This is a genomic window from Sunxiuqinia rutila, from assembly GCF_050589705.1.
In the GTDB taxonomy this organism is placed as follows: Bacteria; Bacteroidota; Bacteroidia; order Bacteroidales; family Prolixibacteraceae; genus Sunxiuqinia; species Sunxiuqinia rutila.
This window is the reverse complement of the sequence record NZ_JBNGOT010000023.1, coordinates 1-46,196: the sequence shown is the minus strand read 5'-3', so window position 1 is coordinate 46,196 and position 46,196 is coordinate 1. Positions and strand designations below refer to the sequence as shown.

The following is a 46,196-nucleotide window of genomic DNA, read 5'->3' as shown; positions in this document are numbered from 1 at the left end:
GAATTTGCTGAATTAATAAATAAACAAAAATTGGCAGCATAGCTTAACTCAATGTCCACTTTTTTGTTGCAAGTTCAGTTTACCGATCATTGACCGCTCATCACCGTTCGCTGATCGCTTTTTTCCGTCATCGCGAACAAGGTGAAGCGATCTGCTCTTGGAAGGTTGGAAGGTTGGAATATTGGAAGATTAGAAGGTCGGAATATTGGAAGGTTTGAAGATTAGAAGGTCAGAAGATTAGAATGTTGGAATGGATAGGGGGTTCCATTTTCACTTAATTACCTAACCACTTTCTTCTTGCGTTTTAAACCTTTCAGGTCTTGGAGACGCAGAAAGGATTGCGGCAGACAGTTTACCGATCATTGACCGCTCATCACCGTTCACTGATCGCTTTTTCCTCGTCATCGCGAACAAGGTGAAGCGATCTGGTATTGGAATGTTAGAAGGTCGGAAGATTAGAAGGTTGGAATGGTAATTGGCTAAAGCCGAATGATAAGGTGCTGCCGTTGCAATCGACGGTTAATCAGTCGCTCTTTTTTCTTATTCTTACAGGAGAGGTCGTGGACTACAGAACAAACCCCGACTAAAAGGGCCGGGGCTGATTGTGTTGTCAGGATCTTACCAGAATACCTAGCTTCTCAAGGTATTGACCTTCGTCGTCTTCAAAGACCAGCAGACCTAATTCCTTAATTTGTTCGGAAACTTCATCCAGTTCATCCAGTTTGGCGTTTCGGGATTTGGTGGCGTATTGCGAATCACCTTCCTCCTTCTCCCGATTTTCTTTCAGGGTATCCAGTTCGTTTATTTTTTGTTCCAAGCCTGTAACAGCCTCTTGCGTATAGCCAAAAGGAGTGAGTAGGGCCAGGGTATCTGCATCGGCCAATAGCGTGCTGTAAAAATGTTTTGCTGTAAACACAAAATCACTGATTTTCGTGATATTGTTGTTGTAGAGTTGCAAAGCCTGGGCTTTCGGATCGTCCGGCTGTAACCAATAGGCTAGCTTTTTCCGGATACTTTTGAAATCGCTTCGTGCTTTTTCCAGAGCTTGCCGGTAAGCGGTACAAGCGCTAGCCCATTCGGCTGATTCCTTTTTTTGGTTTTGAACAAATTGAAGTGTTTCCTGGTACAAGGCCTGGTTGGCCAGGTGTTTGGCTTCGTCGAATCCAAAAGGCGCCAGGCGGGCATTGATGATGGGGTCGCTGTAGGCATTAAAAATGCGAATCCGACAGCGGTCCATGAAATCATTAATGGTTAAATTTTTCATTTTTAGATTTATTTAAAATTAGTTCCATTAAAATAACTAAAAATGAGGGGTATCGCAATAGTTTACAGGTGTTAGTAAACATAGAATACCGCCAGGTAAATTTTATGTATTGGGGTAATTGTCAGTTTATCCATTACTTAAACACGGCGATGGGCTGGTAATGTCAGCAGGTATTAGTCGTAATGTTTTTGTAGTGATGTGACGGGCTAATACGAGGATTTCATGTGCTATTTTTGGGGTTCGCTTCCCCATGGATCGTATATCATTCAGCAAGCTGTGACTCCCAAACGATGCTGGCACGCCTAATCCAGTCGTTCTACCCTATTTGGGCAGTAAACAACCCCTTCGTGTTTTGAAAGTACCCTTTTCTGAGAGCAAAGTACCTCTTTCCAGGGCCAAAGTACCCTTTTCTGTTGGAAATGGACCTGTTTTTAAGATCAAAGTACCTCTTTCTGTTGCTGATGGACCTCTTTTTGTGACAAAACAACCTGTTTGTTTTTAAAATGGACCTATTTTTGATTGCAGTGGAGGTTTTATTTTGACAAAATGCTACTTTTTAGGGTTGGTGGAAGTCGGCCTTGATTGATTGATTGATTGATTGATTGATTGATTGATTGATTGGGGCTAAAGCCGAACGATTAGGAATGTTATGGGTGGCGCGGTTTTCGAACTGCAGTTCGGTTGTTGTTTCCTCGGACGCTGTATGATCTGTCGACGCTGACAGGTCGGAGGATTTAAACGGTGTATAACCTGGCAGCCGTTGTTTTTGAGGGGTAATGAGAAACAGAAGAGTGGATTATATTTGTTTGGTAATTAGTAGCCAAGCAAAACGTACTAAATGAATCTGTCGTTTTATACGGGAAGGCTGTTTGATCAGGCGGTAGGCCCATTCCAGGTTGTTTTTTACCCACCAGGCAGGAGCACGTTCAACGTTTCCGACATACACATCAAAACTTCCTCCCAAACCCTGGTATATGGCTGGGTGTAATTGTTGCATTTCCTGCATTAATAATTCCTGTTTAGGTGAGCCCATGGCAACAAAGATAATATCGGGTTTTAACGACGCGATTGTCTGAATCAGTTCAGCCTGTTCGTTTTCCGTTTTGATGTATCCGTTGCGGTAACCCAAAATGTTAATTCCAGCATATGTTTTATGAAGCTTCTCGATGGTAGCGGTGATCACTTCTTCTTTTGCCCCAACTAAGTAAAATGTTTTTGACTGGTAAAACTCTTTTATAATATCCAACCACAATTCACATCCCGGAATTTTAATGGTTTGCTTAAATCCTCTTTTCTTTAAAGCCCAAACCGCACCAACTCCATCAGCATAACCTATATTCAGATTGATTAATGAGCGGGTTTGCTCATTGGCGTGCAATATTTTTTCTGCATTAATGGCAATCAAGCTTTTCTTTTCTTTTGAAACGTATTTAATTAATTCCTTACGGGATGAAAACGCATAAACGTTAAGCTTGTTGATGTTGGTGCTATTCATTCAGTGTTGTATTTAATAAATAGTATGACATGGCATAGAACATAAAGGCATTGCTCCAGCGCATGTATATTTTTGTACATTTTTTAGATAATATTCAAAATGCCTTTAAATATTGTATAATTGCGGTTAGAATATAAAAAATAATGGTATTCAACATGCAACTTGAGAGTCAAGACCTTTTTTTTATAAACTTAGCTGGTACACCTCCATATATCGAATAGGGGTCTGTTGATTTGGTGAGTACACTACCTGCCCCAATAATACTTCCCTTTGATAGTTTTAGACCAGGCATTATTATTGCGTTTGTACCTATCCACACATCATCTTCTATAATAGTTGGTTTTATTACTGACTCTCCTTGAAGTACCATTGGAATTTCTCGACTAGAGTATTTATGCATTTTTCCAAGTATCGTAGTTCCTGCTGCAATCATTACATAGCTTCCGATAATAACATTATCAAGTTTAGAGTTTTCATTAATCTGGCAATAATTTCCAATGCTTACATTGCTACCCTTACCTATATATACCTTTGATTGGATTTTACATTCTTTACCAATTGTAATTATCCTTCTTAGTGTTTTAATCCTTATTTTGTTGAACAATGAGCCCAAAGGGAAGAAGCTGTTGGGGAGGTTGTAAGCAAAGAAATAATAAAAGGATAAGTACACAAATTTCATATTTATTTCAAGTTTATAAGAAAATTAGATAATTTATTATGAACAGTTTGGTTGCCATACTTTTTTGATAATTCTATGGCATTTGAACTCAATTGATCTTTTTCTGTATTATTGAGCCCATTGAAATACAATAGTTTTTCTGCTAACATATTGTAATCTTTTGGATTAAATAGATATCCGTTATAGCCATCTTTTATATAGTTTTTAATCTCTCCTATGCTACTGCCGATGACAGGTGTACCGCAGGCCATTGATTCAAGGCCAACTAATCCTAAACTCTCGTTTAATCTTTCAGAAGGAAAAACAAAAATATCAAAGTTATTATAAAACCTTCGAAGGTCTCTTTGTGGTTTTGCCCCATGAAAACGAATTTTAGTCTTAATTTCATCATTTAGCTCTTTTTTTAATCTATCTTCAAGTGCTCCAGATCCAACAATATCGACTCTAAAGTCTATGTTCTTGCTTTCTATTAGCTCAGTTGCTTTTAATAGTGTTTCTATTCCTTTTCCTTTATCTATTCTACCAATATATCCTATTATAAATTGATTCTTGGTAATATTATGTTTGTCCTTGAAGAAAAGTTTCTCATCGATTCCGCCAGAAGGAGATATAAAGAGTTTAGAATTAAATTGTGGAAAATTTGTTCTGAAAATTTCAGCGAAGTAATTTGATGGCACAACTATAGCATCGCAAGAATTTAGTACTCTTTGCTTAAATGCATTTATTTTAATACTACTACTATCATTATCTAATATATCACTACCGTGAACATTGTAAACAAGTTTTACCTTTGGTTTTATCAATTTTATAAAAAAAGTAGAAAAGGTTGTATATTTTAGATAATGGACATAGATGATGTCATGGTTAAATAAAGCTCCCTTAAGTATAATTTTTACAGATAAATATGAATAAGCTATTAGTTTTTTTAAGCTATTACTTTTTTTCCCTTTTATGAGCGCAGTGTTCTTTACTCTCAACAGTTTCTCTGATCTAAAACCGTCAATAAAGTTTTTAACAAAAATTCCATAAAAAGGATGTTTCCTTGAAGGAAACATATTCGAAACAACAAATATGCTTTTCATTTTGGCAATATTGTTTTAGATATTTTTTTTAAAAGTAGTTAGGACTGTTTCTAATTCAAAACAGTTGATAATATATTCCCCGGCAAGAATTTATTATTTAAGCCAGAAAAACATATAACTGACATCTCCTTTTTCGGGTTTGATATAAGAGATGTATATATTAACAAGAATAAGCATTATGAACAAAAAAATCACAAAAATAAATGCGAATAAATTTACGTAGCTCTTTTTGCGGTTATCATAGAGGTATTTGAGTAAATAGGCAGATGCAATAAATCCAAAGGTGTGAAAATAAATGAATGGTCTGCGTATTAAATAGGATTGTTTAGTTGCTATGTACATTATTTCGGAAAAGAAATAAAAATCGTAGTACATATTTAATTGTCTGGAATTAAAATTATTTTTCAACTTTTTACTATATAAAATAGTAATTAGGAGAATCAAAACTGGTATAATACTTCTAATTCCCCATTTAGCATCTGCGTAAAATTCGCTAATTTGAGTTAGCGTAAATTCATTAAATCGATGGCTATAGTTTATTAATTCAAAGAATCTGGTGAAGGCCAAAACATAATCTGCGAATACATTAAGCCGGGAGATATATATACTAATAACAAGTATAACTAGCTGTAGCCATATTTTGTTAAAGTATTGTTGCCGGATGTTATAAATAAAATAGATAGGAATAAAAATTATGGCGCTTTGGTGAAACAAGGATGCGCATAAAACACATATAGTGAATTTTATAAGCTTCTTTTCATGTATGTAATAGGTTGAGAAAACTATTATACAAGCCGCTATAGCTTGTCGTATCCCGTTGGTCCAGGACAAAAACTCCATACTACCTATTAACGTTAAAGCAATGTAAGGCAATACTTCAAGCTGTTTCGTCTTTACTATGGTTAAGTAAATGAAAAATATTTGAATAAAGGAACATAGAAAAAAGAAGAAGAAAAAGTGAAACCCAAATTCTGACATTGTTTTTGCGATGAATCGGAATCCTCGTTCCATATCTTCTCTAACATATAGGTAATCTTTACTTATGTTTTGATAATACTCGAGGTACGATAAGTAGTCAATTCCAACATCGTATCGCTGGCCCATAATAAAGGCAAAAAAAGTAATGGGAATAAAGTTTCGCCAGTTAAAAATAATTGATGCAGAATAATTTAAGTTGCGATATCGGGCAGCACTCTCTTTGCCAGTTAAATAAAGCACAAGAATTATGGATGAGTATATTATTAAACTAAGAACCATTCTATATCTTCCGGATAAGTTTTAATAGTTGTTTAAATTTGTAAGCCACTACTGATGATTTTGGAAAAATGGTAAAAAGCCGATACAGAATAAGCTCCTTTTTCTCGAAAATTCCGAGATTTTCTAATTTATTTAATCTGACTTTTAACGGTTTACTAATTCTTTTTGTAGTTATATTTTTTGAGTAGTTTTTACATATAACTAATATGTAACTGTTTATTAGAAGTTTTGCAATAAAGCGTGATTCAGAGATAGAAAGCTCATTAATGTTTTTACTTTTATAACTAATAAACTCGTCCAATACTTTTAAATCATCAAAGAAATATTCAAAGGCTCGTTTCTTCACTGTAGCAGAACTGTCGTTTAGCCGATATATATACAGTGATGTACTGGTTTGCTTGATACAGTCAATACCTAAAGCCATTTTGATAATGAATTCCCTATCTTCGGAAAATTTAATGGTAGGGTTGAATCGTAGTTTTAGTGAATTGATTTTTTGACGTCTATAAAAATAGCAAACAGAGTAGGAGCAAAAATGTTCTTTTTCGAAAAAGTCTGATCGTGAAATTTTCTGATTCTTGCGACTGCGAATTATGATACTATTGTCCGAAATATTTAAAACCTTAACTCCTAGTTGAATAAGGTTGTAATCTGAACAATCCTTGTCGTTTAAAACATCAAAATAACCTGGCTCAATCCAATCGTCAGAATCAATAAAACAAATCCATTCGCCCTGGGCCTTGTTTATTCCGAGGTTTCTTGCAGAGCTAACACCGCCGTTAGTTTTGTGAAATACGCTAATACGCTTGTCTTTTTTTGCAAGGGTATCGCATATTAAGCCGGAATTATCACTCGAACCGTCGTTAATTAGAAGTATCTCAAAATTAACGAAAGACTGTTGTAATATACTGTCAATACATTTGGGCAAATACTTCTCGGCATTGTATATTGGTACGATTACACTTAATTGGATCATTTGTTGAGATTTGATAGTAAAAATTGTATGGACTTATTTTGCCACTGAGTTTTTAGTGTATTTACTTTGGTGTAATCAATTTTTTGGAAGTGCTTATCTGATAACTGTTCTTCAGTAGATATTAATCGATACTCTAAATCAAATATTTTTAACAACGATGTAAAACGAGTTATTCCTCTTTTTTTATTGCCAATTGAAATAAAAGGTTTATTAAAAATAATAGCAAATACGGTTCCATGAAAAGAATCGGTTACCACGAAATTGGCATCTCTAAAACCAGCCAACCACTTCGATACTGATGGGAAAATACAATTGCTAATATTTTGTTCCTTTTTGCCATTAAACGTTTCAATTGGCATGTTATTGACAGAAGTAAGAGCTAACTTGTTACTTATTTCTTCAATAATTACTTGTTTTTCATTTGTCTTGTCGAGTATGTAACATAACAGTGTATTATCGTTTCTTTCCGGCTCTTCTTTGATAATTTCAAGGTACTCTTTCTTCTCTAAAAGCAGCGTTGGATCGAGCACTTGTTCTGCATTAATACAAAACTGGTCTTTACAGATTTTAAGAGCTGAGTCTTCTCTAACAGAAATTCGATCGAATAGTTGTGCTAATTTTGCACACTTACGTTTATCGTTCTTACTATATTCTGCAAGGTTATCAGTTCCAAAAGAAGCAGCATAAGCAATTTTTAGCGAATTGGTATTTTTATTAAGAAAACCCAGAAAATAGTTGTGCAGATTGGAATAGCGTTTCCGCCATACCTGATCGCTTCCCACAATAAAAACGTCGTATTTATTTATTTCGGTTTTAGTTGGCTGGTTTTTCCCACTAAAAAAATCTGTTGTATTAATGTTGTTTTTTATAAAATGATCCGTGTTTTGTGCTATATACTTGTATTTTGATTTAGTTAGAAAATTTGGAATAATAGGTAAATAATGTTTATTTCTAAATATTCCCCCTCTGAGAGTCCGATATATTATGTATACAATTTTAAAAGATAATCTTCTTTCTTTAAATGGAGAATTGTTTGTGACAACATCATATCCCAGCTCCTTTATTTTTTTTTGTAATGCAAAAGCCTGAAGAAGTCCGCCATAGTTTGTCCTAAGAGGCTGCGTTAGAATCAATATCCTCATTTTTTTTTCATTTCGTGTTTGATCGGAAGTGTAATTGCTTTTCTATAATGGTATAATCTGGTTGCTAATCGAAGTATTTTTAGTACTCTAATTATTTTCTTGTCAAAGTCTTTTGCGTTCGGGAATGATTTCCAAATTTCCAAGCTTTGATGTCTTGTTTTTCGCCTTAATAACTGCACTAATTTGAAATCAAATGTAATCTGATTGGAATCAAAATGTTTTGGGGGGATTGGTGTTTTTTGTCTGTTGATTCTATATCCAAGGCCGAGATGCCGGTGGTTATAACTGCCTTGTTGAGATTTTAGGGCTAATTGAAGGGGGAGGCTTTCCACACTTAATTCAGCTTTTTCTTTACCATTTCTAATAAGTTGTTCTGCCAATTTGGAACGTGTTATGATAATATTTGTTCCCAATCCATCTTGATCATAAGGTCTTAACCATGCATCGCCCAGGGAGATATCAGCAAGTTCCGTGGTTACATCATCACAAAAATCACAGGCATTAGCTTTAAACATGCCTGTTCCCCACATATCGCCAACAGTGCGCATTTTAATGGTGTGCTCTTTGCTATCTTTTTTGTTTATACAGCCGAATGAATAATCGCCAGCAGTACTTTTAAAATCTTTAATTCTAAATTGTGGTTTATCGATGTTTTCGGTTAGAACGCCTGTTTTACTGGCAAGATACTCCGTGAAAAAACGGCTTTTTACGCCACCACAAATAATTCCAACTAAGAACGGTATTTTTTCTTTTAGTTGTGGTTCCTTGTGTTGGGCTAAGCGTATTGCTTTAATGAAACAGGCCACGCCCACAATAGCCACTTTCCCATTCAATTCATTAATTTTTGGCATTACGTTACCCAGTGTTACCGGGAAGTATTTCGTTTTTGAAGCATGCAATAATTCTTCTTTACTACTACTTATGGAATATTCGTAATGTACGCCTGATTGGTTTGATTCTTTTACGGAGAAGATATAATCTACAATGCCTTTATTCAATAACTCGGTGAATACATAAGTGGCTATTCCTCCGGATGAAGAGGTTAAACGATATTGTTTTGAATAGCCTGCATAAATTCCATGGTATTTCCCAATTTTAGGATGATAGCTTGGGGAGGCCTTTAAGAATATTTCTGCTATTTCGATTTCTGTTTTAACTTCATCATCGGGGCAGGGATTAAACGGGCATACAGAAACACAATTTCCGGTTGTATCGCAATTCCCGGATAGTGTCGGAGTTAGAAAACCATATTCGTTCCATTTCATTTCCAACGCCTTATTTGGGCATTTGTAAACACAAAGGCCACAACCAATGCAAAGGTCGTTGCTAACTACTGTTTTTATAACTTTGGGTATGTTCATTATGCTTTAAGTTTTGCAAGAACTTGTTTTAACTTATTGGTTAGAAAGTTTTGTTCGTTTTTTTCTAAACCAACAAAATATATTGTTATTCCAACAACTATTAAAGAGGAAAATGTGATAATTAGCAATCTTGCAAAACCTTCATGTAAAAAGGATTTAATTAAAATTGGGATTATCATTGAAATTAAGATTACCGGTGAAATTTTAGATACAACTTCTTTTAAATAACCGAGAATATCTAATTTGACCAATGGGCTGATAATTTTCAATCGGGCTAGAAGAGCAATTATTGAAATTCCAATACTTATATATAGTGTTATTTCCGGAGCGTAGCCTAGCTTTAAAAATATGTACGAAACAGGTAAATTGAGAATTAGCAAGCCACCAACAACTCCCTGATAGAGTTTAATTTTACCTGAAGCTTGAGCAGCTGTCATTAAAGGCCCGGAAATACAATCTACCAAAACATTGATTAATACAAGTCTTGTAAATATAACAGTGTAATCCGGTACTGTTTTTAACCAGAGTTTCAAAATTATTTCGGTTTCGAGCATTATGGGCAATGACAAGGCAAACAGGAGGAAAAAAGAATATTTGGCACCTTGAAAGATTAATTGGTGCATGTACTTTAAATCGCCAGCTGCATAAGATTTAATAATTTGAGGATTCATTGCCATTTGAAAATTCTGTACAAATTGATTCACTGCGCTTCTAACTTGGTAAGCAATTCCCCGGGCAGCATTTACCACCGGACCAAAGAAAATGTTGAGCAGAATATTCACTCCCTGTCCCATAATAACTCCGGCTGCATTTCCCCATAAATTCCAACCAGCATAACTAATTAATGTCTTAAATAAAGGCTTGTCCCAATAAAAACGAAACTTACTTTCCTTGAATTTTTTCCCACAATACAAACCATAAATAAGTCTTATTAGTAACGCTACACCAAACATTAAAACGGCATAAAACTTTAGTTTGTCGAAGCCAAACCATTGTAGCATAAATACTATCAAGAGCTTTAAACCTACTTCAGCAATACTTACCCAGGCAAATACATTCATACGTTCGTGGGCAATTATTATGGCGTTGTAAGGAACGCTTATCATGTTTACCATTAGTGCCAGAATGGAAAACTGATAAACCCAACGGGCTGCGATCATACGTTCGGGAGGAATAGTGAGTTGTGTGTTTACAAAATACAAACCTATGGTTTCGGCTAAAATAAGAATGAGAAAGGCAATGAGAAAATGGATATTTACACTCATGCTAAACACATTGCGGAGTTGAATTTTATCTCCTTTCCCGATTTCGAAAGCCAAAAATCGTTGGGTAGCCGAGGCCATGGCGCTGTTCAGAAATCCGAACATGGTTACAAAGCCACCAACCACGTTGTAAATACCAAAATCTTCAACGCCCAGTGTGTTCAGCACAATACGTGAGGTGTATAGGGAAACTGCCATTGTTAGCAGCATCCTGAAATACAACATGGCGGTGTTTTTAGCTATTCGCTTATTATTTTCGGAAGATGACATTGTTAAGGCAAAAGTTAAAAGAATACATCTGCAATCGTTATTTCCCCTCGCTGGCGCCGATTTGCAATCGGTGTCATTGCCTGTAAGGCAATAAATTATTTGATAATACTAACATCTAATAATCCTTTGTTGCGCGGATTTGTAATCCGTGCTTTGTCTTACAAAAACAAAAATTTCATGGATTTTTTAAGTTCGTTTAAATTTAGCCCAGCAGGCTGAGGCACACATTGCAAATGTGCGCCAGCGGTGGAATTAGTTTTTCAACGTTTCTATAATCCGGCTACACGCCATCCCATCTCCATAAGGATTATTCGCTTTTGACATGGCTTCGTAGGCCTTTGTTTTATTGATTAAGTCAGAAACTTCACGAATGATGGTTGCTTTTTCTGTTCCTACCAGTTTTACGGTACCAGCTTGAACGGCTTCGGGACGTTCGGTGGTGTCGCGCATCACCAGTACGGGCTTCCCTAAGCCTGGAGCTTCTTCCTGGATGCCGCCTGAGTCGGTGAGTACCAGGTAGGCTTTGGACATCAGGTGAACAAAGGGAAGGTAGTCGAGGGGCTCGATGAAGTAGGTGTTGCTGACAGATTGCTTCGCTTCGCTCGCAATGACGTGGTCTCCGAAGACCTGAGTGATGGCATTGCGGACATTGGGGTTGAGGTGCATGGGGTACACAAAGTCGACATCAGGATGTTGCTCGGCCAGTTCTTTGATGGCTTCGCACATGTTGATAAATCCTTGGCCGAAGTTTTCACGGCGGTGCCCGGTGATGAGGACGAGTTTTCGGTGATCGGTGGTCGGTGATGGGGTTTCACTGTTCACTGACTGCTGTTCACTGTTCACTCGTTTTAAATTAGTCCAAGCTTGGAGCTTTTCAGAGGGTAAGCCAAAGTTTACTAACTTTTCAGTAATGGCTTTTTCCAGGGTTTCATCTTTTTTCATCTTATCGATCACCCAAAAAAGGGCATCAATCACGGTGTTTCCTGTTATATGGATGTTTTCTTCCTTTACGCCTTCATTCAACAGGTTTTGTTTGCTGAGTGGTGTGGGGGAGAAGTGATAGCTCGCCAAACGACCGGTGAGTTGTCGGTTCATCTCCTCTGGCCAAGGGCTGTAAATGTTATGCGTCCGTAAGCCAGCCTCGATATGGCCTACCGGTATTTGCTGGTAGAAGGCAGCCAATGCCGCTGTGGTAGAAGTGGCTGTATCGCCATGAACCAGGACCAAGTCTGGCTGGGCTTCTTTTAAAACGTCACGCATACCTAGTAATACCCGGGAGGTTACATCATAGAGATCCTGACCGGCTTTCATAATGTTCAAGTCGTATTGTGGTTTGATCTCGAATAACTGCAACACTTGGTCAAGCATTTCGCGGTGCTGCCCGGTAACACATACCAAGGTTTCAAACTGCTCAGAATGCTTTTCAAATTCTTTGACTAATGGCGCCATTTTAATGGCTTCGGGGCGCGTTCCGAAGACCAAGAGGACGCGTCTTTTGGTTGTTGTATTTTGTGTCATGTTGTTTTTTTTAATGGTGGTCAGTGGTCAGTGGTCAGTCAACTCATCACCCATCACCGGTCACTGTTTCGTGTTTATAATCTCTTTTTTAGTGATTTGATTAGACCATAGAGTAGTTTTCTAACGGTCTCGATAAGCGAATTGATTTCAGTAATTTTTGATAGATAGCCTACCCTAAGGGCAATTTCCATTTGAGTGTCTAGCTCTCCTAACGATCCCAGAGAAACATGTAAGAACTGAATGAACTCTTTGGTATTTTTTCGCATAAATCCTTCAGCAATATTAGACGGAATTGATACAACTGCACGTCTAATCTGGGACGTCAAACCATAGGATTCATTACTCGGAAAATGATTCACTTCCTTATAGACAAGTTCGACCAAGTTCATAGACTCTTGCCAAACTTGAAGTTCTTTATAGGAGGCTATTTTTACCATAAACTGTTTTTTTTATGGTGGTCGGTGGACGGTGTCCTGTGGTCAGTTAACTCATCACCCATCACTGATCACAGACCACCCATCACTCACCACTGTTCGCTATTTTCGAAATATTCCGGCAAAGTCTAGAATCACTTTATCGGCGCTGTATTCCAGGGTTTTGAATTCGTCGTGGGCGACGAGGAAAGCAATGATGTCTGCTTTTTCGTAGGCTTCCTGATAGTTGGTCAATTTAAAGACACTGTGTTCGTTGATATTGGGTTCAACCACCAGAAAGTTGTTTTGCTCACTTTGCATGACCTTCTGGGCAATGTACTTGGCGGGGCTTTCACGCAAATCGTCGATATTAGGTTTGAAAGCCAGCCCCATAATGGCTGTAGTGGCTTTCCGCCCGTTCTTTAACTCAAACTCCAGCATGGCATTGCGGATTTTCTCGGCACACCAAAACGATTTGTAATTGTTGATTTCTCGGGCTTTACCGATGATTTGTGATTCCATTGGATAATCGGAAACAATGAAGTAGGGGTCAACAGCAATGCAATGACCACCAACACCTGCCCCGGGCTGAAGAATATTGACCCTAGGGTGTTTATTGGCTAACTCTACCAATTCCCAGACATTGATGCCTGCTTTATCACAAATTAAAGACAACTCATTGGCGAAGGCAATTTGTACGTCGCGCGATGAGTTTTCAGTCAATTTACACATTTCAGCAGTGCGCGCATTGGTTTGGTGCAACTCTCCCTGAACAAAGGTTTGATAGAAATTGCAGGCCTGTTGTGTTGATTCCGGATTGACTCCTCCGATCACGCGATCGTTGTGGATCAATTCGTGTAGCACATTACCGGGTAACACACGCTCCGGACAATAGGCAATCGCTAATTGACCTTGCAGTTCAGGACGTTCATCAAAAATAAGCTTGGCCATTTTTTCGGTGGTGCCAACGGGCGAAGTGGATTCAATGATAAACGTATCTCCGGCTTTAAGGTGTGGCAATACGGCTTTGGTAGCACTCTCCACAAAGGAAATGTCCGGTTCGTGGTTCCCTTTAAAGGGAGTTGGAACAACGATCAAGTGAATGTCTGCTTCTTGCGGTGTTGTAGAGGCTTTAAAACAACCTTTTTCAACGCCTTCTTTGACCACTTGTTCCAGACCCGGCTCTACGATATGAATTTTACCTTGATTAATGGTTTCTACTACTTTGGGGTTAACATCAACCCCGTGAACGTTGATTCCTTTTTGTGCAACAACGGCAGCTGTTGGCAGTCCGATATAGCCTAATCCTATAAATTGTACTTTCATGTTAACTATTTTCGTTGTCTGGTTTATGTTCAGATTTCTCTTATCTATAATTTATACACCTTCTTATCACCCTCTTCGATCATATTTCGGAGGTCGACGATGAGGCGTGCGTGTTGTTTGATAAAATTGGCGTCAAAGGTCGCGTGATTGGTGGTTAAAACCACACAGTCGGCCTGTGCCAGTGCTTCGGCGGTCAGCGGGATTGAATCCAGAGCCGTACCATGGTGCGGCTGTACCGTGGGAATATGCGGATCGTGGTAGCTGACCGCTCCACCTTTGTGCGCTACAGTTTGCATGATCTCCAGGGCCGGTGATTCGCGCGCGTCATCGATATTGGGTTTGTAAGCCACGCCCAGGAAGAGGATCTTACTTCCGTTGACGGCTTTCTGGTGCCGGTTGAGCGCTGTGGCGATTTTGATATACATGTAATGCGGCATGCGCATGTTGATGTGTCCTGCCGCATGAATCATGCTCAGGTCAAAGTTGTATTGTTTGGCAATGTGCTCGAGGTAAAACGGATCGAGGGGAATGCAATGCCCACCAATGCCCGGTCCGGGATAAAAGGCCTGGAAGCCGAAGGGCTTGGTTTTGGCCGCTTCAATCACTTCCCAGATGTTGATATCCATTTTACCGGCCAGCAAAGCCAGTTCGTTGATCAGGCTGATGTTCACCAGGCGATAGGTGTTTTCCAGAATCTTCACCATTTCGGCCACACGTGGTGAGCTGACAGGGTGGATCTGGTCAATGGCTTTTTTATAAATGGCCTGCCCAATTTTCAGGCCCTCAGTGGTCATGGCGCCCAATACTTTGGGCGTATTCCGGGTATGAAAATTCTTATTGCCCGGGTCAACCCGCTCGGGAGAGTAGGCCAGCCAAAAGTCGGTGCCATGCTTGAAGCCACTTTCCTGTTCGATAATCGGTAGCATCAAATCCTCCGTGGTGGTGGGGTAGGTGGTGCTTTCCAAACTGATAAACGTCCTCGGTTTCATGTGTTTCCCAATTTCAACACAGGCATCCTCAATGTAGCTCATGTCGGGCTTTTTGAACCGATCCAATGGGGTTGGCACACAAATGAGCAGCGCATCACATGCTTTGATCCGACTAAAATCGGTGGTGGCACTGAGGGTGATGTTATCAACCACTTCGCGCAACACGGCATCGCGAATGTCACGAATATAGTTGTCTCCACGGTTGATCTGAGCGACTTTATCCGCATTTTTGTCGAAGCCAATGACTTTCACTCCGGCCTCCGCAAAATTAACGGCTAAGGGAAGACCAACATAGCCTAAGCCGATCACACCGACGACTTCGGTGTTCGCTGCGATCTTTTCAAGTAGTTGCTGTGTGTTGTTCATTTTTTGTATCAGTTATCAGTTATCGGTTATCGGTTATCGGTTGTCAGTTGTTGATGGCAAAGAGCGAAGGGCATGGAGCAAAGAGAATGGGGCCTAATCCTGTGCCTGTAAGAATTGTCATTGATTGTCATTCGTGCGTTCATGAGTTCATGCCTTCGTATCCTCGTGTCTTCTGCCTTCGTCCCTTCTCCGGTTTCCTTTCTCCTTGGAACCTTAACCTTTCTCCTTGGAACTTTAACCTTGGATCTTTCTTTCCTCACCCTTTCCCGATGCTTTTTAGTTCAAAGCCGATGGTTGTCAATACTTTTCGGTCGAGGATGTTTCGTCCGTCGAAAACGAATGCCGGTTTGAGCATGCTGTCGTAAACTTTTTGCCAGTCATAGGTTTTAAACTCATCCCACTCGGTGAGTACGGCGGTAGCATGTGCTTTGGCCATAGCCTCATAAGGATCAGCATGAACCTGTACCAGTTGCTGGAGTTCCTCTGTAGCAATGGCTTTTTCCGGGTGTTGCTGGTATAAGTATTCCAGGTCGCGGAAAATCTGCGCTTTAGAAACCTTAGGGTCGTACACATGAATCTCGGCCCGGTCTTGTAACAGTTCGTCGGCTACATAAATGGCAGCGCTTTCGCGGGTATCGTTGGTGTCTTTTTTGAAGGCCCAGCCCAGGAAGGCAATCTTTTTCCCCGACACGGTATTGAATAAGCTGGAAATGATTTGTGTGGCAAACCGACGTTTTTGGTAGTCGTTGAGTTTCACCACCTGTGCCCAGTAGTCAGCTACCTCGGGCAGGTTGAAGTGCTGGCAGAGATACACCAGGTTCAAAATGTCTTTTTGGAAGCAGGAGCCACCAAAACCCACCGATGATTTCAGAAACTTCGGGCCAATGCGGCTGTCCATCCCAATGGCATGAGCCACTTCATCCACATCTGCTCCTGTCCGTTCGCACAAGGCCGAAATGGAGTTGATGCTGGAGATGCGTTGCGCCAAAAAGGCGTTGGCTGTTAATTTGGATAATTCGGAAGACCAGATGCGGGTGGTGACGATTTGGTCGCGCGGAATCCAGTTGGCGTAAATGTTCGCCAAGGCTTGTTCGGCTTGCTGACCGGCCTCATTGTCCTCGCTGCCAATTAGGACGCGGTCGGCATGCAACAGGTCCTGAATGGCTGTTCCTTCAGCCAGAAATTCGGGGTTGGACAGCACGGCAAATTGAGGGGCTGTAGGGTTAGTGGACTGGTTGGAAGAGTCCAGAATGGTCCGGATGGCCTGGGCGGTACGTACCGGCAGGGTAGACTTTTCAACCACAATTTTGTTAGTGGTGGAGACTTCCGCAATTTGACGGGCACACAGTTCGACATATTTCAAGTCGGCAGCCATGCCTTTCCCAACACCGTAAGTTTTAGTCGGGGTGTTTACGGAGATAAAAATCATTTCTGCCTCGCGAATGGCACCTTCCACATCCGTTGAGAAGAAGAGGTTACGCCCGCGCGCTTCAGCCACCACTTCGGGTAGGCCCGGTTCGTATACCGGAAGTTTGGAGAGATCCTTGTTATTCCAATCCGCAATGCGCTGGTCGTTGATGTCAACCACGGTGACCTGGATATGGGGACATTGTTGTGCAATGACGGCCATAGTTGGCCCGCCAACGTACCCTGCACCAATGCAGGCAATTTTCTTGATTTCAGTTGGAAACATATCTATGAAAGGTTTAAAAATTTCAAGTTGATAAAGTTAAAATTGTCAGTTGAGAGTTAACGGTTGTCGGTTATCAGTTGTCAGTTTGCCTATGCTTATGTCTTTAATGCTTGCCTGGCTCCTTTTTCCTTTTTCCGTTCTCCGTTCTCCGTTTTCCGGTTGTTTTTTTCCGGTCTGCCGTTAATTTGGAAATTGGATTCTGAGATTTAACTCTCGACTCCCGACTGCTATCTTACTCTTCTTCCCAGCGTTCGCGGATGCTGGCCAGGAACTGCCTTCCAAACACGATGCCTACTCCCAGGATTCCTCCCAGGAAGGTCCAAATGATCAGGATCATCGGGCGATTGGGTTTGGATTTTTGCAGCGGAATACGAACCGGCTCCACAATGGTGAGCACCGGCGCATCTTCCTTTACCTTAATTTGTGCCTGTTCCAGTTGTTTGGCCAGCTCGGAATACACCGAGAAGGCGATGTCGTACTCACTTTGCAGGCGTTCGATTTCGGTTTGAGCCATGGCCGAAGACACGTTTTTGTTTTGATCGCGAAAACGGGCCAACTTTTCCTGGGCGTTCTGAAACTCCTGCTTTTTCTCCTGATAGCGCTCCCGGATAAAGTTCAACTGCTCCTGCGCTTTTTGAATGCGATAGGTGGTGATGTATTCCTGCAGCAGCTGTTGCGCCTTTTGGGCGACCTGTGCCGCTAAGGCCGGATCGTGAAAACGGGCCGCCAAGGTCAGTACCCCTTCTTTGTCATTGATGTCCAGCGACAGGTTCTCGTTCATGGTTTTTAATACTTTTTCCTGATCCTCATTCAGGGCGAGCAAATCACTTTTTCCGCTTGGGGTAGACGCTGTTTGTTCCCCTCTTAAGGCTTTCAGAATCACCCCCGGCAAGCCCAAAGTGTATTTTTTGATGTTCCCCAGGATCCCCGGTTTTTTGTATTCGGTGTAGTACTCAAACAAGCTGACCGGCTGATTCACCTCTTTGATTTGAAAGGGCGTATTCATGAGCTCCATCTGAAAAGAAACGGATTGCAGAATCTTGGGATAAACCATGGGTGACAGGACTTCTGCTCCGCTACTCATGTCGAGGTTGAAGCCGGCCATAGCGGCCAGAGAGGACAGTCCACCGAGCTTGGAGCCTCCGGATTGGCCGGTTTGTGGCACCATGGTGGTTTGTACCGTATATTCCTTGGGGCTGAGCAGGGCAAACACCAAGCCCAATGCGATCCCGATAAGGGTATACTTGATGATGGTGCGCCGCCCGTCCCACAGGTCTTTGGCTAAGGCGATCAAGTCAATTTCGTCATCTTCAGCGGCTGTCTTAGCCGGGATGGGTGTATTTTCTTTTGTTGTCATGTGTGTGTGCTGTTGATAGTTAACAGTTGTTGGTTATCGGTCCTATGAAATATTCACGATGTGAATTTCACAGGATAAATTATCGGTTGACCAGGATTTTTCAACATAGGCGATGTTTACGAACGTACGAAGACACGAAGGTCCGAAGTCAGGAACGCACGATGGTACGATGGTTATTGTTGCTTGGGTGTCCATTTCTCAGAATTCTGGCTCATCTTGATTAGCATGGCGATGATGTGTTCAAACTGGTCGTATAGCTCATCATGGATCGCTTCGTTGATGTATTTAAATGAGTAAGAAAAATCCAGCCAAACCTGAGTTTCGGCAGCCTCCGCTTCGGAGTCCGATAATTTAGAAATGAAGTTCTTTGGGTATCGTCTTTTTCTCCATGCTTCAGCAAGGTTTGCACAAACCGACCTGGAACTTCTTCTGATTTGATTGGTCAACGCATGCTTCTCTTCAGTAGGAAAAGATTGGGTTAAATGATGAATCCTTAAGGCAGCCTGGTAAGCCTCCTGATAGACTTTCAATTCTTTATGTGACCTTATCTTTTCCATTCGTATGCTTCGTTGTTCGTTATTACGTGCCTTCGTACGTTCGTACGTTCGTGCCTTCGTGACTTCATGCCTTCGTTTTCCTATCTTAACACCGCGGCAATGGCGATGGCAATGGAGGAGAAGGCACTGGCAACGGATAACCATCGCGAGGTTTGATCTCCGGCAGGGCGTTCCGGTTTTTGTGGAACAACAATCTGACAGCCGGGCTCGGGGCTCGGATAGTGTCTTCCGATGAATCCCTTGGTTACCTTGGTGGTTCCATCGCTGTAAATGATGAAGACTTTCCCTTTCTTGGCTTTCGGACTAAATCCTCCTGAGCGGTTGATGTAGTATTTCAGCGAGCGGTTTTCCTGGTAAGCCAGGCCTACAGGGTTCAATACTTCTCCGGAAACTTTAATCTCCTGGGTCACCTCGGGAACCAGCAGCTCGTCGCCTTCACGCAAGACATAGTCGTAGATCGACCCCGGATTCTCGAGGATGTCATCCAGGCGTAGTTCCAGTTTATAATGGTCATCCATCTGTGCTTCGGCCGACTGGAGCAGGCTGTCGGGCATGGCCGTCAGCAGCGACTCTTTGATGGCCTCATCATCGGTTCGCAGGCGTCTCAGGGTGGCTCCTTTGCTAAAGGCATGTGGCGTTAAGCCTCCGCAACGCTTGATCAGGTCTGAAACCCGTTCGTTTTTATTGCTGATGCTGTATGGGCCGGGATAAACCACTTCACCCTCGATGGTAACTGTCCGTTGGGTGTTGTAAGATGGTGCTTTTCGCACGTAAATGTAATCGAAAGGCTGAATTTTGAATTCGGCATCCTCGGAGTTGATGTTCAGGTCGCGACTGATGTTGAACTGATATAAGTCGGCAAGTTCGTTGGAAACCTGGGCGGCTGATTCATAATCGTGGCGACGGGCCAGTTCGATGAACGATTCACTGGCCGCTTCGGTAAAACCACCAGCCAAAAATACCAGGTCTTTTAAGCTCATATTTTCACGGTATGGATACTCTCCGGGGTATTGCACCTGCCCGTAAATCTTGATAAAACGAGCTTCGCGCATGCTGAATACGTCCTGGATAATGACATGGTCTTCCCGTTTCAGATCGAGATCATTCTTTCCTCCCAGTATTTCAGATACTTCGAAGGCAATGGTTTGCGGACTCAGGTCTTTCCCCAGGCGGATAATAACGCCACGGTTGCTGAATACACTTTCTTTAACGCCATCGGCTTTGGCAATCAGCTCCGAAAGTTTCATCCCTTCGGTGAGTGCAAACGTTCCGGGGCGGAAGACGGCCCCTTCGATACTGACACGGTTTTCGTAGCGGTCAATGATTTCACCGGCTTCAATGAAGTCTCCGTTTTGTAAGGTAAACGAATCAAATTCATTTTGTGTGATGTCCAGTACCTGAAATTGTTTGCCGGTTGTGCGGGTAATAGAGAGGCGTTCGCGGTATGCCTGGTTTGAAAAGCCACCGGTATATCGGAGCAGGTCGTTTAGCTTTTCGCCTTCCTGCAGCTCGAAATAGCCTTCGCGCTTGAAGGAGCCGGAAGCTTCGACCCGAATGTCATAGGTTGGAATGAACAGGATGTCCTGGTCGCGCAGCACAATGTTGTTGGAGGCATTGGCATGAATCAGAAAGTCGTACACATCAATCTCAGCGATTACTTTATTTTGCCGAATAACCTGAATGTTACGGAAGGAGCCATTTTCGTTGGGGCCACCCGAGAGGTAAAGGGCATTAAAGGCAGAAGCTGTTGCCGGCAGGGTGTAGGTGCCCGGTGTATAAACTTCCCCAATGACATTGACCTTGATGGAACGAAGGTTGCTCAATCCGATTTCGGCAAAGGTGTTGGGCTTGTCGCCTCCCATGCCACTGTAAATGGCTACCAGGCGCTGGCGAATGCGTTTCTCGGCCTCACGAAAATCAATACCGGCTACCTGCACAGGACCCAGGTCCGGAATCTGGACATTGCCGTTGGCATCAACCTGAAGCTGGTAGCTTTGCTGGCTGGCTCCCCAAATGTTGATCATGAGCTGGTCGTTGATTCCCAGTACATAACTATCCGGAACCGGAATATTAACCGAGGGCTCAAAGCTTAAGTTTTGGGTGTTGAAGAAATGGAACCCAAAAATTTTGGATGCCTTGGCAGTCGTGTCCACAGGCATCTTTTGTGACAGAGAATCTTGCGGCTTGGTAATCTCCTCCGATGAATCCGGTTGAAGACCATTTTGCTTGCCACTGAGTTGCAGCTTTCTGATCCGGTTTTTCAGTTGGCTGATTTGAGCAGGGCTCGCTCCACGAAGCCGGGCCATTTCAATGGCCTGATCCATGGTGAGACCTCTGTTTTCAATTTCCTGCACAATCTGCTGTACTTGCTGATCGCTGAGTTTGTTTACATCCACCTGGCTCGGCACTTGTGCCGAAGGAGTCAGGTAACAAGCCAGCAGGCCAATGATCCAGATAAATTTTAGTGCTTTACGTAATAGCATGTTCTAATCGTTTGTTTTAACTGTATGATTTCTTTGTTTATTTTTCGTTGGTCCAAATGAGCAGGCTGGGCTTATGTTGTAAATACCTTTTCTGTTCATTTTTCAGGATATGCGTATATTGAATTTTTCGGTTGATTATTCGTTCCGCTTTACGAATATAGCCATTGATCAGCTTAATATCTAACTGGCTGCCAATGAAAATCAGCTCAATGGTTTGCGAGTCGATCCCTTGCGCAAAATCACCGGTCAGGTAGGCTGCATCAATGTCTTGCAATTTCTGCGCAATGTTCTCAATAATGGTGTCAATGCCCACCATTTTCAGCAAGATGCTATGAATGTCTTTAAACAGAGGGTGTGACGTGTTTGCCTGAAAAAATTTCTTGTTACCATCAAAGTGGCTTCGCAGTAAACCTGCTTCTTCGAACCGGTTCAGCTCAATCCGGATGGCATTGGAGGACTCGCCAAACTCCTGTTCAAGGCTCCGTAAATAGCTTTTGTTGTTCTTGTTCAGAAAGAACTTAAGCAGAATTTTTATTCGTGTTTTTGAAGTGATTAATGCGTCAAGCATAAGTTTTCAAGTCGAAAAGTTTAGGTTGAGATTGCTTGTAAACGAGTTTGGTACACATCATTCCTGGTGCCGGTTTAAGCAGTTGTTTCGTTTAAAAGATGCGATTCGTATTGTGGAAACGCTTGGTTTTGTGTTTGCTTGGTTAATGAGCACACTTTCAGTGTTTTGAATTGTTTTTTTGATGAAGTGAAAGTGCTTATTTATTGACGGCTTCTCACAGCTCCGCCTCCTCAGTCCCATTCTGCCGAGTGTTGAATCGCTTTGTAAAAGAAATGCTGCTACTAGACTGTAACAGCAAATCGAGTAGCAAAACTACTCAATTTTTTCAGAAATGGTTTATTCTTTTCCAGAATTTCATGAATGAACCATTTTTGATAGAGAATGGGCCTTTCCGACTCATGAACGATACTTTTGAGCTTTTATTTTGTTGGTCAAATAAGAACTGAATCCTGTGGCGAAAGTATGGAAAAAGGTCCATTGATCGGCAGAACCCATCGCAAGGAAATCACTAGTAATTGGGATTGCCGCAAAGGCCGATCTCCGGTAGTTTTGTTGAACGATGAAGCGTTGAGGGGAATGACGGCCCTTTAAGGTGGCGAAGTGTAAAGTCTTACTAGTTCAAGGACTTCGGTTACTATTGAACATACTCAAGTCCACGTTTGTTTCTTTTTACCATTCATCCTGATTTGTGAATTTCTCAATTTGAATTAGGGACAGTCCAATGTTTTATTTCGCGATGTAACGATGTTTATAACAGCAATAAAAAAAATATGGGGTGGAAAGCCGCTTGATCCGCCCGGCATAATGACTATTCTTTACGGCGGGCATTCGGGCAATTCAAGTCTCATTGCCAGGGAAACCCAGAAGTTTTTTCGAAAGAAAAAGTGGGAACAGCGGGTGGTCAGTATGGCAAAGTATGATTTTACCCAGCTAGCTGATGAACAACACCTGGTGATTATTGTAAGTACGCATGGAGAGGGAGAGCCGCCGGAAGAGGCCAGGCGCTTTTACCAGTATTTGCATTCCGGGGAAGCTCCTCGCCTGGAGGGAGTCAACTTTACAGTTTGCGCCTTGGGCGATAGTCGTTATGCTTATTTTTGCCAAGCGGGTAAAGACATCGATTCGCGTCTGGAAAGTCTGGGAGCAGAGCGGTTTTACAAGCGCGTGGATTGTGATGTTGCTTACCACCGACCTGTTTCGAAATGGGTTTCCGGTGTAGCTAATGCCTTTCAGCCCAGCGTAGAAAGGCAGCCAATGGCCGGCTTACCGGAGGATAGCCATTATGCCAGCAGTCCGGCACTACTGCATCGGGTTTATCAGCTGAACCCAGAGTCGGATTCGGCAATTTATCATGTTGAACTGGAGTTGGGTGATCCGGACTTTAGCTACCTTCCGGGAGATTCAGTTCGCATGATTCCGGAGAATCCGGGGGCCTTGGTTGGGCGTGTGTTGGATTTGCTTCCTGCCTCGGCTGATACTCAGGTGTTGTTTGAGGAGCAAGTTCAGCTGTTGTCAGAGGTATTGCTTAAGCGGGTTGAACTAACCAGTTTGAGTCGAGGTGTTTTAAGGCGCTACTGGGAGCTTGGCAAGCATGCGGGATTGGAAGCCCTGCTTGAAGATGCGGATCAGCTAAAGAGTTATCTGGAAGGCAGGGATGTTGGCGATTTGCTGGCTGATTTCCCATTTCAAGGCGAACCGGAACAACTACTTCCTGTATTAAGGAAAATCCAGCCCCGGCTCTATTCTGTTGCAGGAAGCCGGGCAGCCGATCCGGGAAAGTTGCATTTGACGGTGAAACAGGTGGTGTTTGATTTCCAGGAACGCAAGCGACTGGGAGCATGTTCCAACTTTTTAACTCAGCAGTTAAAGCCAGGAGCAAATATTTCGGTTGAGCTTGTGCCTAATGAAAATTTCAGGTTGCCGGAACAAGCCGATGTACCGGTGATCATGATTGCAGCAGGAACGGGGATAGCTCCCTTTCGGGCATTTATGGAAGAGCGTGCCTGGCAACATCCTCAGTCCCGAAACTGGTTGTTTTTTGGGGAGAAAAATAGTGATCGTGATTTCTTATACCGGGAGGACTGGGAGCGCTGGAAGGCTAATGGTGTGCTGAGCCGGATAACGCTGGCTTTTTCGCGCGATCAGGAGAAAAAAGTGTATGTCCAGCATCGTTTGCGTGAGCAGGCTAAAGAGGTAGGGCAATGGCTGAAGGATGGAGCTCATGTGTATGTTTGTGGATCTGTTGCGATGGGGCAGGAGGTGACGGAAGTTATTGAAGAGGTGTTGGAGTTGGTAAATGCGCAGAGCCCTAAGGAGAATCGCCTTTCGCTGGACTTGCTGCGTGAGGCGGGGCGCTGGCATGTGGATGTGTATTAGGGAGTAGGGAGCATCCAAAGAATGACAATTTTTCAAAGGCACAGGATCAGGCTAAGGAAGTCCCATGCTCTCTGCCAAATGACGAACGGACGAAGGCAAGAAGACACGAACGCACGAAAAGTTGAGCGTCGCGAGATTCGAGTCTCTCCGGAATGACTAGCATTGACTATTGAATGACTACCAATGACAAGCATTAAGCGCCAGGCAAAGGTGCAGATTACCCCCATGCTCTTTGCCCTCAGCTCTCTGCCAATAACGAACAGACGAACGCAAGAAGGCACGAACGCACGAAGTCAGAAAGAAGTTGAGAGTCATGAGTAGCGAGAATCCAAAGAATGACTATAATTGACAACCAATGACAAGTCAGTTTAACCACAGAGTAACGCGGAGCGAAAAACGAACTCATGAACCAATGAACTCATGCACATTCTTTAACCGCAAAGACGCAGAAAATCCGCAAAGCAATCAAGGAATGACCGTCAATTGACTACTAATGACTATCAATGACAAGTACCAGGCCCAATCCTCTTGCGAGTTTAGTTGCTTACTTCAAACTGATGCGTGCCAGACCCCAGATTTTCAATGATTAAGAATTCTCCTGACTTTTGGTGTTTTACTTCTCGGTCGTTATGGCTTACCTGCTGTGCTTTTGACCAAAAGGGCAGGTAAACATCAGCCGTTGTATTGGCTGGAATAATTACTTTAAGCTGGAAACGCTTCTCAGGTTCGTTAAAAAAGGAAACCTGAACATTTCCCCGGATGGTTGGGCATTTGATTTGCGCTTGCTTTAGTGTTCCCGGCTGTGGCTTGATTCGGATTTTGCTGAATCCTGGTTCCAGAGGTTCAATGCCCATCAGTTTTCGTGGTATGATGTTAGCCGGCACAGCGCCCCAGGCGTGATTCCAGTCCTGATTGGGCTTGTATTTGTTGTCCCAGGCTTCCATCGTGATGGTAGATCCGGCCCGAATCATGTTGTACCAGCTTCGCTCGCTGGTTGATGTTAGCAGTTCCAGCCCATAGTCGGCATTATGCCCGTCGTAGACCGCCTCCATTAAAAACTGCGAACCATAAACACTGCAGGCCATCCCGCGGGAGCGAATAAACGCATTGATTGCTTCGGTGTTTTTAGACGGGGCCAGCCCAAAAGCCAAGGGAAACATGTTGGCATGCAGCGAGGCATGGTCAGTTCCGATACCATCGGTGTAGATTTTTCGTTTCGGATCGATTAATTTCTCATTGAAGTGTTTTTGGAGCCGCGCAGCACGCTTGCCGTATGACTCACTTTCGTCAGTATGTCCCAGTTGGTTTGCAATGGTGCTCATCACTTTTAAGGCGAAGTAGTGGTAAGCATTGACGACGGTGTTGATATCCTGAAATACAAAGCCATCGGTTTCGCCGGCTTCATTTTTCCCCAGTCCCAAAATGCCGGTGTGTGGCCAATCAACTATGTCGCGAAGCTGATCATTTAAATGAATGGATTCGAGTACACTTGGCGTAACTTTACCGGTGCGGGTGCTGATGAAGCCCAATTCATCGGCAAGAGGTAACAGTGTTTTGGCTTTTAAGTCGGAGTAGTGCTGTTCCAGCGACTCGTTGTTACCTGTATAGAGGTAATCATTCCAGGCCATCAGGACCGATTGAAGAATCCATTCGGTAGGCCAGGTGGCATGATGAATCAGGTATTCATGCGAGTGGCGGGCCATGCTGTACTCGCGGGCAACACCATAGTGGCAGAGTTGATTGATCAGGGCATCGGCTTCGTAGGGGATACGTTCGCGGTCGCCATCAACATAAATTCCGGCAAAAGAGGTTGCCTTTATGGAGTATTTACACAAGTCCCAAACCTGATTAAGCACCGTGTCGGAACTGGTAAAGAACGATTCTGTTTCATCAAAGGGATAAAAGACCGTTTCGCGTGTGACCTGATGTTTCTCAATCGGGTGTTTATAGCCCTCGATTTCAACATAGCGAAAAGGAAAAACATCGCCAATGTATTGGGGAATTGGAATGGCGCGGGGGCCTGTGTTGCGTTGATCCGGCTTGATGGCGATGAGGTAGGTGTTTCGTCCGTTGTTAAGCTTGAGCTGGTATTCAGCGTAGCGTCTGCTTCCTCCGGGATTTGGATCAATCTGCTGATTGCTCAGGACTTCTCCCAAGCGCAGGGTGATGGTATCGCCTTCGGTTCCATCCAGGCTTAGCCGAATGCGTCCAAAGGCCGCTTTCCCAAAATCAATAAATGTTGTTTTCGGGGTTCGGGCTTCAATTGTTTGAGGGTGGTCATCCTGCTTTTGAAGGGGATAGCGAGCGGTTGCGTAGTTTTGAAGCAGTGAAGCCATTTTGAACTGAGAGACAGCAGACCAGGAGGATTCAACGCCATGGTTATCCCAGGTTTTTACTTTCCAGAAGTAAACGGAGTCGGGCAGAAGGGCTTTTCCTTGGTAGCTCAGGTTGATGGACTGGCTGCTTGCTACTTTCCCCGAATTCCAATAATCCCCTTCATTGTTTTGAATATGATGCCGGGATGAAGCAACCAGAACTTGCCAGGCCACTTGCATGGTGTTGTTTTGATTGGAATTAACCACCCAGCCAAAGAACGGTTTTCGTTGTGCAATTTCAGTAAACTGGAAGTTCTCCCGACGGAAAATGGCCTGGTCAAGCGATGTGTTGACCGGATAACCATTCAGGAAGACCTGATCGGCATCGGTGAGTAGATTGATCGAAAGCTGCGTGGGGCAATTCCTTGTTGTTGCGCTGGAAGGCTGGGAGCTTGCGAGCATTAATAGCAGGAAAAAAGGCATGAGCAGAAGTTTTTCTGCACTTTGGTGGGGATGAGTCATGGGACATTTGATTTTATAGGTTGGTCTGTTGGTTTTGGATTGATCAGTAGCCTGCAGCTTGTCCGTCTTTTCGGGATTCGGAAGCACCCAGGAAAACCTTGTTCTTCGGATCCCAGCGGATGGCTTGATAGCCACCGTATCCTCCGCGGGAGTAGTTGATTTGATGTCCTTTGCTTATTAGTTCCCGGATGGTGGGGTAGTCAAAGCCACTTTCCAGGAAAACAGTTCCGCCATCGGTCATCTTTTCGCCCGTAGGCTGGCTCGATCCCTCATGGCGTATTCGTGGGGCATCGCCGGCTTCCTGCAGGTTCATGCCAAAATCAATCAGGTTGCAAATGACCTGAACATGGCCCTGAGGCTGCATGGCACCACCCATCAGCCCAAAACTCATGAATGGCTGGCCGTCTTTGGTGATGAAGGCCGGGATGATGGTGTGAAACGGACGTTTGTGTGGCGCATAAACATTATGGTGCCCTTCTTCGAGGGCAAACAGTTCACCGCGGTTTTGCAGAACAAATCCCAGTTTTCCGGGTGTCATGCCAGAACCCATGCCGCGGTAGTTGCTCTGAATTAATGAAACCATATTGCCTTCGTCATCGGCTGTTGTCAGGTAAATGGTGTTTCCCTGCTCGAGCTCTCCGGCCGGAAAGCTTCGGCTGGCTTTGTGCAGGTCAATGAGTTTAGCGCGTTCCGTGGCGTACTCTTTCGAAATCAGTTCGTCCGTCGGAAGCGTATTGAAGTCGGGATCAGAATAGTATTTGGCGCGATCTTCGAAGGCCAGTTTCTTGGCTTCTATAAAGAGATGCATGTATTCCGGCGAGCCAAAACCCATCTCCGAAATGTCGTATTGCTCCAGTATGTTGAGGATCTGCAAAACAGCTGTTCCTTGTCCATTGGGAGGTAGTTCCCATATGTCGTAGCCGCGGTAGCTGGTTGAAACAGGCTCTACCCATTCCGAAGAATGATCCGCCAAGTCTTGAAGGCTCAGAAACCCTCTCTGAGCTTGCAGGTAGTCAACCATTTTATGGGCTATTTCTCCTTTGTAAAAGGCATCGCGTCCTTCGGTGGCAATTTGTTCAAGGGTGTTGGCTAAGAGCGGATTTTTAAAGATTTCGCCTTTGCCAGGTGCTTGTCCATTTGGTAGGAAGACTTCTGCAAATCCCGGATAGTCTTTTAGAATTTCGGCATTCCGTTTCCAATAGTAGGCAATTAGCTCTGATACAGGAAATCCTTGTCGCGCGTATCGAATGGCAGGCAGCAGGATCTGTCTCATCGTGAGGCTTCCAAACCGTTGGTGAAGCTCGGACCACCCGTCAACACACCCGGGGACTGAAACGGAAAGCGGACCATAAGCAGGTACTTTAGCGTAGTTGTGTGCTTTAAAATAGTCGAGGGTCAGTTGGTAGGGAGAACGGCCGCTGGCATTCAGCCCGTAAAGTTTCTGAGTTTTGGCATCCCAAACGATGGCAAAAAGATCGCCTCCAATTCCACAGCCAACGGGTTCTACGAGTCCTAAAACAGCATTGGCAGCAATGGCTGCGTCAATGGCATTACCGCCTGACTTTAGAATGTCGAGGGCTACTTGGGTGGCGAGTGGTTGACTGGTGCAAGCCATGCCATGCTGAGCTATTACTTCGCTGCGTGTGGCAAATTGATGACCTGTGATTCGGTCCTGGGCAAGCATGAAGAAATTCAGGCATAGAGCCAACAAGAGTAAGACAGATTTTTTCATCGGTTGGTTTGTTTAGAGTTTCTGAAAATACAGAATTCTGTTGGGTTTTCAAACCGAGAAAATTGAGAGCTTGGATGATTTTGAGTGACTTACTCGTTGTGGTGTGATAAACTCGTTTCACCAGCGGAATAGCAGATGCAACGGGGCAAATCAAATACAGTCCGGGCTGTGCCGGTCAATTGTTTGTGTCCTGTGAGTAAAAAAGCTGAAAATAGGCTTCGTAAAAAACGCCAGTTATTACTGATTCGGATGCAGCACCGTGTGTCAATCAGCTGTTTTTCCGAAACTCGTTCCTTACTGAGCTTGCCAGCTCGTAGCTGGGCTTGTATACATCCCAACGAAAAAATCCGGTTGTCATCCGGTGCAGTTCGCCGTGGATTTGTTCCAATGAATCCGAGATTCGCGAGCGGAATAGCTGAGCGCAAAGGGCGCATGGTGTTCCGGTGATCTCTTCGGTCTCATTGTAAGCATCCTTTAGGGATTCAATTGATTCATCGTATTCTTTATTGATCAAAGAATCGTAAGAGTTGAATAAGCATTGGTTGATTGTTTCGCGTTGTTTCACGCATCGGCTACCATTGAACTGGCAACTTACAAATTGAATAGGTTCATACTGACCTTGCTGGTCACGGTTTGCGTTTAACCGTGAAAAAATCCATCCCTTCATGTCCTTCATTTTTTCTATATTATAAATTACTCAATTATCTGCCTTCTTCACCAATCAAAAAAATATAGAAATCGAATGCCTTTAAATTGGATTCGAAGGTTAAAAGTAATAGAAATAATTAAATAATAGCCAGTTGCTTCATTTTTTTTAACAGACATCCTTTTTTACCCGGCATGCTGTGTGGTGCGAGCTTAACTGTTTGGGAGCTGCTTGCAAGCACTGTGCTATTTTTTAATTTGCTGAAGAGCCATCGTGTCGTTGTTTGCTTCAGGAATTGCCAATTGAACTCCTGAATCTATTTTAATAACGAACAAGTTATTGGTCGTGTTGTGTTACTTGTTGGTCTGCATTGAGCCTTTTCATCGGAATTTAGAAGTTCGATGAAAAGGAATTGGTGTCAGTCCGAATGTTTATATATTTTCTTTGAACTCCTGAATGATGACTGTGGCATATTCAAAGCTGGGTTTGTAGCGTTTGGATTTGAAAAGGCCTGTTGTCATTTTATGTAATTCATCGTGGATTTGTTCCATGGAAGCAGTAATTCGTGTGCGAAAGAGTTTGGCACAACTGGTGCAGGTTGACTTTTCCAGTTCTTTGGTTTTATCAAAAGCAATTTTCAACTCATTGATAGAAAAGTCGTATTCGCGATGAGAAAAGTGATGAAATGAATTGACCAGGCATTCATTGATTTTTGCCCGGTGGGTAGCGCAGTTCTTCCCGTTTTGAGGACAGCTATCCAGCTGAATTGGCTGATTTTTCGGTTCCGACAGCGTTTTGTCGGGGCCCGATTTTGAGTAAGTCCATTGCTCGTTTTCTTTCATTTATTTGTTGTTTTGGTTTATGTACTTCATATAATTTCCTTTAAAGATAAAAATATCTTTAAATATTGATGCATTAACCGTATTAAAATTAGAACGATGAAAGCAATTCCTGATTCTGTCTTTTAAATATCGCAAAATAATTGTTTCTTCAGGCAAAAAAAATGGACGGAAGAAAACGAGTTAATATTCAGATAGAGAGTCATGTGGAGATTGTGCAGAAGCATCATCAACGAACGGGTGAGTTGACAGAAGGTTATGTTGCCCGTATTTTGACCAAGTCGCCCACGCATCCGCATGGCATAAAAGTGCAATTGGAAACGGGTGAAGTGGGACGGGTGAAAACGATTCTGGAAGATGATTAACTGTTGATTTCTCGGGAAAGTTATTCTTTTTGATCAATGATCCGGTAGTCAGTAGAGAGTAAAAAAAAGAGTTGCCGAACTTGTCGTTGGTCAAATTGCAAAAAAAAAGGAGTTGGATTGCAGCTTTGTTCGTTGAAAGAAAGCTGCAATCCAAATTCCAATAATTCTTCTTAGCGAAGTTTAGCCCCCAGTTCTTTGTCAAACTGGAAAATTAACTTCTGCATGATTTTATCAATTTGTTTGTCTTTAAGCGTCTTTTCATCATCGCGCAAAGTGAAGCTGACGGCGTAAGATTTCTTACCTTCCGGCACACCCTGGCCTTCATAAACATCAAACAAATCGACTGCGCGCAGGAGTTTGCGTTCAACCTTAAAGGCCAGTTCGCGAATTTGTCCAAACTGCACTTCTTTGTTCAGCAACAAGGCTAAGTCCCGACGAACTTCGGGGTATTTAGGCAGTTCTGAATAAAGCGTCTGGTTGTTTTTCTGATCCTGTATAATGGTTCCCATCACCAGGTCAGCTGCATAAACCGGATTGTCAATCTCAAATTGTTTTCTCAGTTTGGGGTGAACAATTCCAATTTCCACAACCTTTTTGTTGCCATTGCGGGTTGAGTAAGTTAAGCCTTCGCTGAAAAGTTCGTTGCTGAAGCTTTCAAGGTTTAACTTATCGTTTTTCAGTCCCATTTTCGCCAGCAGGTTCTCGGCATAGGTTTTCAGCTGATAGAAGCTGCTTTCCGTTTGTGGAGCTGTCCAGTTTTCCTTTTCCTTTGCTCCGGTGATAAACAAGGCCAGGTGTTCTTCCTCGCGATAGTTTTTCAGGCGGTCCGTTGTTTGGTTTTCATTGTTGTAGAAGTAGCAGTTGCCAAATTCGTACAACCGAAGATCTGCATTTTGGCGGTTCGCGTTGCGGGCAATGGCTTCCAAACCACCGAAAAGCAGGGTTTGGCGCATAACTCCCAAGTCATTGCTTAACGGATTGAACAGCTTGACGGTATGTTCGTCTTTGTAGGTTTCTCCGTTTTCGTAATAGGATGCCTTGGTGAGCGAGTTCGACCAAATTTCATTAAAACCCTGGGCGGTTAGCATATCGGCCAGCAACATGCGAATTTTCTCCGGGTTGTGTGCGTCAGAATATTGTAATGATGCATTTACCTTGGCGGGGATTTCAATGTTGTTGTACCCGTAAATACGCAGGATTTCTTCCACCACATCGGCTTCTCGTTTAACATCCACCCGGTAAGGAGGTACAGAAAGCGACAAGCCTGTTTCTGTTTCGTTGTCGATTTTTATCTCCAGTCCTTCAAGAATCAGCTTGATTCGCTCAGCTCCCAGGTCTTTTCCAATTAACCGTTGGATGTTGGCATAGCTCACTTCAACTTTGAAGTCTTCGATAGGAGTGGGGTAAATATCTACGATTTCGGAGGATATTTTTCCGCCGGCAATTTCCTTAATAAGTAAGGCCGCACGTTTTAGGGCATAAATTACCCCATTGGGATCCGTGCCGCGCTCGAAGCGAAATGAAGCGTCTGTATTTAAGCCATGGCGGCGTGCAGTTTTCCGGATGTAAACCGGATCAAAACAAGCCGACTCAAGGAAAATAGTTGTTGTAGAATCTTTTACGCCTGACTGAATACCGCCGAAAACACCACCAATGCACATGCCTTCCTGAGCGTTGCAAATCATAAGGTCGTCCTCGTGGAGTTCGCGTTCCACTTCGTCCAGAGTCATAAATTTGGTGCCGGCAGGAAGTGTTTGAACCACCACCTTGTTTCCGGTTATTTGGCTGGCATCGAAAGCGTGCAGCGGTTGTCCGGTTTCAAACAGCACGTAGTTGGTAATATCCACCACATTGTTGATCGGACTCAAACCAATGGTTTTTAACCGGTTTTTCAACCAGTCTGGTGATTCCGCCACCTTCACACCGCTAATGGTTACACCGGCATAGCGTGGGCATGCTTCGGGTGTTGCTACTTCAACGGGAATTTCCAGCGAGTGGTCATCCACTTTGAAGGCTTCCTCGGAGGGCTTGGTGTAGACGATGGCTTGTTCCTGTTTCAGGTAGGCAGCCAGGTCGCGGGCCACACCAATGTGTGAGGCTCCGTCAATGCGGTTGGGCGTTAAGTCCACTTCAATGGAATAATCAGATTCAACATTGAAATAAGTGTTGGCAGGGGTTCCTACCACCGCATCGGCCGGTAAAACCATAATGCCATCGTGACTTTTGCCAAGGCCAATTTCGTCTTCGGCGCAAATCATTCCTTGTGACTCTTCGCCACGGATTTTGGACCGTTTGATGACAAACTCTTCTTCTCCGCTATAAAGCGTTGTTCCTATGGTAGCCACGACCACTTTTTGCCCGGCGGCTACATTGGGTGCTCCGCAAACGATTGGGAGCGGGCTGTCGGTTCCAACATCAACCGTAGTTTTGCTCAGGTGATCAGAGTTGGGATGTTTCTCGCAGGTGAGCACTTCGCCAATAACTAACCCCCGAAGTCCGCCTTTAATACTTTCCACTTCTTCAATACTGCCAATTTCAAGGCCTGTCTGCGTAAGTACTCCTTCCAATTGTTGCGGAGTAAGATCAGTTGCTATATAGTCTTTTAGCCACTTGTAGGAAATTTTCATAATTGCAATGCTTTATGCTGAATTTGAGAATGTCAGTCTTTTTGAGACCTGCAAAAGTAAGCATTTTTTGGGGTGGGGCAAAGTTGTATAATTATTGTGTTTTTATTTTTTTCAGAATAAAAGCTAAAAGGTCTTGCTTCGTTTTAACCGGGACTAACAAGTGTCATCTTCTGTTGTCAAATATTTTCTTATTTTACGCACCAAATTTTTCAAAAAATAACACAAAGAAGATGAAGAGATTTAATCCTGTTTTAATGCTTATTCTGGTTATTTTTGCTTCTTGTAATTCATCAACAGAAACAAATTCAGCCATGGATAATCCATTTTTGAAAACCTATGAAACCCCTTTTGAGGTTCCTCCTTTCGGTGAAATTAAGATTGAGCATTATTTGCCTGCTGTAGAAGAAGGCATTAAGCAACATCAACAAGAAATAGAAGCGATTACTTCCAATCCGGAAGCTCCGACTTTTGAAAATACAATCCTGGCCATGGATGTGTCGGGTGATTTGCTGGATCGTGTGACAACCGTTTTTTACAACCTGAATTCGGCCAATACCAATCCGGAGATGCAAGCTTTGGCTCGTGAAATTTCGCCCATTACAACCGAGCACGGCGACAACATCATGCTGAATAAAGCACTTTTTGAGCGAGTAAAAGCCGTTTATGAGCAGCGCGAAAGCTTGAATCTGGACCAGGAACAGATGCGGGTGCTGGAAAAATTCTATAAAGATTTTGAGCGCAACGGGGCTAACCTGTCGGATGAAGATCAGGCCAAGCTGCGTGAGCTGAACCAGGAATTGTCGAACCTGCGTTTGCAGTTTGGTGAGAACCTGCTGGCAGAGACCAACAAAAACTTCCAGTTGGTGATTGACAACGAAGCAGACCTGAGTGGCTTGCCGGAAGCGGTGGTTGCAGCTGCTGCCGAGGAAGCTGAAAAAGCCGGCATGACTGGTAAATGGGTTTTTACTTTGCAAAAACCGAGTTTGATTCCATTCCTGCAATATGCTGATAACCGCGACTTGCGGGAGAAAATTTATCGCGGCTATTTCATGCGTGGTAACAATGACAATGAGTTTGACAATAAAAAGATCTTAGGCCAAATGGTTCAGTTGCGTCAGGAAAAAGCCCAGTTGCTGGGATTTGAAAACTACGCTGCTTACATTCTGGATAACAACATGGCTAAGACCTCTGAAAATGTTTACGATTTCTTGCTGAAACTGTGGAAACCAGCCTTGGAAGTTGCCAAAAATGAGCGTGACGAAATGCAGGCGATCATCAACCGTGAAGGGGGTAATTTCCAGTTGGAATCCTGGGATTGGTGGTACTATTCAGAAAAACTGCGCAAGGAAAAATACGATTTGGATGAGTCAGAGCTGCAGCCTTATTTCAGCCTGGACAATGTGCGAGAAGGAATTTTTTACGTATCCAACCAGTTGTATGGAATTCAATTTGAACGTCGGGAAGATATTCCGGTTTATCATCCGGAGGCTGAAGCCTGGGAAGTAAAAGAAGCTGACGGTTCGCATGTGGGTGTGTTGTACATGGATTTTCACCCCAGAGACGGCAAGCGTGTTGGTGCCTGGAACACTGGTTACCGCGATGTGGCTTACGTGGATGGCAAAAAAGTTCAGTACCCAATTACTTCCATTGTTTGTAACTTCACACGTCCATCAGGCGACATGCCTGCTTTGCTGACCTTTGATGAGGTGACTACTTTCTTCCACGAGTTTGGCCATGCTTTACACGGCTTATTTACGGATGGCCCTTACCAGCGGACAGCCGGCCGTGTGCCACGCGACTTCGTTGAGCTGCCTTCTCAAATTATGGAGAACTGGGCCGCTGAACCAGAAGTACTGAAAGTATATGCCAAACATTACGAAACCGGAGAAGTAATTCCGGATGACTTGGTGCAGAAGCTGGTTAACAGTGGCCACTTCAACCAAGGGTTTGCAACCGTTGAATACCTGGCGGCTTCGCTGCTGGATATGGACTGGCATACCAAGGCTTTTGAAGGAGATGTGCTTGATTTTGAACGTTCATCCATGGACGCGGTGGGCTTGATTGATGAGATTATTCCTCGTTACCGGAGTACTTACTTTTCGCATATTTTTGCAGGTGGCTACTCGGCTGGTTACTATGTGTACATTTGGGCCGGCGTGCTGGATACCGATGCTTTTGCTGCTTTCAAAGAGTCAGGCGATCTGTTTAATCCTGAGCTTGCTGCGAAGTTCCGCACTTTGCTTGCCAAATCAGGTTCAGATGAGGGAATGGTTATTTACCGCAATTTCCGAGGACAAGATCCTTCTCCAGAATATTTGTTGCAGAAACGTGGCTTGAAATAACACAGGCCCCAAAAGAAATAGAACTCAAGGAGTCTTGCGATTTTTATTCGCAAGGCTCTTTTTTTGTGGTCGAATACGCTCCAAAGCGCTTGACTAATTTTGTAAATTGCACGCATTAAATTTTAGCTAGATGTTGATCCGAGTGAATGAATTATTGAAGAATCACCTGAAACTTCATTTTGTGGTTTTTATCTATGGGTTTACCGCCATTTTGGGGAAGTTAATTACACTTCCTGCTGCCGAAATGGTTTGGTATCGCATGCTAATTGCTTTTGCTGCACTGGGGATTTACCTGAGCTATAAAAAGCAATCGGTGGTTTATTCCGGGCGAGTTGTTTTGAAAATGGTTGCAGTAGGGCTGGTTGTTGCTCTTCATTGGATCACCTTCTTTCATGCCGTTAAAATTTCGAACGTGTCGGTGACACTCGGGTGTTTGGCTTCAACAACCTTGTTCACCAGTATTCTTGAACCAATCATTGTAAAGCGGCGGGTTAAATGGTTGGAGCTTGTTATTGGCTTGGTGATTATTGGTGGGCTTTATCTTATTTTTCAGTTTGAGTTTCGTTATAAGTTAGGAATCCTTACGGCGCTTACCTCAGCCTTTTTGGCTGGTCTGTTTACGGTTTTGAATAAAACATTTATCACCAAGTATCATCCCGTGGCCATCAGCTTCTATGAAATGGGGAGTGGCTTTGTGGGGATCACGCTTTTTCTTTTGTTAAGCGGGCGCTTTTCTTCGAACTTTGTCGCTCCAGTGCCATTAGACTGGCTATGGCTGGTTGTTTTGGGAATTATATGTACAGCCTATGCTTTTGTGGTTTCCATTGATGTGATGAAAGTGCTGTCGGCTTACTCGGTAGTGCTGACCATTAATATGGAACCGGTTTATGGCATTTTGATGGCCTTCTTTATTTTTAGGGATTCAGAATTCATGTCAGCCGGTTTTTATATCGGAACGCTTGTTATTCTTTCAGCAGTTGTTCTTTATCCCTTTCTTGACAGGAAGTTGAGAAAACGGGCCTTGATAGCTGAAATGAAGGCCTCTTCAAAATCCTAAGGTAAGTAAATAGAAACTCGGATTTTGCTTCTACATTTTTAGGTAATGTTCTGTTACCTTTCAGAGTCTATTTACTACATGCTAGTGCTTAGTTCTCCTTTCCTACCATTGACGGTTTAGCTTAATTCAGAATCATTTATACCCCGGGGCCGATAGCACAGGATAGTGGGTGCATTTAATTTTTATATATTTAATGGCAAAGCTAAAACCTAAACTTGCTATGCGATTAAACCTCTTTCCTTTTGGTGTGAAATCTGCCACATCTCTTATCTTTTTTATTTTTTGGTATTTATTGATTTTTAGTCTCTTATTGGTTGAAGGGCGGAGTTGCTTTGGAGAAAAACGGACAAGTGGTTGGGGAGATTTCGATTGGCAAGAAATCATTTGCAAACCTGATTAGACTTTATAAATTCTAAAATCTCACAATAACTAAACCTAACTTTCTGAAATCATGAACTATAAATCGTTATTCCTTTTGGCTGTTTTATTCTTTTTAAATGGTGGTTTTGGTTCGGCCCAAAACTGGACGGCTCAGCGCATAACAGACGTTGAAAACCAGAATTTAGCCAACACCTGGATTGATTTTGTCAAAGAATTTGAAGTGGAAGAGCTTCCGATTGAGGCGGTGGCATCCATTGCTTGTGATTCTAAGTACTGGATGTGGATTAACGGTAAGTTAGTGGTTTTTGAAGGTCAGTTGAAGCGAGGACCCAACCCAAAGGATACGTACTATGATCAAGTAGAATTGGCTCCTTTTCTGCAAAAAGGCAAAAACAAAATTGCTATTCTGGTATGGTATTTTGGCAAAGAGGGGTTTTCGCATAAAAGTAGCGGGCAGGCCGGCCTGGTTTTCCAGTGCAAGGCCCTTGATATTATTAGTGACCAAAGCTGGAAAAGCCGTCTGGATCGAGGGTTTGAAAACACCGCCGCGCCCCATCCCAATTACCGGTTGCCGGAGTCGAATGTGCGATTCAACGCGCAGCTTGGCAATTTTAACTGGGTAAACCCCAACGAGGAATTGGTAGGATTTAATCCGGCAAAGGTTGTTGGAAGTGCAGAATCAGCTCCCTGGAACCAGTTGGTTAAACGCCCTGTTCCGCAATGGAAGGATTATGGGCTGAAGCGGTATCCTGAAATTTCTTCTTTGCCGTTTGAAAGTAAGGGGGATACGTTGGTGTGTTTGCTACCCTACAATGCACAGGTTACTCCTTATTTTAAGATTTCGGCAGAAGCCGGAAAGCTTATTGACATTCGGACAGATCATTACCGGGGTGGTGGTCCTGAAAATGTAAGAGCCGAATACATTACCACCAACGGTGTTCAGGAATACGAGTCTCTGGGGTGGATGAATGGTCATGAAGTGCGCTATTATTTCCCCGAAGGCATCACGGTACTCGATGTGAAGTTTCGGGAAACAGGATTCCAAAGCGGGTTTACAGGTTCGTTTAGTTGTAGCGATCCGTTTTTCAATCGCTTATGGGAAAAGGCCGTGCGAACTCTTTATGTTACCATGCGCGATACCTATATGGACTGTCCCGATCGGGAACGAGCACAATGGTGGGGAGATGTGGTTAATGAAAGTGGGGAGGCTTTTTATGCACTTTCGCCAGAGGCAGCCTCGCTCACCCGCAAAGGCATGTTGGAATTGGTGTGGTGGCAGAAAGAGAATGGCGTATTGTTTTCACCGGTTCCTGCCGGGAATTGGGATCGCGAGCTTCCGGGACAAATGTTGGCAAGTATTGGCTATTTTGGGTTTTGGAATTACTATCAGAATACCGGAGATCAGGAAACGATTGAACAGGTTTATGACGGTGTTAAGCGGTATCTGGACATTTGGGAAATAGCAGACAAAGGAATTTTAAAGGTTCGTGAAGGAGATTGGTACTGGGGCGATTGGGGGACAAATGTGGATAGACAAACTCTTTTCAATACCTGGTACTATTTGGCCTTAAAAGGATTTCGAAACATGTCTGAGCTACTTGGGAAATTCGAAGAAGTGACCCAAACGGAGCAAAAGATGCAACAATTTAAGACAGCTTTTAATCGGGTGATTTGGAATGGCCAGGAATACCGTTTCCCAGGCTATGAAGAAGAAACTGATGATCGGGCACAGGCTTTGGCTGTGGTGGCAGGTCTGGTTGACCCGGATAAATTCGCTCGGATTTATGAATTGTTGCAAAGCCAAAAATATGCCAGTCCATATATGGAAAAATATGTCATTGAAGCCTTGTTTCAGATGGGCTATGCTGAATACGGGCTGGAGCGATTGAAAGAGCGGTTCTCTTTGATGGTGAATGATCCGAAGAGTTCGACCCTGTATGAGGGCTGGGGAACCGGAGTTGACGGTTTTGGTGGTGGTTCGGCTAATCATGCCTGGAGTGGTGGCGGCCTGACTATTATGGCGCAATATGTGTGTGGCGTTTTTCCGGTGGAGCCTGCCTGGAAAACAATTCAAATCAAGCCTCAGCTAGGCAATTTGCAATTTGCCCAAACAGCGAATGAAACAATTGCCGGAGAAGTAAAAGTTCGTGTTGCACAGATTAGTGGCGAATTCCGGCTTGAAGCTGGTATTCCGGGTGGCTCAAAAGGTATAATCTGTATTCCGGATTCGTGCCAGTCGGTTGCTTTGAATAACAAAACCATTTGGAAAAGGAAGCCGAGGGCGAATTCCTATGCACATTTCGTGAAACGGGAAAATGGCTACCTGTATTTTGAAGTTCAAAATGGCGCTTGGCACTTTGTCGGCAAATAAGCCCTGGCTATGGCTGGCATGAGCCGATTTACACTTGATTAGATAACCTCAATAGAACGACCATGAATAAACCAAACTTTTCTTGCTGTACCCTGAAGTGGATCCTTTATCCCCTGATACTTTCAGTTTTGTTTTTAACAGGCTGTTCTTCAGACGAAGTTCAACTTACAGATCTTCGCTGTGAATACCTGAAGAATCCTGTAGGCATTGATAAACAACATCCCCGGTTTTCCTGGAAAATTTTATCGGAAGAACGGGGCGTTTATCAGCAGTCCTATTCCATTTTTGTCGATGAGAGCCTGGAGGAACTGGAGCAGGGGAAAGGGAAACAGTGGCAATCGGGTCAGGTTGAATCGGGACAAACCGTGAATGTAGCCTACCAGGGAGCACCTTTGAAAAGCAATCAGACTTACTATTGGCGGGTGCGTGTACAGACCAAGCAGGGAAAGACGTGCTGGAGTGAGCCGGCAACATTTCATACCGGGCTATTGGACGCAGAAGACTGGCAGGCGCAATGGATCACAACCCGGGAGGATATCGCAGACGCAAGTCCGATTTTCAGGAAAGAATTTCACATCGAAAAAAAAGTAAAACAAGCTTATGCCTTTGTTACTGCCTGTGGTTTTTACGAGTTTTTGCTGAATGGGCAAAAAGTGGGCGATCATGTGTTGGACCCGGCAGTTACCGATTACCGGAAAACGATTTTGTATTCCACTTACAATGTGACGGAGTTCTTGCAGGAAGGAACGAATGTTTCGGGTGTGATGCTGGGGAGCGGGGCCTACAACTTAAGGCAAACCGAAGGCCGGTACAGCTGGGGAAACGGCGGTTCCCGACTGGGGAATCCTTGTTTTATTGTTCAGCTAAATCTTACTTTTGAAGATGGGAGCCAACAGGTGCTCGTAAGCGATGATTCGTGGAAGTATGCCCCGGGGCCAATCACTTTCAACAATATTTATGGGGGTGAAGATTATAATGCCTTGCTGGAAGTTGACGGTTGGGCAACTGATGAAATCAATGCTGAGAACTGGTCATTGGCCCGGATTGCTGAAGCTCCGGGAGGAAAACTGGTGGCGCAATCACTTCCTCCAATCCAAGTTACTCAGACCATTCTACCCATTACTGCCACTCAAGTTGCTGATGGTGTGTATCTGTTTGATTTGGGACAGAATATCGCTGGCTGGTGGCGCCTGGAAGTTCGCGGAAAGAAAGGGCAAACCATCCGGGTAAGAGGCTCGGAAACCTTAAACGATGAGCTGTTCCCCAAGCCGCTGGAAGCCGGAGACCGTTTGAGTGAAAAATTTCGTTATCACGCCCAAAACTGGACCGACTATACCTTGAAAGGTGGGGAAGATGAAACCTACGAACCGCGTTTTTTCTATACCGGTTTTCGCTACATCGAAGTGGCTACAAACGACGGAAGCACGCTGGACAAGCTGAAGGTAGAGGGGCGGGTGGTCCGGTCGGCACTGGAGCGTAACGGAAGCTTTACATCGTCCGATTCTTTGCTCAATCAAATTCATGAAGCTGGCCTTTGGTCTCAAATGGGAAACACCGTTGGTTATCCAACCGACTGCCCGCATCGCGAAAAAGGGGCTTATAACGGAGACGGACAGGTGATTGCTGAAACCTCGATTCATGATTTTCAGATGGCCCCGTTTTTTAACAAATGGCTGAACGACATGCGTGATGCGCAGGAGGAGAATGGGCGTATTCCGAATACTTCTCCCACCTTGATCGGAGGCATGGGTGGTGGTGTAGCCTGGGGAAGTGCTTACATCCTGATTCCCTATTGGATGAATCGCTATTACAACGATGTTCAGATTCTGGAAGAACATTATCCAACCATGAAAAAATACCTGGAATACCTTATTGAACTGGCTCAAACAGACAGCAATCCGGAGGAGCCCTATATTATTAATGACTTCTTAGGCTACTGGTATTCTTTAGGTGAATGGTGTGCGCCGGGGCAGCGCGATGGCCCCAATCACCCGGTGGTGAATACGTTCTATTTTTATTACAATGCAAAGTTGTTTTCAGAAATTGGCCAATTGCTTGGAAATACAGATGATGCCCAGCGTTTTGCTGGATTGAGTGACACCATTAAGCAGGCATTTAACCAGAAGTTCTTCAATCCGGAAACTGCACTTTACGGAACAGACTCAACTTATCAGACTTATCAATTGCTGGCTTTGCATGGCAATTTGGTTTCAGAACAATACAAGGAGGATGTTTTCAGAACCATCGTGGATGATTTGCATGCCCGAAACAAGCACCTGAATACCGGAATCATTGGAACAAAATACCTGTGGCCCATTCTGGAGCAGGGCAACCAGACTGATCTGGCCTATGAAGTGGCAATTCAAAAAACATATCCAAGTTTTGGCTATTGGCTGGAAAATCATTCAACCACTTTGTTGGAGGACTTTGAGGGAGAGAACTCGCATAATCATCAAATGTTTGGGTCGGTGGTTGAATATTTTTACAAGTATTTAGCCGGCATTCAATCGCCTCTGGAAGGTAACACCTCCAAAGGGTATCGGCATGTTTACCTGTCACCTTCTGTACCGGAAGGATTGACTCATGTAAGTGCTTCGCAGGAAACGGTTGCCGGAACGATTGTTTCTTCGTGGGAAAAATCATCCAATCAGTTTCGCTATCAAGTTACCATTCCTGCCAACTCAACCGGAACGGTGGCTTTGCCAATTAGGGGCTCTGAAGAAATCAGGGTGACAGAGAGTCAGTCGTTGATTTGGGAAAACGGCAACTACCAGCCGGGAGTGGAAGGCATACGCAAGGTCACAAAAACAGGGAATAAATTTGTTGTCGAGCTTGAATCGGGAAGCTATCATTTTGAATTATCCGGTCAGTAATAGAAATCTTAAGTGTTTAAATCAGTAGCTTATAGTCGTATGAAAAATATTCGTTTTACCATATTATCCGTGTTTTTGTTGTTGGTTGGAGCTTCTTGTTTTGCTCAATTTGAAGTGGTGAAGCTAAGGTGTGAGCATCTCGAAAATCCTTTGGGGATTGACGGTGAACAACCTCGTTTTTCCTGGCAGCTGCAAGCTGAAAAGGATGGTATTTTACAAGCCAAATACCAACTTTGGGTGGGAACAGATTTGCAGGAAGTGAAGGCTGGAAAGGGAAACATCTGGAATTCGGGAGAAGTTGTTTCGGCAAGGGTACCCGCGATTTATTCCGGTCCCAAACTCAGTCCTTTTACCCGTTACTTTTGGGCAGTAAAAGTTCAGGATGAAGTAGGCAATTGGTCTGACCTGTCAGAAGCAGCACATTTCGAAACCGGCATGATGAATAAGGACAACTGGCAAGGGAGCTGGATTTCGGACACCTATGACTATAACCTAAAATCAGCACCTTATTTCCGGAAGGAATTCAAGGTGAGCAAAAAGGTGAAGGCTGCTCGGGCCTACATTGCTGTTGCCGGCCTGTACGAATTGATGGTGAATGGCGAAAAAGTAGGCAATCATCGGCTGGATCCGATGTATACGCGTTTTGACCGTCGGAATTTGTATGTTACTTATGATTTAACCAACTCCTTAAACGAGGGCAACAATGCCATTGGCGTCTTGCTTGGAAATGGCTGGTACAATCACCAGTCAACAGCCGTTTGGTATTTTGATAAAGCTCCCTGGCGTGCCCGTCCAAAGTTTTGCATGGATGTTCGGATTGTATATGAAGATGGTTCAGAAGAAACAGTTCGAACCAGGTCGGATTGGAAAACAACTGCGAGTCCGGTTATTTTTAACAGCATTTATACTGCCGAGCATTATGATGCCCGCCTTGAACTTCCGGGGTGGAACAAGCCCGGTTTTGATGATTCGAAGTGGGGGAGTGTCCTGTTAACAGGAGCTCCGTCTGAAAACACTGTGGCACAAACGATGGTGCCTGTTCGTCATGTTGAAGAGCTTCCGGTGCAAAACATGAAGAAACTTGATGAAAACACCTACCTGTTTGACTTTGGGCGCAACATTTCGGGTGTCACTCAAATGACGGCACAAGGCCCGGAAGGAACAACCATCCGGTTGAAGCATGCAGAACGCCTGACGGAAAAGGGCTATGCCGATCTGTCGAATATTGATGTTCATTACCGTCCAACTGACGACACTGATCCTTTTCAGACAGATATCTTCATCCTGAGCGGGAAAAAGAAGGACACCTTTCTTCCACGCTTCAATTACAAGGGTTTTCAATATGTAGAAGTTACTTCCGATCAGCCGCTGGAGCTTAGCCCGGAAAACCTGACAGCCTATTTTATGCATAGCGATGTGCCTCCGGTTGGAACTATTTATTCTTCAAATGAAACGCTGAATAAAACATGGCAGGCCGCCAATAGTTCTTATTTGGCAAACCTGTTTGGTTATCCGACCGATTGTCCGCAGCGCGAAAAGAATGGCTGGACGGGAGATGCTCACATTAATATCGAAACCGGATTGTATAACTATGATGCCATTACGGTGTATGAAAAGTGGATGGCTGATCATCGCGATGAACAACAACCCAATGGGGTTCTTCCGGCCATTATTCCAACCAGCGGATGGGGCTACCAATGGGCCAATGGCCCCGACTGGACGAGCACCATTGCGATCATTCCCTGGAACATTTATTTGTTTTATGGCGATCGCAAAGTTCTGGCCGATTGTTACGACAACATCAAACAGTATGTTGACTACATCGATACGAACTGGCCTTCCGGTATTACCGACTGGGGGCTGGGCGACTGGGTGCCGGTAAAATCAAAAGCACCCAAAGAGTTTACTTCAACAGCCTACTACTATGCGGACGTTGTTATTTTGTCCAAGGCAGCCAAACTTTTAGGGAAAGAGGGCGATTATCAGAAGTACCAGCGCTTGGCCGAAAAGATCAGGCAGGCACTGAATGCAAAGTACCTTGATCGAGAAAAAGGGATTTATGGTAGCGGCTTGCAGACCGAATTGAGTGTGGCACTCTACTGGGGGCTGGTGCCGGAGGAGTTGGTTGCGAAAGTAGCTGTAAACCTGGCTAAACGAGTGGAAGCGGATAATAAGCATTTGGATGTGGGCTTGTTGGGAACGAAAACAATCCTGAATGCTTTGAGCGAGAATGGCTATGCTGACCTGGCCTATGAGCTTGCTACACAAGAGGATTTCCCGTCGTGGGGCTGGTGGATTGTCAATGGTGCCACAACTTTTTATGAAAACTGGCCACTGGATGCCCAAAGTGATATTTCAATGAATCACATCATGTTTGGAGAAGTTAATGCCTGGTATTACAAAGGCTTAGGCGGGATTTTTCCGGATGAACAACAACCAGGATTCAAGAACATTATTCTGAAACCAAATTTTGTAAAGGGGTTAACCTTTTTCAATGCCAGTCATGAAGGGCCTTATGGCGAGATTGTTTCAGCGTGGAAACGGGATGGCCGAAAAATAAGCTATCAGGTTCGTGTGCCTGCTAACAGTACAGCAACACTTTACCTGGAATCGGATAATGTTATGGAGAATGGGAAATCGATTACCCGCAATGAGCTTCTGAAAGTAGTAAAATCGGAAGGCGGAGGGTTGAGGATTTCATTGATGCCCGGAGAATACGATTTTACAATTCGGTAATCAAAATGGGAGGCGAGGTAGTTACATGCTGCTTTTGGGCTTTTGGTCCAACGCCCAGGTTAACCAATATGCTTTGGGCATGAATGTGGTGGGACCAGGATGTTCCAAAATAGAACTTGAGCCTCACTTGGGGGATCTGACTTGGGTGAAAGGTACTTTCCCGACTCCTTACGGTGTGGTTGAGAGTGAGCACCGAAAGCAGGCTGACGGAACAATTGCCACCAGTTTTGAGGCCTACGAGGAAGTCACAGTCATTTTGAAGTAGTTTTTTGAGTCATTCAGAAAGAATTGTCGGTTGGGGAAATAACCTTTCTGATGCTTCATAGCGTCTTTGTGGCGGTTGAAGTAGGAATGAGGAACGGAAGCATTTCTCAGGTACGTAATTTTTTCCGCATAATTCAGATATATCGGATTTCAGCTTGTGGTTAATACCATAAAAAAAGAGAGTCAAAATCGGGTGTGATTTTGACTCTCTTTTCGAGTGAACCTGAAGGGACTCGAACCCCTAACCTCCTGATCCGTAGTCAGGTGCTCTATCCAATTAAGCTACAAGTCCGTTTCAATTGAGGTGCAAATATAGCATATTTTTGGATAAACAATGGACTGAATTAAAAATTTTAAAACCGAAAGTCAGTCCGGTTGGTGTACTCTTTTGAAAATCTATTTGTTCCGTCGAAAAAAAAGATTCGAAATTTATGGGTCAGGAGATGGATTTTAGTGTATCCTAGAGAAACAGGAGCCTGCAAGCATTGGATTAGTCTCTCTCAGCTGCTTAAAATTTGTCTTCTCAACTTGATTTTTCATGCAGTTTCTTGGTTGGAGAATTTCGTATAAAGGCACAAAAAAGGTTGTCAAAAATGAATTGACAACCTTTAAATCTGAGCGGGAGACGAGATTCAAACTCGCGACCCTTAGCTTGGAAGGCTAATGCTCTATCAGCTGAGCTACTCCCGCAA

32 protein-coding genes and 2 tRNA genes are annotated in these 46,196 nt (G+C 43.6%); 9 read left to right on the top strand and 25 right to left on the bottom strand.

All coding sequences use genetic code 11. The annotated features are described in order from the left end of the window. Positions 1-610 precede the first annotated feature (610 nt). From ACRD6K_RS19340 to ACRD6K_RS19255, 18 genes are all read right to left on the bottom strand, one after another. On the bottom strand, positions 611-1,264 hold the full coding sequence (locus ACRD6K_RS19340; RefSeq protein ID WP_430974588.1) for a PQLLE family protein: 654 nt from the start codon (positions 1,262-1,264) through the stop codon (positions 611-613). Positions 1,265-2,060: 796 nt separating this feature from the next. Beyond that, positions 2,061-2,759 carry a WecB/TagA/CpsF family glycosyltransferase gene (locus ACRD6K_RS19335; protein WP_430974587.1) on the bottom strand — a complete coding sequence of 233 codons (699 nt, stop codon included), beginning with the start codon at positions 2,757-2,759 and terminating at the stop codon, positions 2,061-2,063. 169 nt (positions 2,760-2,928) lie between these two features. Next, positions 2,929-3,438 (bottom strand): acyltransferase, encoded by a 510-nt coding sequence (locus ACRD6K_RS19330; RefSeq protein WP_430974586.1) that lies wholly within the window; start codon positions 3,436-3,438, stop codon positions 2,929-2,931. 2 nt (positions 3,439-3,440) lie between these two features. Continuing rightward, positions 3,441-4,520, bottom strand: coding sequence for a glycosyltransferase family 4 protein (locus tag ACRD6K_RS19325; RefSeq protein WP_430974585.1), 1,080 nt, complete (start codon positions 4,518-4,520; stop codon positions 3,441-3,443). A 93-nt stretch (positions 4,521-4,613) separates the two neighbouring features. After that, complete coding sequence (locus ACRD6K_RS19320; protein ID WP_430974584.1) at positions 4,614-5,777, bottom strand: EpsG family protein; 1,164 nt, start codon at positions 5,775-5,777, stop codon at positions 4,614-4,616. A gap of 1 nt (position 5,778) precedes the next feature. Then, the gene (locus ACRD6K_RS19315) at positions 5,779-6,753 is read right to left on the bottom strand and encodes a glycosyltransferase family 2 protein (RefSeq protein WP_430974583.1); all 975 of its coding nucleotides are present in this window, start codon (positions 6,751-6,753) and stop codon (positions 5,779-5,781) included. Further along, on the bottom strand, positions 6,750-7,895 hold the full coding sequence (locus ACRD6K_RS19310) for a polysaccharide pyruvyl transferase family protein (RefSeq protein ID WP_430974582.1): 1,146 nt from the start codon (positions 7,893-7,895) through the stop codon (positions 6,750-6,752). Before ACRD6K_RS19310 ends, ACRD6K_RS19315 begins: the two co-directional genes overlap by 4 nt. Next, positions 7,892-9,256, bottom strand: a complete 1,365-nt coding sequence (locus tag ACRD6K_RS19305) for a Coenzyme F420 hydrogenase/dehydrogenase, beta subunit C-terminal domain (RefSeq protein WP_430974581.1) — start codon at positions 9,254-9,256, stop codon at positions 7,892-7,894. Before ACRD6K_RS19305 ends, ACRD6K_RS19310 begins: the two co-directional genes overlap by 4 nt. Further along, complete coding sequence (locus tag ACRD6K_RS19300; RefSeq protein WP_430974580.1) at positions 9,256-10,788, bottom strand: MATE family efflux transporter; 1,533 nt, start codon at positions 10,786-10,788, stop codon at positions 9,256-9,258. The genes ACRD6K_RS19305 and ACRD6K_RS19300 overlap by 1 nt, the downstream gene beginning before the upstream one ends. A gap of 252 nt (positions 10,789-11,040) precedes the next feature. Continuing rightward, positions 11,041-12,306 carry a non-hydrolyzing UDP-N-acetylglucosamine 2-epimerase gene (gene wecB / locus ACRD6K_RS19295; RefSeq protein WP_430974579.1) on the bottom strand — a complete coding sequence of 422 codons (1,266 nt, stop codon included), beginning with the start codon at positions 12,304-12,306 and terminating at the stop codon, positions 11,041-11,043. 74 nt (positions 12,307-12,380) lie between these two features. Next, positions 12,381-12,743 (bottom strand): four helix bundle protein, encoded by a 363-nt coding sequence (locus tag ACRD6K_RS19290; RefSeq protein ID WP_430974578.1) that lies wholly within the window; start codon positions 12,741-12,743, stop codon positions 12,381-12,383. Between the two features lie 99 nt (positions 12,744-12,842). Continuing rightward, the gene (gene wecC / locus ACRD6K_RS19285) at positions 12,843-14,045 is read right to left on the bottom strand and encodes a UDP-N-acetyl-D-mannosamine dehydrogenase (RefSeq protein ID WP_430974577.1); all 1,203 of its coding nucleotides are present in this window, start codon (positions 14,043-14,045) and stop codon (positions 12,843-12,845) included. Positions 14,046-14,089: 44 nt separating this feature from the next. Then, positions 14,090-15,400, bottom strand: a complete 1,311-nt coding sequence (locus ACRD6K_RS19280) for a nucleotide sugar dehydrogenase (RefSeq protein WP_430974576.1) — start codon at positions 15,398-15,400, stop codon at positions 14,090-14,092. Positions 15,401-15,656: 256 nt separating this feature from the next. After that, a complete protein-coding gene (locus ACRD6K_RS19275; RefSeq protein WP_430974575.1) occupies positions 15,657-17,093 on the bottom strand; it encodes a UDP-glucose 6-dehydrogenase in 1,437 nt (478 codons plus the stop codon). Positions 17,094-17,325: 232 nt separating this feature from the next. Then, positions 17,326-18,450, bottom strand: coding sequence for a Wzz/FepE/Etk N-terminal domain-containing protein (locus ACRD6K_RS19270; RefSeq protein ID WP_430974574.1), 1,125 nt, complete (start codon positions 18,448-18,450; stop codon positions 17,326-17,328). A 173-nt stretch (positions 18,451-18,623) separates the two neighbouring features. Then, a complete protein-coding gene (locus ACRD6K_RS19265; protein ID WP_430974573.1) occupies positions 18,624-19,007 on the bottom strand; it encodes a four helix bundle protein in 384 nt (127 codons plus the stop codon). Between the two features lie 80 nt (positions 19,008-19,087). Beyond that, complete coding sequence (locus tag ACRD6K_RS19260) at positions 19,088-21,490, bottom strand: SLBB domain-containing protein (protein WP_430974572.1); 2,403 nt, start codon at positions 21,488-21,490, stop codon at positions 19,088-19,090. Positions 21,491-21,527: 37 nt separating this feature from the next. Then, positions 21,528-22,058, bottom strand: coding sequence for a hypothetical protein (locus tag ACRD6K_RS19255; RefSeq protein WP_430974571.1), 531 nt, complete (start codon positions 22,056-22,058; stop codon positions 21,528-21,530). Between the two features lie 804 nt (positions 22,059-22,862). On the opposite strand from ACRD6K_RS19255, the gene ACRD6K_RS19250 reads away from it, so the two are divergent. Next, on the top strand, positions 22,863-24,434 hold the full coding sequence (locus ACRD6K_RS19250; RefSeq protein ID WP_430974570.1) for a diflavin oxidoreductase: 1,572 nt from the start codon (positions 22,863-22,865) through the stop codon (positions 24,432-24,434). 536 nt (positions 24,435-24,970) lie between these two features. Here ACRD6K_RS19250 and ACRD6K_RS19245 read toward each other — a convergent pair. From ACRD6K_RS19245 to ACRD6K_RS19230, 4 genes are all read right to left on the bottom strand, one after another. Then, complete coding sequence (locus ACRD6K_RS19245; protein WP_430974569.1) at positions 24,971-27,271, bottom strand: family 78 glycoside hydrolase catalytic domain; 2,301 nt, start codon at positions 27,269-27,271, stop codon at positions 24,971-24,973. A 43-nt stretch (positions 27,272-27,314) separates the two neighbouring features. After that, positions 27,315-29,003 carry a gamma-glutamyltransferase gene (gene ggt / locus ACRD6K_RS19240; protein WP_430974568.1) on the bottom strand — a complete coding sequence of 563 codons (1,689 nt, stop codon included), beginning with the start codon at positions 29,001-29,003 and terminating at the stop codon, positions 27,315-27,317. Between the two features lie 268 nt (positions 29,004-29,271). After that, positions 29,272-29,679, bottom strand: a complete 408-nt coding sequence (locus tag ACRD6K_RS19235) for a hypothetical protein (protein WP_430974567.1) — start codon at positions 29,677-29,679, stop codon at positions 29,272-29,274. Between the two features lie 401 nt (positions 29,680-30,080). Next, entirely contained in the window at positions 30,081-30,491 is a 411-nt protein-coding gene (locus tag ACRD6K_RS19230) for a hypothetical protein (protein WP_430974566.1), read from the bottom strand. Positions 30,492-30,652: 161 nt separating this feature from the next. Here ACRD6K_RS19230 and ACRD6K_RS19225 point away from each other — a divergent pair, with 161 nt between their 5' ends. Further along, positions 30,653-30,853 (top strand): YwbE family protein, encoded by a 201-nt coding sequence (locus tag ACRD6K_RS19225; protein WP_430974565.1) that lies wholly within the window; start codon positions 30,653-30,655, stop codon positions 30,851-30,853. A 170-nt stretch (positions 30,854-31,023) separates the two neighbouring features. On the opposite strand, the gene pheT is transcribed toward ACRD6K_RS19225, so the two are convergent. Beyond that, positions 31,024-33,480, bottom strand: a complete 2,457-nt coding sequence (pheT, locus tag ACRD6K_RS19220; RefSeq protein WP_430974564.1) for a phenylalanine--tRNA ligase subunit beta — start codon at positions 33,478-33,480, stop codon at positions 31,024-31,026. A 230-nt stretch (positions 33,481-33,710) separates the two neighbouring features. Between pheT and ACRD6K_RS19215 the strand changes: the two genes are divergently transcribed. From ACRD6K_RS19215 to ACRD6K_RS19185, 7 genes are all read left to right on the top strand, one after another. Beyond that, complete coding sequence (locus ACRD6K_RS19215) at positions 33,711-35,822, top strand: M3 family metallopeptidase (RefSeq protein WP_430974563.1); 2,112 nt, start codon at positions 33,711-33,713, stop codon at positions 35,820-35,822. Positions 35,823-35,952: 130 nt separating this feature from the next. Then, the gene (locus tag ACRD6K_RS19210; protein WP_430974562.1) at positions 35,953-36,879 is read left to right on the top strand and encodes a DMT family transporter; all 927 of its coding nucleotides are present in this window, start codon (positions 35,953-35,955) and stop codon (positions 36,877-36,879) included. Positions 36,880-37,072: 193 nt separating this feature from the next. Then, positions 37,073-37,279, top strand: a complete 207-nt coding sequence (locus ACRD6K_RS19205) for a hypothetical protein (RefSeq protein WP_430974561.1) — start codon at positions 37,073-37,075, stop codon at positions 37,277-37,279. A gap of 51 nt (positions 37,280-37,330) precedes the next feature. Beyond that, positions 37,331-39,631, top strand: coding sequence for an alpha-L-rhamnosidase-related protein (locus ACRD6K_RS19200; protein ID WP_430974560.1), 2,301 nt, complete (start codon positions 37,331-37,333; stop codon positions 39,629-39,631). Between the two features lie 62 nt (positions 39,632-39,693). Next, positions 39,694-42,504 carry a family 78 glycoside hydrolase catalytic domain gene (locus tag ACRD6K_RS19195; RefSeq protein ID WP_430974559.1) on the top strand — a complete coding sequence of 937 codons (2,811 nt, stop codon included), beginning with the start codon at positions 39,694-39,696 and terminating at the stop codon, positions 42,502-42,504. A gap of 39 nt (positions 42,505-42,543) precedes the next feature. Further along, positions 42,544-45,240, top strand: coding sequence for a glycoside hydrolase family 78 protein (locus ACRD6K_RS19190; protein WP_430974558.1), 2,697 nt, complete (start codon positions 42,544-42,546; stop codon positions 45,238-45,240). Positions 45,241-45,319: 79 nt separating this feature from the next. Beyond that, positions 45,320-45,505 (top strand): alpha-L-rhamnosidase C-terminal domain-containing protein, encoded by a 186-nt coding sequence (locus ACRD6K_RS19185; RefSeq protein ID WP_430974557.1) that lies wholly within the window; start codon positions 45,320-45,322, stop codon positions 45,503-45,505. Positions 45,506-45,722: 217 nt separating this feature from the next. On the opposite strand, the gene ACRD6K_RS19180 is transcribed toward ACRD6K_RS19185, so the two are convergent. Next, a tRNA-Arg gene (locus tag ACRD6K_RS19180) sits at positions 45,723-45,796 on the bottom strand. 325 nt (positions 45,797-46,121) lie between these two features. Then, positions 46,122-46,194, bottom strand: a tRNA-Gly gene (locus ACRD6K_RS19175). Positions 46,195-46,196: the final 2 nt, after the last annotated feature.

Excerpts from the sequence above, each read along its gene's own strand:
- ACRD6K_RS19340 (WP_430974588.1), bottom strand. The coding sequence starts at position 1,264 with ATGAAAAATTTAACCATTAATGATTTCATGGACCGCTGTCGGATTCGC.
- ACRD6K_RS19335 (WP_430974587.1), bottom strand. The coding sequence starts at position 2,759 with ATGAATAGCACCAACATCAACAAGCTTAACGTTTATGCGTTTTCATCC.
- ACRD6K_RS19330 (WP_430974586.1), bottom strand. The coding sequence starts at position 3,438 with ATGAAATTTGTGTACTTATCCTTTTATTATTTCTTTGCTTACAACCTC.
- ACRD6K_RS19325 (WP_430974585.1), bottom strand. The coding sequence starts at position 4,520 with ATGAAAAGCATATTTGTTGTTTCGAATATGTTTCCTTCAAGGAAACAT.
- ACRD6K_RS19320 (WP_430974584.1), bottom strand. The coding sequence starts at position 5,777 with ATGGTTCTTAGTTTAATAATATACTCATCCATAATTCTTGTGCTTTAT.
- ACRD6K_RS19315 (WP_430974583.1), bottom strand. The coding sequence starts at position 6,753 with ATGATCCAATTAAGTGTAATCGTACCAATATACAATGCCGAGAAGTAT.
- ACRD6K_RS19310 (WP_430974582.1), bottom strand. The coding sequence starts at position 7,895 with ATGAGGATATTGATTCTAACGCAGCCTCTTAGGACAAACTATGGCGGA.
- ACRD6K_RS19305 (WP_430974581.1), bottom strand. The coding sequence starts at position 9,256 with ATGAACATACCCAAAGTTATAAAAACAGTAGTTAGCAACGACCTTTGC.
- ACRD6K_RS19300 (WP_430974580.1), bottom strand. The coding sequence starts at position 10,788 with ATGTCATCTTCCGAAAATAATAAGCGAATAGCTAAAAACACCGCCATG.
- wecB (WP_430974579.1), bottom strand. The coding sequence starts at position 12,306 with ATGACACAAAATACAACAACCAAAAGACGCGTCCTCTTGGTCTTCGGA.
- ACRD6K_RS19290 (WP_430974578.1), bottom strand. The coding sequence starts at position 12,743 with ATGGTAAAAATAGCCTCCTATAAAGAACTTCAAGTTTGGCAAGAGTCT.
- wecC (WP_430974577.1), bottom strand. The coding sequence starts at position 14,045 with ATGAAAGTACAATTTATAGGATTAGGCTATATCGGACTGCCAACAGCT.
- ACRD6K_RS19280 (WP_430974576.1), bottom strand. The coding sequence starts at position 15,400 with ATGAACAACACACAGCAACTACTTGAAAAGATCGCAGCGAACACCGAA.
- ACRD6K_RS19275 (WP_430974575.1), bottom strand. The coding sequence starts at position 17,093 with ATGTTTCCAACTGAAATCAAGAAAATTGCCTGCATTGGTGCAGGGTAC.
- ACRD6K_RS19270 (WP_430974574.1), bottom strand. The coding sequence starts at position 18,450 with ATGACAACAAAAGAAAATACACCCATCCCGGCTAAGACAGCCGCTGAA.
- ACRD6K_RS19265 (WP_430974573.1), bottom strand. The coding sequence starts at position 19,007 with ATGGAAAAGATAAGGTCACATAAAGAATTGAAAGTCTATCAGGAGGCT.
- ACRD6K_RS19260 (WP_430974572.1), bottom strand. The coding sequence starts at position 21,490 with ATGCTATTACGTAAAGCACTAAAATTTATCTGGATCATTGGCCTGCTG.
- ACRD6K_RS19255 (WP_430974571.1), bottom strand. The coding sequence starts at position 22,058 with ATGCTTGACGCATTAATCACTTCAAAAACACGAATAAAAATTCTGCTT.
- ACRD6K_RS19250 (WP_430974570.1), top strand. The coding sequence starts at position 22,863 with ATGACTATTCTTTACGGCGGGCATTCGGGCAATTCAAGTCTCATTGCC.
- ACRD6K_RS19245 (WP_430974569.1), bottom strand. The coding sequence starts at position 27,271 with ATGACTCATCCCCACCAAAGTGCAGAAAAACTTCTGCTCATGCCTTTT.
- ggt (WP_430974568.1), bottom strand. The coding sequence starts at position 29,003 with ATGAAAAAATCTGTCTTACTCTTGTTGGCTCTATGCCTGAATTTCTTC.
- ACRD6K_RS19235 (WP_430974567.1), bottom strand. The coding sequence starts at position 29,679 with ATGAAGGACATGAAGGGATGGATTTTTTCACGGTTAAACGCAAACCGT.
- ACRD6K_RS19230 (WP_430974566.1), bottom strand. The coding sequence starts at position 30,491 with ATGAAAGAAAACGAGCAATGGACTTACTCAAAATCGGGCCCCGACAAA.
- ACRD6K_RS19225 (WP_430974565.1), top strand. The coding sequence starts at position 30,653 with ATGGACGGAAGAAAACGAGTTAATATTCAGATAGAGAGTCATGTGGAG.
- pheT (WP_430974564.1), bottom strand. The coding sequence starts at position 33,480 with ATGAAAATTTCCTACAAGTGGCTAAAAGACTATATAGCAACTGATCTT.
- ACRD6K_RS19215 (WP_430974563.1), top strand. The coding sequence starts at position 33,711 with ATGAAGAGATTTAATCCTGTTTTAATGCTTATTCTGGTTATTTTTGCT.
- ACRD6K_RS19210 (WP_430974562.1), top strand. The coding sequence starts at position 35,953 with ATGTTGATCCGAGTGAATGAATTATTGAAGAATCACCTGAAACTTCAT.
- ACRD6K_RS19205 (WP_430974561.1), top strand. The coding sequence starts at position 37,073 with ATGGCAAAGCTAAAACCTAAACTTGCTATGCGATTAAACCTCTTTCCT.
- ACRD6K_RS19200 (WP_430974560.1), top strand. The coding sequence starts at position 37,331 with ATGAACTATAAATCGTTATTCCTTTTGGCTGTTTTATTCTTTTTAAAT.
- ACRD6K_RS19195 (WP_430974559.1), top strand. The coding sequence starts at position 39,694 with ATGAATAAACCAAACTTTTCTTGCTGTACCCTGAAGTGGATCCTTTAT.
- ACRD6K_RS19190 (WP_430974558.1), top strand. The coding sequence starts at position 42,544 with ATGAAAAATATTCGTTTTACCATATTATCCGTGTTTTTGTTGTTGGTT.
- ACRD6K_RS19185 (WP_430974557.1), top strand. The coding sequence starts at position 45,320 with ATGAATGTGGTGGGACCAGGATGTTCCAAAATAGAACTTGAGCCTCAC.